We start from the raw sequence: 56950 nt of genomic DNA, 5'->3' as shown, positions 1-56950 counted from the left end.
AACGAGCTGCCGAAGCTGATGAAGGGCAGGGGTATGCCCGTGATCGGCATGATGCCGACCGTCATGCCGACGTTCTCCAGTATCTGGAAGGCCCACATGCTGATGAGCCCCGCGGCGATCAGTGCGCCGAACAGGTCGCGCGACGACGTCGCCACCTCCAGGGAGACCACCAGCAGCCCGAGATAGAGTGCGAGCAGCCCCACGACGCCCAGGAAGCCCAGCTCCTCGCCGAGGACCGCGAACACGAAGTCCGTGTGTCGCTCCGGCAGGAAGTTCAGGTTGCCCTGGGTCCCCGAGTAGAGGCCCTTGCCGCTGATGCCGCCCGAGCCGATGGCGATCTTGGACTGGGCCAGGTTGTAGCCCGCTCCCAGCGGGTCGCGCGCCGGATCCACGAACACGAGCAGCCGGTCCTCCTGGTAGTCCTCGAGCAGCCCCGCCTTCAGCACCACGCCGGTGACGAGGACGCCTACCAGCGCGAACACGAGGAACCACCTGGGTCTCAGCCCGCCGACGAGCAGCATCCCCAACGTGATGGCCACGAAGACGAGCCCCGTGCCGAGGTCGGGCTGCATCAGGATGAGCGTCAGGGGGACGGCGAGGTGCGCGAGCACGCGGAGCACGTCCCTGGGCTGCTCGATGCGCCCCTTGAAGCCGGATATCACCGCCGCCATGATCACGATGGTGATGAGCTTGGCGGGTTCCGAGGGCTGGAAGAGCCTGAAGCCGGCGACCTGGAGCCACGAGGTCGCGCCCTTGGCCGTGTCCCCCAGCCCCGGGATCCTCGGCGAGATGATGAGCAGCGCGTTCAGCACGGCCAGCGGCCCGATCCAGCCCTTGAGCTTCTGGTAGTCCAGGGCCCAAGCCACGAGCAGCGGCACCAGCCCGATGGCCAGGCCGAGCACGTGCCGCCCGATCATGCCGTCCGCGCCGGGCATCCCGCTGGTGGCCGACCTCACGACGACCGTGCCGTAGACGGTGAGGCCCGTCACGACCAGCAGCAGCGGCAGGTTCGCCCGTGCCCGGATCCGCCCTATGCCCTCTCTGCGCACGTCCGCCTACCTCGAGACGTCCGTCGCGTGGACCCGCTCCGTCGACAACCCGAGCAGCTTGCCGAGGACCGAGCGCGCCGCGGGCCCGGCCACGGAGCCACCGTGTCCGCCCTGCTCCACCACCGCAGCCACCACGTACCGCGGGTTCTCGGCAGGCGCGTAGCCCACGAAGAGAGCGTAGTCGTCCTTCTTGTTGACCTCCGCGGTGCCGGTCTTGCCCTCCACCGTCGTGCCGAAACCGCGGAAGACGGCCGCGGCCGTGCCTCCCGTCGTGACGTCGCGCAGCCCGCGCCGGAGCACCCCGATCCGCCCGCGCGACAGCTTCAGGTCCCGCTCGACGCGACGTTCCCCCTGGAGGGCTGCCTTGCCGTCCACGTCGAGCACGGCGTCGAGCACGCGGGGCCGCAGGACCTCGCCGCCGTTGGCGATGGCCGCGTACGACACGGCGAGTTGCAGCGGCGTGGCCAGCATGTCGCCCTGGCCGATCGCCATGTTCACGGTGTCGCCCGGCACCCACACCGCCGCTTCCGGATAGTTCTCGTTGAACTTCTTCTTCCAGGCGGCGTCGGGCACCCGTCCGCCCACCTCCCCGGGGAGGTCGACGCCGGTGGGCGCGCCGTACCCGAACCGGCGGGCGACCTCCTGGATCTCCTCCTCGCCGCGCTTGTAGAAGGCGTAGCCGATCTCGTAGAACACCGTGTCGCACGAGTCCTGGATGCCTCGGCGGAAGCTCACCGACCCGTGCCCCGAGCGGTTCCAGCAGTACTTCGACCACTGCTCTCCCATGCCGCTCCACTTCCCGGAGCACCGGTACGTGGTCCACTCGCTCGCGATGCCGGCGTCCAGCGCCGCGGCCCCCGTGACGAGCTTGAACGTGGAGGCGGGCGGGTACGCCGCCATGATGGCGCGGTTGTTCAGGGGGTACTCGCTGCCCTCGTCGTTGAGCCGCTTCCACTCCCTGCTGCTGATGCCGCCGAGGAAGAGGCCGGGGTCGTACGTGGGCGCACTGGCCATCGCGAGCACCTCGCCGCTGCGCACGTCCATCGCCACGACCGCGCCGGCCTTGGCCTTGGGGAAGCGCTGCGCACGGGCCTCCTCGAGCGCGTCGGCGAGCGCCTTCTCCGCGACCTCCTGCACGTCAAGGTCGATCGTCAGTCGGACGTCGCGCCCCGGCACCGGCTCGATCTCCTCGATCACCCCCTTGGGACGGCCGCGCGCGTCCACCTCGATGCGCCTGTAGCCGCGGTCGCCCTGCAGCACCGTCTCGAACTGCCGCTCCGCGCCGCTCTTGCCCACTGTGTCACCGAGGCGGTAGCCGGTGAGGTCCGCCTGCACGAGCTCACGCTCGCTGATCTCACCGGTGTAGCCGAGCACGTGCGCCGCCGTGCTGCCGCCGGGGTAGTCGCGCACCGCGACCACCGCGGCTTCCACTCCCGGGAAGCGCTCCGAGTTCTCCTCGAGGTAGGCGACCACGCGCATCGGCACGTCCACCGCGACGACCCGCGGCTTCAGCGCAGCCTCGCGCACGCTCGAGAGCCGCTCCTCGATCTCGTCGGCCGGTATCCCGAGCAGCGCCGAGAGGTCGTCCACGAGCGGCCGGTCGTCCTTGGCTCCGGGTTCCACGGTCACCGCGAGGGCAGCGCGGTTGGTGACCAGCGGGCGCCCCTTGCGGTCCAGGATACGGCCGCGGGCCGCGTCGAGCGGTATCTCGTGGATCCGGTTGTCCTCGGCCTGCGCCGCGAACGTCTCGCCGAAGAGAACCTGCATCGTCCACAGCCGCACGAGCAGCACGCCGAGGATGCCGACGACGATGATGCCGAGGGCCGCGAAGCGGGGCTTGAGCCGTTGGCGGTAGTCCACGGTCGCCACAGGTCTCCTAAGCTAGGCGTTTGAAGGTGGTGATCGACGGGCCCTGTCGCAGCAACCGGGCAAGCCACGGGAAGACGAGCAGCGCCAGCACCGTGTCGTACACGGCGCCGGGCAGTACGACGCCCGCCAGCGTCGAGACGAACGGACCGCCCACCCCGAGCACCGAGAGCACGAGCCAGTACCCGAGCTCGGCGCCCAACGCGGCGACGAGCGCGACGGTCACCGGCATGAGCCACCCCGCCGCGAACATGTTCGCCTGCAGCGCTCCCGCGCCGTAGCCGACCAGCGTCAGCACGAGCGCCCAGGGCCCCACCGGCGACGTGCCGAGCAGGTCGAGCAGGAGCCCGGCCGCGAAGCCCGCCGAGGCGCCGTGCCGCGGCCCCTCCACCAGCGCGATCACGACGACCACGAGCAGCAGGAAGTTAGGCACGACGCCGCCGATCGCGAACTCCGGGGCGATGGCCACCTGGAGCAGCGTCGCCGCCGCGATCGCGCCGACCGTCGGAAGCAAGCCCCTCACTCCGGATCCACCCCCTCCACCTCCGGCGCCCCGCCGCGCAGCACGAGGACCTCCTCGATCCGGCCGACCGGCACGGCGGGGGCGACCACGATCCTCGGGAAGAGGTCGGCCGAGCGCGCCTCGACCTCCACCACCTCGCCTACCGGCAGGCCTCTGGGGTAGACGCCGCCCATGCCGGAGGTGAGGACCACGTCGCCGACCTTGGGCAGGTTCTTGCGGTCGGTGAAGTCCAGCGTCATCAGCCCCTCGATCGAGCCGCGGACGACGCCCTCGGCGCGCGTCCGCTGGACCATGGCCGCCACCCCGCTACGCTGGTCGGTGATGAGCCGTATCCTGGCGCTGCGCGCCGAGACCGTCACGACCTGCCCGAGGAGGCCCTCGCTGCCCACCACCGGCATCCCCGGCACGACCCCGTGGTCGGTGCCCCGGTCGATCGTCATGGCGCCCTCCCACGGTGCTGCCGGCTTGCCGATGATGTGGGCCGCAAGGGCGTCGTAACGCTCCTGCTCGGCGAAGCCGACCAGCGCCCGGAGCCGCGCGTTCTCCAGAGCGGCCTCCTGCAGGTCGGCGTTCGCACGGCGCAGCTCCGCGTTCTGCTCGCGCAGCGTCTCGATCTGGGTGCGCGACAGGCCCAGTGCGGCCACACGGTCACCCGTCCAGCGGATGGGCGCCGTGACCCATCGTCCCGCCCGCACCGCGGGCGTCACGGCGGCCAGCAGTCCCGAGCGGGTCCGGTGCAACGGGCCGGCGTCGCCTTCCCTGAAGTAGAGGGTCATCAGGACCAGGGACGCCGTGATGAGCGCGGCGAGCAGCAGCGGACCGGATCGATGTGGGTCGTTGCCTAGGGACCTCATGGATGCCTTCGGCCGGCCGCGAGCCGGCTAGCGCGAGACGGTCAGTACCTTCTTGAGCGCATCGATCTCCTCGAGCGCCATGGCGCTTCCGAGCACGACGTTGATGAGCGCGTTCTCGGAGACGTGCACGGGCATGCTCGTCTCCGCCTTCAGACGGTCGTCGATGCCCTTGAGCAGCGCGCCGCCGCCGGTCAACACGATGCCGTACTCCATGATGTCGCTGGAGAGCTCGGGCGGGGTCTGCTCCAGGCTGCCCTTGATCGCCGCGATGATCGCCAGCGTCGGCTCCTCGACGGCCCCGCGGATCTCCTCCGAGGAGATCTGCAGCGTCCTGGGCAGCCCGGTGAGCAGGTCGCGGCCGCGCACCTCGACGTCCAGCTCCTCGGTCAGCGGGTGGGCCGAGCCGATCTCGAACTTGATCTCCTCGGCGGTGCGCTCCCCGATGAGCACGTTGTACTCGCGCTTGATGTGGTTGATGATCGCCTCGTCGAACTCGTCGCCGCCGATGCGTATCGACTGCGCCACCACCACGCCGCCCAGCGAGATCACGGCGACCTCGGTGGTGCCGCCCCCGATGTCCACGACCATGTTGCCGGTGGGCTCCTGGATCGGCAGACCCGCCCCGATGGCGGCGGCCATCGGCTCCTCGATCAAGTACGCGTGACGCGCCCCGGCCTGCATGGTCGCCTCGAAGACCGCGCGCTTCTCGACCTCCGTCACGCCGGACGGCACGCAGACCACCACGCGCGGTTTGGGCTGCCAGGGGAAGCGTTTCAAACGAGTCTTGTTTATGAAGTAGCGCAGCATCGCCTCGGTGACCTCGAAGTCGGCGATGACCCCGTCCTTCAGCGGGCGGATGGCCACGATGCTGCCGGGCGTGCGGCCGAGCATGCGCTTGGCCTCGATGCCCACGGCCAGCACGCGCTTGGTGTCCTTCTCGACGGCCACGACCGACGGCTCGATCAGCACGATGCCCCGTCCTCGGACCGAGACCAGCGTGTTGGCGGTGCCGAGGTCGACCGCCATGTCGCCGCCCCACGAGTTGAAGAACATATCGATGAGCGACACCCGTCGTCTCCTCGTCTTCACGGCCGCGAACGAGCGCGGCGAGGGCCGCCGGGAGCCGACGGCGCGAAAGAACGGCCCGCGACCCCACCGGGTGCGCGGCCGCTCCAAGGTCCGGTAGAGCATACCACAGGGCGACTCTCCCGCATGACATCTCCGCAGGTTCCACGGTCACATCGCGCCCATGTCGCGTAAGCTGGCGTGCGTCCCTCCGTCGCCGATGATCACGTGGTCGAGCACCTCGATCCCGAGCACGTCCCCCGCGCGTACCAGGCGCCGGGTGAGCTGCATGTCCGCGCCCGAGGGCGTCGGGTCGCCGCTGGGGTGGTTGTGGACGAGCACCACGGAGGCTGCCGAGACGCGGACCGCCTCCTTGAACAGCTCGCGCGGGTGCACGATCGAGGCGTTGAGGCTGCCTACCGAGATCTCCAGCAGCCGAAGGAGCCGGTTCTTGGTGTTGAGCGCCAGGATCCAGAAGTGCTCGCGGTCCAGCCCCCACAGCTGCGGCCCGCATATCTCCACCACCTGCTCGGGAGTCGAGACCACCGGTCTCGCTCCCTGACCCCTGCTCGCCGCGCGGCGGCTCACCTCGAGGCACGCGAGCACACGCGCCGCGGCGGCCGGCCCCACACCGGGGTAGCGGACGAGCTCCTCGGCGCACAGGCGCCACAGGTCGGGCAGGGGGTGACTCCGCAGTATCTCCCGCGCGCTGCCCTCGGCCGTGCCGGCGAGCACCGCCAGCAGCGCCTCGTCCGAGACGGACTCCGGATACCCGGAGAGGAGCAGCTCCCTCGCCGGGACCTCAGAGCTCCCGAGCGGCCGCGGGGCCACGCGGCACCCCCTCCCCCGTCCCCGGTGCGCCTTCGGCGAGGGGGCGGGAGAGGACGCGGGGAGCGCGAGAGAGGGCCGCGGCGGCCATCGACCCGGTCGCCAGGCCCGCCGCGAGGGCGAGCGCCAGGGAGAGCGGGGCGAGCGAGAGCGGGGCCGGCGACCCGGTCAGGACGCACGCCGCCGCGAGTTGGGCGAGCACGTGGGCGGCCGCGCCGGCGACCGACCAGCCCACGGCGCTGAACGTCCGGCCCGCCGAGGCGAGACCGGCCATGACCAGCCACGCCGCACCGGCGCCGGCAAGCGCCATGGCCGAGGCCGGTCCCCCGAGGGAGCCTGTCGCCAGCCCCACGGCCAGCACACGGCCCAGGCTCACGACCAGCGCCGGGCGCGCTCCGAGCAGCGCGAGCGCGACCACCACGGCGACGTTGCCGAGCCCGAGGCGGACACCCGGCACCGGCAACGGCGGCAATGCGACGGCCTCCGCGTAGCCCAGCACGGCGGCGAGCGCCACGAGGGCCGCCGTCTGAACGGTGAGGTCAGCGCGAGACGGCATCCAGCGACCCTCCCGCGCTCTCGATGACGACGCGGTTCGGCGCGCACACCACGGGGCGACCCGCCGAGGACCACCCGCTTCGCACGCAGACCTGGTCGGGGCAGTCGGCCTCCAGCACGCGCGCGCGCCCGCCGGCGACCTCCACGACGAGCTCCCCTCGCGAGCCGGCGACCTTCAACCGCGCATCCTCGGCGAAGCGGCTCACTCCCTGCGGGGAGCGCACGGTCACGCCCCCCTCGGGACCGGCGATCGCGCGGGAAGACAGCGGCACCGCGGCCAGTGCCAGCGCGCCGACGACGGCCACGACGATACGGTCACCGCGGGTCATCAGGCCTCGGCAGCCTCCTTGGGACGTGACGCGGGCTTGACCGCGGCGTCGCCCGCCTTGCCGTCGAAGGCGCTCGTGGGGAGCCTGCTCCCCGCCCCGGTGAAGTCGATGCAGTCCTGCGGGCACACCTCCACGCAGACGCCGCAGGCCGTGCACTTGGCGTAGTCGATGACGGCGTTGCCGTCCTCCACGTGTATGGCATCGGACTCGCACGCCTTCTCGCACTTCTTGCAGGCGATACAGCACACGGGGCACGTCTTCTTTCGCAGCGCCGGCTTGTCGTGCGCGCTGCAGCGCACCACGACCGCCGCATCGTCGGGAATCATCTCGAGCAGCTTGAACCGGTCGCGCGGGCACTCCTTGACGCACAGCCCGCACCCGGTGCACTTGCGCAGGTCGATCACGGGCAGGCGGCGCTCGTCGAGGTGGATCGCGTCGAACGGGCACGCCGACACGCAGTCCCCGTACCCGAGGCACCCCCAGGCGCATGCGAGGTCCCCGCCCCCGACCCTCTGCACGGCGTTGCACGACAGGACACCCGAGTAGTCGAACGCCCGCTCCGCCCGGGTCCCTCCGCCGCAGTGCCGGGCCGAGACGACCGCGGCCATCGTAGCCTTCTCCAGCCCGAGCGTCTCGCAGACCGCCTCGGCCACCGACGGTCCGCCTGCCGTGCACGCGGTCGGCGGCAGCGTGCCCTCCACCATGCCCACGGCCACCTGGAAGCACGACGGGTTGCCGCATGCCCCGCAGTTCGCCCCCGGCAGCATCGTGTTGACGCGGGCGACGCGCTCGTCGACCTCCACGTGGAAGGCGCGAGAGGCCACGGCGAGCGCCGCGCCGATGACCAGCCCCATGAGGGCGAGGGCCCCGATCGCTTTGAGCAGCAGTGTCGCGTCCAAGGAGACCCTCCTTCCCTACAGCCCGAACCAGCCCGCCAGCCCGATGTAGGCCAGCGAGAGCAAACCCGCGGTTATGAACGCCATCGGCGCGCCCTTGAGCGCGGCCGGCGCAGGAGCGAGTTCCAGCCGGTCCCGGATCGCCGCGAACGTCAGCAGCGCGAAGCCGAAGCCCACCGCGCTGCCGAGCGTGTAGACGATCGCCTGAAGGAAATCGCCCACGTAAAAGTCCACCCCGAGCTTGAAGAACTCCACCTTCACCGACTCCGTGGCGGTGGCCAGCACCGCGCAGTTGGTGGTGATCAGCGGCAGGAAGATCCCCATCGCCGTGTACAACGGGGGGCTCGACTTGCGCAGGAACATCTCCACGAACTGCACGAGCCCGGCGATCACCAGGATGAACGCGGGGATGTACAGGAAATCCCCGACGCCGAGCGGCTCGAGCAGGAAGCGCCAGAACACCCACGTCGCCGCCGACGCCATCGTCATCACGAAGACCACAGCGAGGCTCATGCCGATGGATGTCTCGTAGCTCGACGAGACGCCGAAGAAGGGGCACAGGCCGATGAACCTCGTCAGCAGGATGTTGCTGACGAACGCGGCGCCGATGAAGAGCAGCCCGTACTGCGCCAGCGTGCTCATGCCGCTGCCTCCTCGCCGAACCCCTCGTCGACGTGTGCCCGTATGCGCCTGCCCTTGTTCCAGGACTCGAACGCGTTGATCGCGCCCATCAGGAAGCCGAACAGGATGAACGCGCCGGGGAACAGGATGAGGATGCTGGGAGGCTGGTAGAACCCCGGCATCCGGAGAAGCGTGGCGCCGAGGAAGTCGAGGTGCCCGGAGCCGAAGAGCTCGCGCACGAATCCCAGGGTCACGATCACCATCGCGAAACCGAGCCCCTTGCCGAGTCCGTCGGCGACGGAGAGCGTCACGCCGTTCTGGTAGGCGAACGCCTCGGAGCGCCCGAGGATGAGGCAGTTCACGACGATGAGCGGGATCCATATCCCGAGGATCGCGTAGATGCTCGGAAGGAACGCCTTCATGGTCAGGTCGACGATGGTCACGAACGTGGCGATGACCACGATGAAGACCGGGATGCGGACCGTGGTGGGCACCAGAGTGCGGATCGACGAGACGATCACGTTGCTCATCACGAGCACGAAGATCACCGCCAGGGCCATGAAGAAGGCTCCCTGGATGAGGTTCGACACCGCCAGGGTGGCACACAGCCCTATCATCAGACGCGTGAGCGGGTTCTCCAGGACCAGTCCCGAACGGAACACACGCAGCCACTCGCTCATCGGCTCGCCACCTCCTCCCCTCTCAGCACCTCGTCGAACACGCGTCCCGCGGCCGCCACGCCGTTGGCGACACCGCGCGACGACTTCGTCGCACCGCTGATCGCATCCAGCGTCTTGGCGTCGTCGGCGATCGTCTCGGCGGACCACGCCGAGAACTGCTCCAGGAACCGGGCCTGCCCGACCTGCGTCCCCAGCCCCGGAGTCTCGTTCATCGTGAGTATGCTGACGCCGAGGACTTTCCCATTCCTATCCACGGCCACGACCATCTGTATCCTGCCGCCGTAGCCACGAGGTGCCACCTTCAGCGCCCACCCCGCCTCCTCCTCCGCGGTCACCGCGCGGAAGATCCCGAGCACCCGTGGCTCGCCCGCGGCCTCCTGCGCCCGCGTGAGGAGCGCCTCATCGAGCACGGGGTCGAAGCTCTCGGCGCCCTGATAGGCCGCCGACAGCGACCGCGCCTCGGCCTGCCGGTCCTGGTCCAGGATCCGCTCCCTCGTCGCCAGATACGTCGCTCCGAGAGCACCCGACGCGACCACGCACGTGACCACGACGGAGAGGACCAGCCTAAGAGGATGATTGTCACTCACTGCGGCTCACCCACCCGTAGGTCCTCGGCACGAAGGCCCGGTCCAGCATCGGCGCCAGACCGTTCATGAACAGGATCGCAAAGGTCGTGGCCTCCGGCATCGAGCCGAAGAAGCGCCCCAACGCGTTGAAGACGCCGCAGCCCACTCCGAAGAGCAGCCGCGCGTTGGGCGACATCGGGGAGGAGACGTAGTCGGTCGCCATGTAGAAGGCGCCGATCATGAGCCCGCCGGCGAGCATATGGAAGACGGGGTCGCCCCCGAAGGCCGCGGACAGCACCGCCATCGTCCCGACGTAGCCGGCGGGGATCCGCCAGTCGATGATGCGGACCGCGACCAGCACCAAGCCCCCGGCGATGAGCAGAGCGGCGGAGATCTCGCCGATGGACCCCGAGAGATTCCGGAAGAGCAGGTCCCCGTAGAGCGAGGACGTCTGGAACCCGTACCCTCCGGCCGCCGCCCGGTCAGCCGCGGCCAGTCCCAGCGGCGTGGCGCCGCTCACGGCGTCCAGCTCGCCGACGCCCTCCATCCCCAGCGTGCGGAACCACCCCCCGTTGGGCTGCAGAGCCAGCACGCCGGCCCACGAGATGACTATCATCGCGCGGCCGACGAGCGCCGGGTTGAACAGGTTCCAGCCCAGCCCGCCGAAGAGCATCTTGCCGAGCCCGATGGCGACGACACCTCCGGCGAACGCCATCCACCACGGTGTGTAAGGGGGCAGCGTCATCGCCAGCAGTACGCCCGTGAGCACAGCGGTCAGGTCGCCGAGCGTGTGACGCTTCTTGGCGATCGCGTTCCATGCGAACTCGGTGCCCACCGCGCCGGTGAGGCTGCCCGCGGCCACGAGCAGCGCCGGGGTGCCCATGTTCCACAGTGCCCACAGCAGCGACGGCGCCAAAGCCGCCAGCACCCACGCCATGATGCCCCGTGCGGTCAAGGACGCCGCGATGTGCGGGGAGGACCCGGCCTTGAGCCGGCGAACACCCCCTGCCTCGCTCACTGCTTCGCTCCTTTCAGCATCGCCGCCTGCTTCGCGCGACGGAGCAGCTGCACCAGCGGCCGGCTCGTCGGGCACGCGTACGCGCAGCACCCGCACTCGATGCAGTCCAGTACGTGGGCCTCCTCGGCCCTGGACCAGTCACCGCCGGTCGCGAAGATCCCGATCGCGTACGGCCGGAGGAATATCGGGCAGGCCTCCGCGCAGCGCCCGCACCTGATGCAGGGCTGGTCGCCGTAGACCTCGGGCGGTACCTGGTCCGCTCGCAGCACCGTGATCCCGGAGGTGCCTTTGGTGACAGGGACGTCGAGCACCCCGAGGGCGAAGCCGGTCATCGGCCCGCCGGAGACCACGCGGCCGACCGGCTCGACGAGGCCGCCCGCGGCCTCTATCAGCGCCGACACGGGCGTGCCCAGCAGCGTCAGGTAGTTGCCCGGCCGCGCCACTGCACCGGTGACGGTGACGATCCGCTCGATGAGCGGCTTCCCCCGGTCGACGGCGTCGGCCACGGCGGCGGCGGTGCCGACGTTGTGCACCAGCGCGCCGGTGGCGGCAGGGAGCTTGCCCTTGGGGACCTCCTTGCCCAGCAGCGTCCAGATCAGCTGCTTCTCCGCCCCTTGGGGGTAGCGGGTCGGGAGCGCCGCGACCTCGACGTCGTCGCCCGCGACGGCACGAAGGGCCTCCACCGCATCCATCTTGTTATCCTCGACCCCTATGACGACACGCGAGGCGCCCACCGCGTCGCGGATCAGCCGCCCCCCGCGCACGACGCGCTCCGGCTGCTCGAGCATGAGGCGGTGGTCGGCCGTCAGGAACGGCTCGCACTCGCAGCCGTTCAGGATCACGGTGCTGATCCGCATGTCCTGAGGGGGCTGCAGCTTCACGGCGGACGGGAAGGCCGCCCCGCCCATGCCGACGATGCCCGCCGCCCGCACAACGGCCTTGACGTCCTCGGATCGCTCCAGCGTCACGAAGGAGTCCAGGTCCTGCTCGGCATCGGGGACGATCTCGACGGCGCGCGACCGCAGACCGGGTGCGAGCGGGACCTCGACGACGCCGGCCACCTGGCCGTCCACGGGCGAGTGCACCGGCGCGCTCACCATCGCCTCTACACTGCCGACCACCTCGCCCCTTCGGACCCGGTCGCCCTTCGCCACGACGGGCTCGTTCGGAGCGCCGAGGTGCTGGCTCATCGGCACGACGATCCGCTCGGGTACGGGCGCACGGACCACGACCCGTCCTTCGGTGGCCTCTTTGTGCTCCGGAGGGTGCACTCCACCCCGGAAACGTACATACGCCAAATTCATCACCTCGAGGTGATACGGGAGCGGGGGGACGCGTTTCGACTACGATCCGATATCCCGGCCCGGACTCCTTCAGCCGCACCTCTTACCCCAAGGCCGGTGTCCCGGAGGGCGATCTCCAGGACGGCCTTAGGGATGCATTGTACGGCTGTTCGCCATGGCGCGCACCCATGACCTTCGCGTCGGCTTCGCGACTTGTCCGGTCGGCTCAGCCGAAGAAGACCGCGATCTCCCGCTCCGCACTGGCGGGCGAATCGGATCCGTGCACGAGGTTCGCGTCGAGCTCGAGGCCGTAATCGCCACGGATGGTCCCGGGCGCCGCCTCGGCGGGGTCCGTCGCGCCGATGAGCTTGCGCACAACGGAGACGGCCCCGGGACCGGAGAGGACCATCTTGAGCACGGGCCCCGAAGTGACGTAGGCGATGAGCCCCTCGTAGAAGGACCTCCCCTGATGCTCGGCGTAGTTGGCGGCGGCCTGCTCCTTGGTCACCGTGCCGTACTCGGCCCGCTCGATCGTCAGGCCGGCGTCCTCGAAGCGGGACACGATCCGCCCCACCAGACCCCGCGCCACGGCATCCGGCTTGATCATCACGTAGGTCCTCTGGGTCACTCGGTCTCCTTCTTCACGTATCCGGCGAGCGGCCTCCCTACGAGCCCCCGCCCGTCGAGCGCCAGTCGTTCTCGACGCCCGTGACCTTCCATCCCACGCCCTCGCGCGCCAGCGTCAGCTTCAGACGGAGCGGCGCCCCGCGGTCCAGGGTCAGCGTCACCTCGACGACCGACCTGGACGCCGAACGGTCGACGCCCCCGATGGTGAAGCCCTGGAAGCTCGGAGGCACCTTCGCCATCTCCTTGTCGATGTCCTTCTCGGGCACGGCCACCCAGTAGCCCTCGATGGCCGTCCCCTTGCCGCGCGCGTGGAGAAGCCCCTTCACGGTGCCCGACTGGGTCGGGTATCCCAGCCCTGCGGCGTAGGCCGAGACGAGGACGACCACCGTCGCAAGAGCGCCGGCCACCCACAAGCCCGGGCCCTTCCGGCCGCCGGAGGCCGCGCGGTCGCGACGCTCGTCGCGGCGCGCCGCGCGGTCGCTCTCCCGCATCTGCTCCTCGGTCCGGTTGAAGAAGTCGGCCATGCGGTCGCCCTGCTCGCCCGCAGCCGTCGCGTCCGGCACCGTAGGCACCGCGGCCCCGGGCGGGACCGCCACCATGGCGTCCACGCCGGCTCTCACGCTCCCCGGGATCTCGGCGCGGGGCGCTTGGCCGGGCACCTCCTCCACGCGGACTTCCGGCGCGACCGGCGGCATCTCGCCGGTCACCCAGCCCTCCACGATCTCGCGGTCCCCCGCCCGGCCGGTCGCCGCCCGGCGGCTCGCCTCGTAGACGGCCGCCGTGTCGGGGGAGAGCGTATGGTCGTAGAGTGCCACGGCCTTCTCGAACGCGCGGATGGCGTCCTCGTGCTTGCCCACCGACGCGAACGCCACGCCCAGGTTCGCGGCCGCGCGCCCCTTGCCCTTGTACTCCGGCAGCTCGAGAGCGGCCTTGTACGCCTCGATCGCGTCCTCGGGCCGGTCGAGCCGCATCAGGCACAGGCCGAGGTTGTTCAGCGCCTTGCCCGGGTCCCGGTTGCCCGTGTCCAGCGCCGCCTGCCGATAGGCGAGAGCGGCGTCCTCCACGCGCCCCATCTCCCACAGGGCACCTGCCATCCCCTGGAGGGCCTTGTGGTCGGCATCGTAGCCCGGTTCCTCCAGGGCCTCGCGGTAGGCCCTCACCGCCTCGTCGTAGGCCCCGGTCGCCGCTTGCGCGGTTCCGAGGTTCGCCCACACCGCGCCGCGCTTCTCGTAGATCTCGTCCATGAGAGCGTGGCCGTAGACCGTCACCGCGTCCGAGTACCGCCGCAACCGCATGAGGGAGTTGCCCGCCCTGTGGTAGGCGGCGCCGTTCCCTTCCTTGCCCCGCCCCGCGGAAGCAAGGAAGGCCTTGGCGGCCGCCCGCAAATCGCCGGCGGCGTAGGCCTCCTCGGCCTCGCGGAAGCGCGCTTCGTCCACCCGGGCCCCTACTCGCGCACGTCGATCGTCCCGATGGAGTCACCGATCTCGATGCTCTCCACAACGTCCATTCCGCTCGTGACCTGACCGAAGACGGTGTAGTTGCCGTCAAGGAACGGCTGTGGCCCGAGGCAGATGTAGAACTGGGAGCCGGCGGAGTCCGGGCTCTCGCTCCTGGCCATCGCGAGCGTCCCCGTCACGTGCTTGCGCGAGTTGAACTCCGCTCTCACGTTGAACCCCGGGCCGCCGGTTCCCAGCGCCGGGTCCTGCGGCCGCATCGTCCGCGTCCTCTGCCGCTCGATGACCGCTCTGACCTCCGCCGCCGAGAGGCCCTTGGTGAGCGGGTCACCTCCCTGCACCACGAATCCGGGCTCAACGCGGTGGAACCGGATGCCGTCGTAGAACCCGTCCTCGGCGAGCTTCAGGAAGGACTTCACGGTCTCGGGGGCATCCTCGGGGTAGAACTCGACCTCGACGTCCCCCTTGGACGTCCTGATGAGAGCCGTCGCGCCTGCGGTGGGAGTAGCCACCTGTGCCTCCCCTTCCTCCCGCGTCTCGGGCGGTAGCGTTTCCGTTTCCTCGGCGGTGCTTCGACCGTCCCGACCCCCCCCGCCGCCGTCGGCCTGCCCGCCCGAGCACCCTTGCAGCGCGAGGACCGACGAGACCAGCGCCACGGTGAGCGCGAGGGCGACGGGGCCGAGCGGGAATCTACGCAATCGTGGTCCCTCCGTCCGTGTCGCAGGCGCCAGCGGACAGAGGACCGGGCATCCCGCTCGGGGCTGTGGGTCATTCTATCAGTGGCCGCTCGCTAGGAGTATCATTGTCCGGACTCGCTCCGGACCGGAGCCCTCCGGCGCGCACACGGTTGAGACGGACCGAAGGAGGAGATGCGCTTGGGAGCACCCAGCACGGACAAGGTCCGAAACGTGGTTCTCGTCGGCCATCAGGGAGCAGGCAAGACGTCCCTGGCCGAGGCGATGATGTACCTGGCCGGCGAGACGAAACGCCTCGGTAAGGTCGGGGCCAGCTCCAACCTCGACTACGACCCCGAAGAGGTCAAACGGGGCTTCACGGTGAACCTGAGCCTCGCTCCGCTGACGTTCAAGGGCTTCAAGGTCAACGTGATCGACACCCCCGGCTACGTCGACTTCGTCGCCGACGCGATCGCCGGGATACAAGCCGCCGAGATGGCCCTGTTCGTTGTCGACGCGGTCGCCGGGCCGCAGGTGCAGACGGAGCGCCTCTGGAAGATCGCGGGGGACATGGGCGTCGCCCGGGCCGTCTTCGTGAACCGGCTGGACAAGGAGCATGCCGACTTCGACGCGACCATGGCCAAACTCGACGCCGCCTTCGGGCACCGGGTCGGCACCGTTCAGATCCCGATGGGCGCGGAGGCCGACCTTCGCGGCGTCGTCGACGTGATCCGGATGAAGGCCTTCCACCACGAGGGCGACAAGGAGGTCGTCGGCGACGTCCCCGCGGAGTTCGCCGACGCCGCCGACGCTGCCCGCGAGAAGCTGATGGACCTGGTCGCCGAGGCCGACGACGAGCTGATGGAGAAGTACCTCGAGGGCGAGAAGCTCTCACAGGAGGAGCTCGAGTCGCTGCTGGACAAGGCGATCGCCAAGGGCATCTTCATCCCGGTCTTCGTAGGTTCCGCGGAGACGCTCCAGGGCGTCGAGGACCTGCTGGAGGAGATCGTGTCGTTCTTCCCTGACCCCACGGGCCACGCCCCCATCCCCACCGCGGAGGGCGGCGAGGCCCGCGTGACCGCCGGCGGCGAGACGGCCGCGTTCGTGTTCAAGACGATGTCGGACCCGTACGTGGGGCGCATGAACTTCGTGAAGGTCGTCTCGGGTGCGGTCGCGCCCAACGTCGATCTGGTCAACGCGCGCACGGGCAAGAAGGAGCGTGCCGGCCACGTCTACAAGATGCGCGGCAAGGAGACCGAGGATGTCACCTCCGTGCCCGCGGGCGATATCGCCGTGCTGCCGAAGCTCGGCGACGTGCTCACGAACGACACGCTGTCGACCGGCGGCAAGGCGCGCTTCGGCGGCATGCCGCTGCCCGAGCCCCTGTACCCGGTCGCGGTGGTGGCCAAGACCAAGACCGACGAGGACAAGCTCGGCACGGCGCTCAAGTCGATCGTCGACGAGGACCCGAGCCTCTCGCTGCGACGCGACGACGAAACGCACCAGACCGTGCTGACCGGCATGGGCGAGACCGCGATCGACGTGGTCGTGAGCCGTCTTCGCGAGCGCTTCCACGTGGAGGCGGAGCTCGAGGAGTTGCGCATCCCGTACCGCGAGACGATCCGCAAGACCGCGCAAGCGCAGGGCCGGCACAAGAAGCAGACCGGCGGCGCCGGCCAGTTCGGTGACGCGTGGCTGCGCCTGGAGCCCAACCCCCGTGGCGGCTACGAGTTCGTCGACGAGATCGTCGGCGGCAAGATCCCCCGGCAGTTCATCCCGGCTGTGGACAAGGGCGTCCGGGAGACCATGGCGCAGGGCGTGCTCGCGGGCTATCCCGTCGTCGACGTCAAGGTCGCCGTCTATGACGGCTCGTACCACTCGGTGGACTCCTCGGAGATCGCGTTCAAGACCGCGGCGCGAATCGGCTTCCGTGCCGCCGCCGAGAAGGCGGACCCGGTCCTGCTCGAGCCCATCGCCACGATGGAGGTGCGCGTACCCGACCAGTACGCCGGCGCCGTGATGGGCGACATCAGCTCGATCCGCGGACGCGTGCTGGGCATGGACGCCCCCGAGCCCGGCGTCCAGACGATCAAGGTGCAGGTGCCCTACGCCGAGGTGGTCCACTACTCGCCGCACCTGCGCTCCATCACGAGCGGGACGGGCGAGTACAGCATCAGGATCGAGGACTACGAGCAGGTTCCCGGCGACCTGGCCAAGAAGGTCATCGAGCAGGCCGCCAAGGACAAGGAATAGCACCGCTTTCCTGCCCCGCCTCTGCAACGACGCGAGGGCCGCCTCCCTCGAGGCGGCCCTCGCGTTCGTCGGCCGATGATGACTCACGCGATGCGGCGTGCGCGGCTCGTGTGGTCTCCGCGCCGGGCGGCGTTCGGCCCACCGCCCTCGCAGGCTAGCCTTTGACGGACTCCCCGTAGCCGTAGACCCTGGCGCCGAGCGAGCGGTACTCCGTCGGGCAGTACGACAGGGGCCTCAACGCATCGTAGTCGACCTTCCCGTCGGCGAGCACGGACTCCTCGGCGTACGCGCCGAGTACGCGCGCCACGAACAAGTCGTGCACCCCCAGCGAGAGCCGCTCCACGACGGCGCACTCCAGGACGTACGCGGCCTCGGCGATCCGCGGAGCACCTACGTCCTCCGCCGGTTCCGGTGTCAGGCCGGCAGCCTCCCACTTGTCCGTGTCGCGTCCGCTGCGCACCCCGCAGACGTCCACCGAACGCACCATCTCCTCGGACAGCAGGTTCAGGCAGAACTCGCCGCTCGCCACGATGAGGCCGTGGGTGTGCCGCGTGGGACGGACCGCGACGGTGACGTGGACCGGTTCCGAGCAGGCCATACCCACCCACGCGAGCGTTATCAGGTTCGAGCCGCCGCCGGGGGCGGCGGCCGTGACCACCGCCACCGGGCTCGGGAACACGAACGCGTGCCTCGTCTCTACCTTCATCGGCACTTCCTCCCCTCGACCTTCTCCCCGCCGTCATCGACGAGACCCGGCAGCGCCGGGTCTCGATGGCGGTGCTCGATGGCGCCCTCGACAGGATTCGAACCTGTGGCCTTCTGCTCCGGAGGCAGACGCTCTATCCACTGAGCTACGAGGGCGTTTCTCCGGCGGCTCCCCGCCGTCGGCGAATGCGCACTGTACCACACGGCGGTGCCGCTCGCCACCCGACTCGGAGGGGGTCGCGGCGGTGCCCGCGACCCTAGCCCGTCGCCTCCGGGTCGGGCTATGCTCTGCCCGACACGACGCGGGTCCCCCACGAGAGACGAGGAGGCGCGTGCCCCCCGGAAGGTGCCTGCTCATCGTCAACCCCGCGGCGAGGCACGGCGTCAGCGCGAAGCTGCTTCCCGCCATCCGAGAGATCGCCGAGGGCCTCCTCGACTTCGAGGAGCACGTCACCTCCTCCCCCGAGGAGGCTCGTGCCGTGGCCCGCGAGGCCGCCGGCTTCGAGACGCTTGTCGCCGTCGGCGGCGACGGCACCGTGCACGAGGTGCTCAACGGGCTGATGGACCGCCCCGCCGAGGACCGGCCCGCGCTCGGCCTCCTCCCGACGGGCTCCGGCAACGACTACCGCCGTACCCTGGGTGTCTCGAACGACCTCTCCACCGCCGTCCGGCAGCTCGCATCCGGCGAGCGGCGGCACCTGGACGTAGGCGTCCTCCGGCTCGACGGCGAGCCGCCCTGCGGGCGGTACTTCGCGAACTCCGTCGGCATCGGCCTGGACGCTCGAGTCGCGGCCAAGGCGGTCGAGCTCAAGCTCACGAGGGGGTGGTCGGGCCTCACCCTGTACTTCCGAGCGCTTATGTTCGTGCTCCTCCGGCAGTTCTACGGACACCGCGTCCGCCTCACCTTCGACGACGGCCCCGCCGAGGCTCGATCGATGCTGCTGCTCGCGCTCAGCCACGGCCCGACCTACGGCGGCGGCTTCTTCATAAACCCCGACGCCGTCCCGGACGACGGTCTGCTCGACGTGTGCCTCATCGACGCCGTGTCGCTTCCCCAGGCGCTGTGGCGACTGCCGTTCGTGGTGGCGGGTAGGCATCGGTGGATGAGGCCGATGCACATGTCGAGGCACCGGCGGGTCGGTCTGGTGTCGGACGTCCCGGTCGAGGGCCAGGTCGACGGCGAGGTCGTCCTGTCCGTGGCCTACGACATCGAGGTGCTGCCGGGAGCCGTCGAAGCGATCGTCCCGAGGAGGTAACGGTGTTCGCATACTTCACCGATCTGGCCGCAGTGTCCGCAAGGGGTTGGCTGCTCATCGGCACCGCCCTGGCCGGCTCCTACCTCGTCGGCTCGATCCCGTGGTCCTACCTCATCGTCAAGTGGGTCACGGGTGAGGACATAACGACGCACGGGACGGGCAACGTCGGCGCGATGAACGTGCGACGCACGACGGGGTCGTGGGCCTGGTTCACGCTCGCCATGGTCCTCGACGGCCTCAAGGGGCTCCTGTCGGTCCTCGGCGTCTACGCGTTCATGGCCAGTAGGCCCGACCTCGGGGGCCAGTGGCCGCCGGCCTACGCGGCTCAGGCCGCCGTGATGGGAGCGGTGCTCGGCCACGACTTCTCGCTGTGGCTGTCTCTCGCGAAGAAGCGCGTGCTGGGAGGGAAGGGGCTCGCCACCGGCGGCGGCGCCCTGCTCGCCTACGACCCGGTGTACTTCCTGGTGGTGCTCGCCGTCGGGCTGGGCACGATCGCCCTCACCCGGTACATGATGGCCGGACAGGTGGCCGCGGCCGTCGCGCTGCCGGTCTTCGCGCTCGCCTCGGGCGCCTGGGACTGGCCGTTCGCGCTGCTGGCGGGGACCCTCATCTACGTGCGCCACCACCGCCGCTTCGTCGGCCTGCTGCGCGGCGAGGAGCCGCGGCTCTACGTCGAGGACCGCATGGGCCCCCGGGGCTGAGGCGAGGGGCCGACCCGGAGGTCGGGCCGCCGCCCTCGGCTGCGGCCGCGCCCTCGGCCGCACGCGAAGAGGCCGGCACCAGGGCGCCGGCCTCTCGTCTCGCATCTCGTCTGCGCCTACTCGAGGGTGACGGCCTCGTTCGGGCAGACGTCCAGGCACGTGCCGCACTCGGTGCAGTCGTCGGGACGCGTCAGGACGACGACGTCCTCTTCGAGGTCGAGAGCGCTCGTGGTGCACTCGTCGACGCAGATGCCGCACGCGGTGCAGAGGGAGCTGTCGACGACAGGCTTTCCCATGCGACGCCTTCCTTTCCACGCCTCCTACCGACCCGCCCGTCTCGGCTGGCGGGAGCCCGCTCCGGCCCGGGCCGGCACATCGTACCACAGGCTGGTGCAAGAACCGGGCCGACCACGGAGCGCGGCGAACCGGTGCAGCGCGGCCCGAGGAGTCGCGGAGACTCGCCTCACCTCGCCTTGTCCGCGATCTCGAACGGGCTCCAGAAGCAGAAGGGGTACGTGCGGTCCGTGACGACCTCCGTCGCCTCCCGCATCGCAGCCAGCCGGTCGCGCTCCGCTCGCAGCTCCTCGGCCATCGGCGCCAGCATAGCGGCGAGCTCCTCGTTCACCTCGCGGATCCTCCCGCCCAGGGTCTTCTTGTCGGCGCCGGGCGCTCGGATCGACTCCACCAGCGCCCTCTTCTCCTCGGCCAGCGCCTCGGCCGTGCGCCGCTCCTCGGCCGACTCGAACTCCGCCTCCCCCAGCAGCTGGTCGGGGTTGTGCCGCAGGCGGCGGAGCCGCTGCTCGGCCGCCGCCACCTCCCCCTCGCCCACGATGTGGCCGCCCAAGGGGAGGTACATCGTCATCGATGCCACCGTGTAGCGCGGCGGATCCACGCCGAAGAAGCGCCGGATGACGCCGTCGGTCACCCGGTCGTACCGTCCGCCGCCGACCCCGTGCACGAACACGTCGGCCACGAACATGCGGGTGAACATCGTGAGCGCGGCGGCCTTGGGTGCCAGCACACCGGACACGCGGGCGAGCGCGTCGCCGCCGGGACGCGAAGGAAGGCGCGCGAGGACGCCTCCGTCGGCGAGGAGCTCCGTCTCTTCGCCGACGCGGACCCGCACGGCGTCGCGCCGCCCTCCCTCCAGGTGCCACAACGGCAGCTCCACGAAACCGCCGCCGATCTGCAGGTCGGGGAAGGGCTGTGCCTCGGAGCGGCTCTTCGTCGCGGCGCGGAACGAGGCGAGCTCCGCGTTGTAGCCGGTCGCGAACCGTTCCGCCTCGGTGGCCACATGTGCGACGAAGCGCAGGAACGGCGCGGTCGCCGACTGCGCCGTCACGGGCAGTTCCAGGTAGTCGGTGCCCGCCTGCGCCTCGTACCGCCGGCGAGCGAACGTGACCAGTTCCGCGAGGTTGACCGCGCCTGGGAGCGACTCGCGCAGGGCATCGCAGAAGTCGCCGAAGTGACGCGCCACCGCCCAGTTGGGAAGCGTCGAGAGCATCCTGAGGCCGGCGGAGCAGAACGCCTCAAGCTCCTCGGCCGACGGCGGGCCCGCGCACGCGTAGCAGACGTCTCGTCCGCCCACCGCCAAGTGCTCCCGGCGTCTCTCCACCTTCCCCCGTACGACCGGAGCGGTGACACCGAGCGCATCGAACGCGTCCGAGTCGACCACCATGTCCAGCGCCGCGGCACCGGTCTCGTCGGCGAGCCGCTGCAGCAGGAAGACCTTGATCCACACGCCCGGGTGGTAGAACTCGGGCTGGTGCCCGGTGGCTACTATGTGCGCCGGTTCAGAGGGCACGGCCAGGGGAACGCCCACGCGCGCGGAGAACGCCTCTGCCGCGGCGAGGGCGTCGCGGCGCGCGTCCCGGCGCAGGGCGAGCGCGTCGGCGCCGAAGACGTCGAACCGCCACGCCCGCGCCGCCCGCGCGTTGCGCCGCATCAGCTCGGCCCACTCCGCGAAGGCCGGGCTGGTGAGCACTTCCCCGTGGCCGTGAGGGAGCGCGGGTGCCTTGTGTACCATCCCCGCCTCCTACAGGAGAGAGTCGAGGGAGGCCACGCCGACCTCCTCTTCGGCGAAGAACGCCTCGCCCGCCTCCACGCCGATGCGCGACCCCCACCAGGCGGCCGCCGTGCGCAACCCGGCGAGAAGGCGCTCTCCCCGCTCATCCCCGAACTGCGAGCGGTACGCCGCCAGCGCGTCCATCTTGCGGCTCAGCCCACCGGAGATGTCGAGCACGAAGCTCGGCCGGTGGTTCAGCCGCAGGTGCACCGCTGCGTACGAGTACAGCTTCCCGGGGTAGTGCGGCTGTCCCGCCATGTCGGTCTTGGTGAACTTCGCGTAGAACCGGGCGGCCCGCGCGATAGCGGACGCGGCCACGTGATCGGGGTGCGCGTCGACCGGGTACGGCGCGAAGAGCAGCCGGGGACGGTGACCGCGGATCACCTCGGCGAGCTCCTCTCGCGCCTCCACCGTGTCGAGGAGGTGTCGGTTCGGCTGGCCTAGCGTCACGCGTCGCACGCCGAGCACCACCGCGGCCTCGGCCGCCTCGGCGGCCCGGGTCTCGGGGGTACCCCTTGGCGTCGGCTCGCCGTCGGTGAGGTCGCACAGCACCACGGAGAGGCCCTCGTCCACCATGCGGGCGACGGCGCCACCCATCCCGATCTCGACGTCGTCGGGGTGCGCCCCGACGCATAGGACGTCGCTCAACGTTCCCCCTCTTCGAGCGCGTGGCGCCACACCCGCAGATAGTAGCGCAGGCGCTTCTCCGGGTCGTCCAGGTCCTCCCCGAAAGACCTGTCGTGGTCGAAGTAGATGCGCTCCACCGGCAACTCCTTCACGCGCAGCCCCGCGCGCCACGCCTTGGCCCATAGCTCCATCGGCATGGCGTAGCCCTCCTCTTCGAACCGGATCCCGTCCAGCGCGCGCATCCGATACGCCTTGAAACCGCAGAAGGCGTCGGTGATCCCCCACTCGGTCACGGCGTTGATCTCGGCCGTCACGACGCGGTTGACCTCCCTGCGCTCGGGAGGAGAAGAGCCGGTGGCGCGGCTGCCGGGCAGGTAGCGGCTCCCCGAGACGACGTCGGCGTCGCCCGCCGCGAGAGCGTTCAGGAACTCCGGGATGTGCGATGGTTCGTGCTGCCCGTCGACGTCCATCGTGACGAGCGCGTCAACCCCCTCGGCCGAGGCGGCCTCGAAGCCGGCGCGCAGCGCGGCGCCGTACCCCCGGTTCGCCGCGAACGATACGACGAGGACGTCGGGCCGGACCCCCAGGATGCGCGCCGTCGCGTCGGTCGATCCGTCGTCCACCACCAGGATCCTCCCTGCGAAGCGCGCGCGCACGGCGTCGAGGACGGCGGTGACGGTCGCCTCCTCGTTGTACACGGGCATGAGCACGGCGGAGCGGTCCGCACGAGACGAGCGAGTGCGAGCCGGGGACCACGTCACGTCAGGAGCCGGCCCCTTCGATGCTGAAGGAAGTCTTGACCGTCGTCTGAGCGCCCAGCATCCCCGCGACCGAGCAGTACTTCTCTTCGGACAGCTCGATCGCTCTCGCGACGGCCCTCGGCTCGACCGCGCGGCCGGTGACGGCGAAGTGCAGCCGGATCTCTGTGTATATCCGCGGGTACTCGTCCGTGCGCTGGTCGGCCTCGACGTAGAGCTCGACGCCGGTGACCTCCTGGCGCTTCTTGCCGAGGATCGACACGACGTCCATGCCGGTGCAGCCCGCGAGAGCGCAGAGGAACACCTGGAGGGGGCGCATGCCCGATGCCTCGCCCCCGTGCTCGGGCCGCGCGTCCATCACGACGGCGTGACCCGCCTCGTCCCACCCGACGAACTGGCGGTTGCGCGCGAGCCGGACGGTGACGGTGTCCACGCCGCTCCCTCTTCTCGGGCCCCCGGCGCGCGCGACCGTCAGATCCTGCGGCCCATCATCTGCGCGAGCTCCTTGGGGTTCATCGCCTTGCCGATAGCTTCCTCGAAGGTGATTCTACCCCCTTGCAGGAGCGTCTTCAGGTTCTGGTCGAGCGTCTGCATCCCCTGTGACGCGCCGCCTTGGATGATCGTGGCCATCTGGTGGGTCTTGCCCTCGCGGATCAGGTTGCCGATCGCGGGGATGCCGAGCATGATCTCCATGGCCAACACGCGGGTCCGCCCGTCGGTCGAGCGCAGCAGCACCTGCGAGAGCACGCCCTCCAGCGTGGTGGAGAGCTGCATGCGCACCTGCTGCTGCTGATGGGGCGGGAAGACGTCGATGACGCGGTCCACGGTCGCCGGGCCCCCGGTCGTGTGGAGCGTGGCCAGCACCAGGTGGCCCGTCTCCGCCGCGGTGATCGCGGCGGAGATCGTCTCGAGGTCGCGCATCTCGCCGACGAGGATGACGTCGGGGTCCTGCCGCAACACCCGTTTCAGCGCCGCGGAGAAGGAATGTGTGTCCTCCCCGACCTCGCGCTGGTTCACGTAGGCCATCTTGTTCTTGTGCATGAACTCGATGGGGTCCTCGAGAGTGACGATGTGGCACGCGCGGTTGTCGTTTATGTGGTCGACCATGGCCGCGAGCGTGGTCGACTTACCCGACCCCGTCGGTCCGGTCACCAACACCAGGCCCCTTGGCCTGTCGGCCAGGACCCGGCAGACCTTCGGGAGGCCGAGCTCCTCCATCGAAGGGATCCTGATGGGGATGACGCGGAACACCGCGCCCATCGAGTTGCGCTGCTGGAAGACGTTCGCCCGGAAGCGCGAGACGCCGGGGATGCTGTAGGCGAAGTCCAGCTCCAACTCCGTCTCGAAGCGCCGGCGCTGCTCCTCGGACAGCAGGTTCAGGATCATCTCCTGCGTCTGCTTCGGCGACAGCGGCGCGGCCGTCTCCACCGGCACGATGTCGCCACGCAGCCGGATACCGGGAGCGCTGCCCACCGTGATGTGCAGGTCCGAGCCACCACGCTCGAGCATGAGGCGCAACAGATCGTCGATCTGCGGGACCTCCGAACCGGGAGCCCGCCCGGAGGCCTCCGTCGCGCCGTCCCTGGCATCGCCGTTGCCTCCGGGAGCTGGAGGCGGCTGGGGCACCCCGTACGCCGGGGACGCAGCCGGTGCCGCCGCGGGTGCCGCTGCTGCCGCGGGTGCCGCCGCCGGCGCCGCGGTGGCCTGCGCCGCGGCCGGTGCCGCGGTGGCCTGCGCCGCGGCGGGCACGGAGGCGGGAACCGGGTGAGGCGTCCCTGCCAGCGACCGCACCTTCTCGAGCAGCAGCCGGACGTCCACGTCGTGGGGCATCTGCGCCGCAGCGCCGACCTGCCGCGCCTTCAGCGCGGAGGCCTCGCTGGGCTTGGACGCCAGGATGATGACGGGGATCCCCGCCGTACCCGGCTCGGCCTTGAGATGCTTGGTGAGTACGTAGCCGTCCATGCCGACGAGATCCGCCTCGACGACGATCACGTCGGGGGACTGGCCGGCGGCGAGCCCGACGACCCCTGGGCCGGAGATCGCGTCGGTCACCTCCACCGACGCTCCCTCGGACGCGAAGCCGTCCCGGATGCGTCCGAAGAACGCGACGTCGTCGTGAACGACGAGGACCTTCATCTCCGCCACTCGGGCCTCCTCGCTGCGAATCCCGCGGTCGTCGGCCTTCACGGCCGCTACCTAGGTATCGGCAGCCCCGCGAGCCACCTGAACCGCCAACCGCCCCTCCGGTATCATCGTGCGCACGGCGCTCGAGGAAGGGACCGATGGTGTCGCACGACGATCGAAGAGCCGAGGAGCTGCTCGTGGAGCGCCTGGCCGCAGGGGGCGAGGGCGTCGCCCGTCTCGGCGACGGGCGCGTCGCCTTCATCGGCGGCACCTGCCCCGGTGACCTCGTGCGGGCGGTGATAACCGAGGACCGCGGATCCTACGTGCGCGCGACCGCCGAGGAGGTCCTTCAGGCTTCCCCTGACCGCGTGCGCCCGACGTGCCCGCGCGACGACCAGTGCGGCGGTTGCCAGTGGCGCCACATAGCGTACGACCGTCAGCTGGCGGCCAAGCACTCCCAGGTCGCCGACAGTCTCGAGCGCGTCGGCAAGCTGGATCGCTCCGTGGTGGAGGCAGCCGTCGCTTCTCCGGTCGTGGACGGGTACCGCAACAAGGCGGAGTTCGCCGTCGACCTCTCCGCAGGCAGGGTCCGGCTGGGCTACACCCGCCAGGGCGGTTTCGTCCCCGTCGAGCGTTGCCTCCTGCTGCCGGGTAAGCACGCCGGCGCGCCCAGGGCCGTCGCAGGGGCCCTGAACTACCTCTCGAAGGGACGCGACATCGGGATATCGCGGGTGGCGCTTCGGGCCTCGACGAGGACGGGCGAGGTCGAGGTGTCGCTGTGGGGCCCCCCGGGGGCGTTCCCCCGAGCGCCGGCCGCCAAGGTGCTTGCCGACGCGGTCGGGGCCACCAGCGTGGTCCGCGTGCTCGTCAAGGGCGACACCCGCGGCCGGCGTGTCTCCAAGGTGGAGGTCCTCGGCGGCAAGGGCCACTGGACCGAGAGGCTCGCCGAGTTCTCCTTCACCGTCTCGGCTCCCTCGTTCTTCCAGGTCAACACCGATGCCGCTGAGCTCCTCGTGAGACGCGTCGTCGACGCGGTACCCTCACCGGTGCGCGCCCGGGTGTTCGACGTCTACGCCGGCGTCGGGACCTTCACGCTGCCGTTCGCCGCCCTCGGTGCCGGGGTGACCGCGTTCGAGGCCGAAGGCTCCGCCGTGAGGGACCTGCGGCGCAACGCTGACCGCGCGCGGCTGCCCGTGGAGGTGGTGCCCGGCGATGCCGCGCGTTCGATGCGGGCCGCCGGCGAGGCCGACGCCGCGGTCGTGGACCCGCCCCGGGCGGGACTGAGCGGGCCGGCCCTCGAAGCCCTGGTCGCCAGCCGGGCGTCGCGGATCGTCTACGTGTCCTGCGACCCGGCCACGCTCGCCCGAGACTTGGCAACGCTCGCCGCCAGGGGATACCGCCCTGCCTCGGTCACCCCCATCGACCTCTTCCCGCAGACGCATCACGTGGAGGCGGTCGCCGTCCTGGACGCCTAGCATCTCCGGGCGCTGAGGCGCGTCGGCGTCGGCCTGCCGTTCAGGCCAGGCTGCCGACCGCGGGCAAGTCGGTCACCAGGACGTCGTGAGGCGCTTCGGCATGCTCCTCCGTGAGGTCGCGCCCTGCCTGGTGGTCCATGTGCTCGCCGTCCACCCACATCGCGCTGTCCGTCACGTCGTAGACCGTGCCCTCGTAGGCCACCCAGGCCGGCCGTCCTTCGCGCCCGTCGTTGGTCGCGAGCTCCTCCTGCGTGATCTCTCGCATCTCGCCTCCAGCGTCCTCATCCCCCGCGCCATGCTGCGGGCCTCTCCCGAGTTCTTCTCCAACAGGAGCCCCGGTCCCCCCATGGAGGAGCGACGCGCACGACGAGAGGGCGCCGCTTCCCTCCAGTTACGGCGCCCTCTTGCACGCACGACCGCGGCCGCTAGCCTCTCGACTCGAGCCGCTCCCTGAGCCGCAGCAGATCGACCACGATCCGCCGGCCCTTCGTGGCCAGCACGCCGCTCTTGGCGAAGCTGGAGATGATCCGGCTCGCGGTCTCGCGGGACGTCCCCGCCAGCGTGGCTATCTCGTAGTGCGTCAGGCCGGATATCACCGGGACGCCGCGCGACTCGTAGGAAGCGGTCGCCACGTTGAGCAGCACACGGGCGACGCGGTGGGTCGCGTCGTGGAACGCCATGTCCTCCAGGCGCGCGATGGTGTGCCGCAAGCGGCGCGAGAGGGTGGCGATCAGCGAGAGTGCCAACCGGGGTTGCAGCTGGATGGCCGTCGACAGGTCCTTGCCGTCCAGTCCGAGCACCTCGACCTCGGTCACCGCGATCACGTCCGCGCTGCGCGGCTCGGCGTCGACCAGGCTCATCTCCCCGAAGTGCGCCGGCGCCTCGAGGTAGTTGAGCGCGAGCTCCTTGCCGTCGGGCGAGGCCAGCGAGACCTTGACCCGGCCCGAGACGAGCAGGAACATCGAGTTCCCCACCTCGTTCTGAGTGATGACGAAGGCGCCCTTGGGCAGCTTGCGGTACTGCATCATCCCGGCCAGCGTCTCCAGGTCCCGCTCGGGAAGGTCGGAGAACATGGGGATGGAGCGCAGCTTCGGGACGATCGTCTCTCTAGCCGTCGTGGTCATGCCCTCTATCTCGGCTCACGCGATGTGTGACTTTAGGTACGCCGCGAGGGCCGAACGGGGCCCGGGCCCCGTGCCGGGGGCTGCGCCCGAGGGGGCGGCTACGCTACCTCGGCGCCTGCGAAGCACCGCCCGCTCTCCATGCACTTCACGAACCTCGGCACGAGGTGCGGGATCAGCTGCGGCAGATAGGTGGGCATCAGCGACTCCATCGTCGCCGGCAGCAGTTCCGGCAGCAGCTCCCGCATGTCCTCGGGCATGGGTCCGATGTACCGCTCGACCGCCGCGACCATGTCGGGCATGACCTCGCCGAGGATCCCCGGAGCGAGCATCGGGAACATCACGGGCATCATCGCCCGCATCATCGCCGGCCCACCCGGCAGCCTGATCATCGCGCGCATCATCGGCTTCAGGCCCGGCGGCATCGCATCGGACATCTGCGGGAAGATCCGCTCCATCAGCGCCGCCATGTTCTCCGGCTGCATGAGGTCGATGAACCTCTCGAAGTAGCCCCACATCACGAGCGAGTGGTCGCTCTTGGACTCGATCTCGTAACCGGCGGCCTGCGCGACGATACGCGAGAGGTCGTCGATCCTGAGCCCCAGGTCGTTCTTCACGTTGCTGTCGCGAAGCTGCACCTGGCAGCACGGACACAGGGCCACCACCGTGTCCGCCTTCGCGTCGACGGCCTCGTCCAGGCGCGCCTTGCCGAGCTTGGGTGCCACGGGCGGCTCGCCGACGAGCGTCAGCACCGAACCGCAGCAGAGCCCCTCCTCGCGGTTGTGCTCCATCTCGACGTAGTCGATGCCGGGGATCGCCTTGAGCATCTCACGCGGCGGCTCGTACAGCCCCTGCGCCCTTCCCGCGTGGCACGAATCGTGGAACGTCACCCTGGCCTCGATCGGGTCCTTCAGCTCGAGGCGCCCGTCGGCCAGGGCGTCGGCGACCAGCTCGGAGTAGTGCTTCACCTCGAACTCGTAGTCCTCGCCGCGCTCCCTGGCGAGCTTTGCGTAGAGCTCCTTCCACACCAGTCCGCATGCGGGACACGACGTGACGATCGTCGTGGCCCCCCGCTTCCTGGCCTCGCCGACGTTGTGCTCGTAGATCTCCTCGAAGAGGTCCCACTTCCCGGCGACCTTCATCGGGATCCCGCAGCACGCCTCGTCGGTGCCCATGTAGGCGACGTCGTAGCCGGCGTCGGTGAGAAGCCGCACGCTCGCCTCGGCGACGTCGGTGTTGACGAAGCTCGCCGTGCAGCCCGCGAAGTACACGTACTCGCCCGAGTCCGCGAGGTCGGGCGCGACGTCGGCCGGCACCCAGTCCGCCCTGTGCTCGGCCTTCCCGGCCCAGATGTCCCGCTCGCCGCGCAGACTCGCCGCCATCATCTCGAACGGCGGGAACGTCCCCAGCTTCTCGTCGTGCACGAGCCTGCCGCGCATCGCCATCCAGTCGTGCTCGACGGGGAGCTGGAGCTGGCAGCGCGTGTTGCAGACCTCACAGGTGGTGCAGACGAGGAACGTGTCCACGGCCTTGCGGTCCCACTTCTCACGGCCCGCCATCACCTCGCGCAGGTAGGCGTACTTGCCGCGCGGGGAGTGACTCTCCCACCCGCGGCCGCTGAACTGCTCGCAGGTCGGCACGCAGTACCCGCATCGCGCGCAGGCGTAGGACATGAGCGCGACGTCGGCGGGGACGCCGCGCACGTCGGCCGGCTCGGGGTGACGCGGCGGCCTCGCCGCGTTGGCTACCCTCCGGACCATCGGCTCGAGGGCGCTCGCCGCGCCCATGAGCGCGTCGACGGCTCCTGTGCCGAGGACCTTGCCGGGATTCATCAGTCCGCGCGGGTCGACGTCACCCTTGAAGGCGCGCAACGCCTCCAGCCGCTCCGCACCGAGCACGCGCCGCGCCTCGCGCCGGAAGTACAGCCCCGTCGAATACGCGCGTCCGCCGTGGCGCCGGGCGATCGCGATGACCGACAGCGACAGTGCGAAGGCGAGATTGAACGCGAAGGAACGCTCGTCATGCGGGATGAAGCCGAGCAGGGTGACCGCGTCGCCGGCACCGTGCATGCCTTCGAGCACGAAGGGCTGCCCGATCCTCTCGCCGATCTCGCCGAGGACGGCCGAGAGCTCCGCCAGCGGGACGACGACCTCGGTCGGCACGATCGAGGGGCCGATGCGCTTCAGGCGCATGGGAGCGAACCGCTGCTCCCACTCGTGCTCCGCCGCGCGCTCGTCGAGCTCCCGTCCGCCGGCGGCGGCGACTGCGGCCGAGAGCCCCGAGTCGACCGCGTCGCCTCTCGGCGCCGGGTACGCCACGACGAGGAGGTACTCCTCGGGCAGGTCGGGCTCGTAGCGCTCGTGCGCCTCCTCGTAGGGATGCCCGTGCCGATGCGGCAGGCGCTTCTTCAGCCGGACGGACTCGGGATTGAGGAAGCTGACCGACCATAGCGGCAGCGCCTCGGTCGAGACCCGCTCCAGCGCCACCTGCAGGGCCTCGTGATCCGGCAGGGCGAAGAGGCGGTGCACCTCGTCCTCCATGGGGCGCAGCGCGATCGTGACCTCGACGACGATCCCCGTGACGCCCTCGGCGTCGGCGACGAAGGCGCGCAGGTCGTCGCCGGCGAACTCGCGCACGTCGCCGGAGGGCAGGACGACTCGCGCGGAGAGCACGTTGTCCTTGAACCACCCGTACCCGAAGGAGCCGAAGCCTGAACCGCCCTGCGCGAGCCAGCCGGCCACCGTCGACGACGGCGCCGAGGACGGATAGAGACGCGGGGCCAGGCCGTGCTCGCGCAACCCCCGCTCGAGCCGCTCCCAGATCACACCGGGCTGGACCCGGGCGCGAAGCGCGCCGCGATCGACCTCGAGCACCTCGTCCATCCCCGACATGTCCGCCACCACTGCGCCGGCCGGAGGCAACGCGCCCCCGTAGCCCGACGTGGACATGCCCCGAGGCACCACGGCGAACCGCTCCCGCGAGGCCAGGCGCAACAGCTCGACGACATCGGCCTCATGACGCGGCCGCACCACGGCACCCGCGAGACCCGCGGGCACGAACGGCTTCACGAGCCCGGGAAGCGCCCCGATGTCCGAGGAGTACATCTTGCGTTCCACCCGGTCTGAGCGGAGACGCTCTCCGAACGCGGCATCCAGTGCCGATCGTGCTCGTCCTGACAGCGCTGCCATCGGGTCCATCCCTCCTCCGGCCGGGCCGGCTCCGCACACCGCTTCCGGCGTCCGGTCCGCCCGAGGTCGCACACCATACCCCAATGGGTATCCTTATCTCTCCGGTCAAGATACTGGCCGGGGTATTCGTCGTCAAGTCCACCACGGACCCGCCGTTCATGCGCCGGGCCGCTCGGAAGGCGGCCACTCGCGACGCGGCCACCGGGCCCGCAGTGCTACCATCTTCGACGGAGCCCCGAGGGAAGGACGAGATGCGAGGCATACTGTTCGACCTGGACGGCACCCTGCTCGACATCGACCTGGACGCGTTCCTCGCGCGGTACTTCGCCGCGCTGGAGACGGCGATGGAGCCGTTGCTCGCCCCCACGGGCCTGTCCGGCCCGGAGGCGCTCGGCGCGCTGTCGGCGGCGACCCGGTCGATGGCGGAGCCCCATCCGGGAAGGACCAACAGGGACGTCTTCCACGAGGACTTCCTGCGCAGGACGGGGATCGATCTCGACGAGACGTGGGATCTGTTCGAGAACTTCTACGCCGAGGAGTACCCCGCGTTGGGCGACGGATGCGGCCCGAAGAGCGGCGCGCGCGACGCGGTGCTGGCGGCGCTGGAGCTAGGGCTGAAGGTCGCCGTCGCCACGAACCCGATCTTCCCGGTGACGGCCATCAACCACCGTCTCGCCTGGGCCGGACTGTCGGACCTGCCGATCCACGCCGTGACGGCCTACGAGACGATGCACGCGTGCAAGCCTCTACCGGAGTACTTCCGCCAGACGGCCGGGTTGCTCGGGGTCGAGCCCGGACAGTGCATGATGGTCGGAGACGACCGCTTCCTCGACATGGCTGCCGGCGATGTCGGGATGCTCACGTACTACGTGGGCGACCACCCCGAGGCAGCGACCGACTTCCGGGGAGACCTGGTCGCACTGGCCGCGCTGCTCCCGCGCCTGGTGGGGTGAGGGCGCCTTGCGCGGCGCGCCGGCGCGGGCCCGGTCGGGACGCGCCTACTCCCACTTGCGGCGGACGAGGGCGACCCAGGCGCCGTCCATCCGCTGGTCGTAGTAGTACTCGAACCTCCCGCGGGACTCCTTGCGCAAGTCGATCTGGTAGCCGAGACCCGCCGGCTCGTGATCGCACACGATCACGACGCTGTCGTTGGCGTCCTGCTCCAGCAGCTTGTCCAGGACCGTGAAGATGATCGGCCGCCGCAGGGCCGGCGTGAGGCCCCGTACGTCTATGACGAGGCTCCTCTTGCCGACGTCGGTCATCATCGGTCCTCCCCTGCGGCGGCGGGACCTAGGAGCCGCCGTCTTCCTCGTTCTCGTACTGCTCCTCAAGGGCCGACCCCGCGCAGTCCGCCGTCTCGCGCGGCTTCATGGCGTCCCGGCCGCTGCGGCAGCGCTCCCGCAACTCATCCCGGTCGGCCTCGTCGTCGCCGTACGCCGGCGCGTTGCCCAGGGACGTACGCTCGTCGATATAGTCTTCGTCCTCTCGCATGGAATCCCCTTCTTCCGCTCGTCGATCGAGCCATAGCGGGTGGCAGCCCGGCCGCTCACCTTGATACTCCCCATCCCCATCCCGTCGCTGTCCGCCCTGCTCACCGAGCCCCGCCCAGGATCCGTACCGCACCCCTCGCTCCCGTTCCGGCACGCTTCCCGATGCTCGGCAGGGTATAGGTGACATCGAAGCGGCAGGAACGGAGAGGCCGTCCGTAGAAGAACGGAGGGGCGCCACGGCGCCAGGGCGGCAGGCGGCGCCCGGCAGGATGCGCCGGCCGGTCAGGTTGGGGGCTACCGATCCCGGTCCTGGGGACGGCTCTCGTCGGAGACGGACATCGACGAGAGGTAGGCGCACGGGATGCACACCGCCACACGCAAGGGCCTGCTCGCCGAGAGGGCCCTCGGAACGATCATGCGGCTCGCTCAGAAGCGCTACATGTCGCACGGGCCCGTCCGACTCGACGCGCTCCCCGAACCGCGGCCCGGACGGCGGTACGTCCTGTACGCCCACGTCCCCTTCTGCGAGCGTCTCTGCCCGTACTGCTCCTTCAACCGCTTCCTCTTCGAGGAGCGCCGGGCACGGGAGTACTTCCGCCGGCTCCGCCGGGAGATGCGCATGGTCGCGGACCTCGGCTACGAGTTCGCCTCGCTGTACGTCGGCGGCGGCACCCCTACCGTGCTGCGCGAGGAGCTGGTGGAGACCATCTCGCTCGCTCGCGAGCTCTTCGACATCGGGGAGGTCTCGACCGAGACGACGCCCGACCACCTCGACGGGCGGCTCATCGACGCGCTGTCCGAGTCCGTCGACAGGCTCTCCGTCGGCGTCCAGAGCTTCGACGACGGCCTGCTGAGGCAGATGGACCGGTACGACAAGTACGGTGGCGGGCGCGAGATCCATGACAGGATCCGTGCCGTGGCCGACGGCTTCCACTCGCTCAACGTCGACATGATCTTCAACTTCCCCACGCAGACCGAGGGGATCCTCAAACGCGACGTCGAGATGCTCAGGAGCAGCGGCGCCAACCAGACGACCTTCTACCCCCTGATGCCGTCCCGCCAGAAGGCGCAGGCCTTCGCCGAGACGGTCGGCCCGGTCGACCTCGAGCGTGAGGCCCGCTTCTACCGCATCGTCTGCCGCGAGCTGCGCGAGGAGTTCGAACCGGCCTCGGCGTGGACGTTCTCGAAAGAGGCGGGCGGCATGATCGACGAGTACATCGTCGACTACGACGAGTACGTGGGGATCGGCTCCGGCGCGGTCTCCTACATCGACGGCCGCGTCTACGGCAACACGTTCTCGCTGCAGGAGTACGCTCGCGCCATCGACTCCGGCCGCATGTCGGTCAAGACGGCGGGCCGGCGCTACGGCAAGCACTCGCTCATGCAGTACCGCTTCATCACCGACCTGTTCGGGCTGCACTTGGACAAGGCGAGGTTCCAGCGCGACTTCGGCGTCCCGGTCGAGGTCGGCCTCCCCGTCGAGATGGCGTTCATGCGCGCCGCGGGGGCGTTCGAGCGCGACGATGAGACCATCACGCTCACGGAGAGGGGCCGGTACCTGCTGGTCGTCATGATGCGCGAGGTGCTCACCGGTTCGAACGACCTGCGCGACCAGGCGCGCCAGGCGCTCCCCGCCGACGAGTACGCGGTGCTGCTCGGCGAGCAGAAGCCGGCGGTGGCGTGAGCGGGGCGGAGCCGGGGTCGCACGCGGCGGGCGGTCCGCTCGCGCGCCGTAGCGCCACTGCCAGGTGAGAGCGGAAGGTCCGCGCTACCCGCCCAGGACACGTCGTACCGAGGCCGCGATGCCCTCCGCGTCCAACCCCGCGTCCGCCAGCAGGTCGGTGGCGGCCCCCGAGGAACGGTACGAGTCCACCCCGAGACGCACGAGCCGCGGACCGGGGGCGCGCTCCGAGAGCCACTCCGCGACCGATGCTCCCAGTCCCGTCCGCACGCCGTGGTCCTCGGCCGTGATCAGACACCCGCCGCAAGCCGCGGCCTCCGTCATGTCCGCGTCGTCCAGGTGCAGCGGGCTCGCCGCCACCCCCACGGACAGCCTCGATCCCTCGGCCGCCAGACCGTCCGCCGCGGCGACGGCCGATCCCGCCACCGTCCCCATCGTCACGATGCAGCCGTCCGTGCCGCGCCGCACCCAGTCGATCCTCCCGTAGCGGAACTCGTAGCCCTCACCGAACGCCGGCGTGCCGTCCTCGGCGAGCACGACGGGGAGCTTGCTGCGGCCCATCGCGACGCACACGTTGCCCGCCATCGCCGCGGAAGCGCGCACCGCGCGGTCGGTCTGGTTCGGGTCGGCCGGCACGATCAGCCGCCACCCGAAGAAGTCGCGCAGCGCCCCCACGTAGTCCAGGCACTGGTGCGTCTTGCCGTCCTCGCCCACGTCCAGCCCGCAGTGGGTGAGCACGAGCTTGACCGAGGCGTGGTTGATGTCGTTCAGGCGCTGCATGTTGTACGCCTCGTCGAGCCCGAAGACGCCGAAGTCCGCCCAGAAGGCGAGCACGTCGGACACGGAGAGCGCGCCCGCGACGACCGCGGCGTTGTGCTCCCCCACCCCGCACTCGATGAAGGCGTCCGGCCGCGCCTCCCAGAACGCGCCGGTCTTCACGCTCTCGGCGAGGTCGCAGTCCAGCACCGCCATCGGCAGGCCGGGGTTCGCCGCCTCCAGGTCGGACAGCGCCGCGCCCCACGCCGACCGGTTGTCGGTCCTCACGTCGGCGCCGTAGGTCCTCGGCTCGCCGAGGACCACCGGCATGGCGCGGGCCGGCACTTCGCGCGGGCTCGTGCGCACCGCCTCGGTTCGGCGGGCCCGCGCCGCCTCCAGCCGCGGCTCGAAGCCGAGCTCGCGCATCGCCACGGCGTACTCGTCCTCGGTCAGCGCCTTGCCGTGGAAGGCGGGGTCGTCGAGCATCACCGACACCGGATGGCCGGCCACCGTGTGCGCCAGCACCGCCACGGGCCGGTCGCGGTCCGCCAGCGCCGCGCGGATCGCCTCGTGCAGCTCGCCGACGCGCTGCCCGTCGCACTCGATCACGCCCCAGCCGTCCGCCTCGAAGTTCGCGCGCACGTTCACGGGCATGATGTCCTCCGTATGGCCCGTGATCTGGATCCCGTTGAGGTCGACGACGACCGTGAGGTCCCCCAGCGAGCTGCCCGCGGCGAGCCTGCGGGCCTCGGCACCCTGGCCCTTGTGCTGCTCGCCGTCGCTCATGGTCACGAAGGTGCGGTAGGAGCGGCGCGTGAGCCGCGCGGCCAGCGCGAAGCCCACGCCCGCGGACAGCCCCTGTCCCAGGTTGCCGGTCGACCACTCCACGCCGGGGACGGAGCGCTCGACGTGCCCCTCGAACGGGCTGCCTGCCTGGCGGAAGTGCGCCTCCAGGTCCTCGGTCGCGAAGAATCCCGCTTGCGCGAGCGCGGAGTACGTCCCCGGCGAGACATGCCCGTGCGACACCACCACGCGGTCCCGGTCCGGCCAACCAGGGTCCTCGGGCCGCAGGCGCGCGCAGCCGTAGAGCACCGTCAGGAGCTCCATGGACGAGAACGAGCCGCCCGGATGCCCGGACCCGGCCGCCGTCGTCGCGGTCAGCACCGCCGCTCGCGCCTCGTGCGCCCGACGCGCGAGCTCCCGTTCGTCCTCGGCGCTCAGCGGCGCGTCGAAGCCGTCCCCTACCATCCGGCGTCCTCCCGACGGGTACACTGTCCGCAGCGCACGCGCAGCGATGCGCGACACGCTATCCGGTTCCTTCCCAAGGAGGGGCGCAAGCGGCATGAGGGAGATGGCGGCGCTCGCCGCGGAGGCGGCGCGCGCAGGGGCTCGGGAGCTCCGGGCGAGAGCCGCGGACCTCGGCAGGGTGAGGACCAAGAGCAGCGCCGTGGACGTCGTGACGGAGGCGGACGTGGCCTCCGGCGTGGCCGTCGTGGGTCTCCTCAAGGACCGTGTCGGCTCGGCCTTGCGCGTCGTCGTCGAGGAGGACGAGGTGTACGGCCTGACGGGGATCATGCCGGCCTCTCCCGAGGAGGACGGCGTGTGGCTGATCGACCCGCTGGACGGCACCACCTCGTTCGTGCACGGCTACCCGTGCTACTCCGTTTCCGTGGCGCTGCTGCGCTCCGGTCAACCCGTGGCCGGCGCCGTCTACAACCTGCCGGCCGAGGAGATGTCGCTCGCGTGGTCCGGCGGCGGCGCGTGGATGAACGGGAAGCGCGTGTCGTGCAGCGCCGTGTCGACGCGGGAGCGCGCGCTGCTGGCCACCGGCTTCCCGTACGAGCGGGAGGCCGCCTTCACGCGCCAGATGCGCGTGTTCGAGCGCCTCGTGCGCGGGGCGCACGACGTTCGCCGCGACGGCTCGGCGGCGGTGGACTGCTGCCACGTGGCGGCGGGCCGCTGCGACGGCTACTGGGAGTTCGGGCTGAAGACCTGGGACATGGCCGCCGGCGTGGTCATCCTCCGCGAGGCCGGCGTCCTGGTCACCGACATCCGCGGCGAGCCGTGGACCACGGCGACCGCCGACCTGCTGGCCGCCAACGCGCGACTGCACGGCCTCCTGCTCGCCGACATCGCCGCCGCCGAGGAGCGCTAGGGGCGAGGGCGGCCTGAGGGGGGCCGGGCGCCCCCTCAGTAGTACCGCTTCTCGGGCGGCGCGCTGTCCTCGGCGAGCTCGATCCCGTGGTCGCGAAGCACCTTGGAGACCGCCTTCTCGCCGCTCTCGATGCAGTTCGGCACGCCCACCCCGGTGTACGAGCCCCCGGCCAGCGCGAGCCCCGCCGTCGCCGCGCAGCGCTCGTCCAGCGTAGAGACGCGGTGCAGGTGCCCCATCGTGTATTGCGGCATCCCCCGCTCCCATCGGTACACGCGCGAGAACAGCGGCTCGGCCTTCAGCCCGAAGACATCCCGAAGCTCGGCCCTGACGACCTCGACGAGCTCGGCGTCGCTTCGTTCCAGGGCGGCCTGGTTGTGGGGGCCGCCGACGAAGCCCCGCATGAGCAGCCGGCCCGCCGGCGCACGCCCCGGCCACTTCGTGGACGAGAACGTGGCGGCCATGATCTGGCGGCCCTCCACCAGCGGGCACAGCAGCCCGAACGCGTTCGTGTCGATGGCCGCCTCAGCCTCGTCGAAGCCGAGGGAGACCGTGGCCGAGGAGGTGTGCGGGATGCCAGCGAGCGCCGCGGCAGCGTCCTTGTCGAACGAAGCCAGCAGGTCGGCCGCGGCCCAACCCTCGGTGGCGACGATCACCGCGTCGGCCTCCAGGGTCTCACCCCCCGCGATCCGGACCCGCCACCCTTCCCCGGCGCGCTCGAGCGCCTCCACCTGCGCGCCGGTCCGCAGGTTCGCGCGCCCGGCCGCGTCGGCCATGGAGTCCGTCAGCTGCTGCATGCCGGCGACGTAGGAGGTGAAGAAGGTCCTGGGCTTGGCACCGGGCTTGGGCGGGTACTTCTTGCGCATCTCGGCGACCTTCCTGCGGGCGGCGACGAAGCCCCTGATCATCCCGCCGTAGGTCTGCTCCATCTCCAGCAGCCTCGGGAAGGTAGCCGCGAGGCTCATCGTATCCGGGTCGGACGCGTGCACCCCGCCGACGAGCGGTTCCGCCAGCCGGTCGAGGCACTCGCGTCCCATGCGGCGCACGACGAAGCTCTCGAGCGTCTCGTCGTGGTCCGCCGCCGTGTCTCCCTCGGCCCACCTCTCCTTGCGGGCGATGAACAGGTCCATCCCCATCCGGATCTTGCCGGGCCACGAGAACAGGCCGGTCGTGGCGAAAGGCACGAACTTGGTGGGCGCGAACATCATGACGCCGTCGGGCAGGTCGTGAAGGCGCCCCCTCGCCAGGATGAAGGTGCGTTTGCGGGACTCGTCGGTGGGCAGCTCGTCGTCGAAGATTCCGGTCAGCTTCCCGATGCGGTGACAGGCCGGCTTCTCGGTGAGGAAGCAGTCGGGGCCGCCGTCGATGACGAACTCGCCACCTCCCCCCGGGTCCGCTACCCGCTCCGACGCGATCTTGCCCCCGAGGCGGTCGTCCTTCTCGAGCAGCGTGAAGGTCACGTCGTGACCCTCCTCGGCGGCACGCTCGAGCTTGAACGCCGCCCCGAGGCCGGCGACACCCCCGCCGATCACCACGATTCTGGCCATCCGTGGGCTCCTTCCGCGGCGGCCCGGCAGCCGCCGATCCCTCGTCCCGTCGCGCGCCTGCCGGCAGGCGCGCGCCTACAGCAGCGGCTCCACGAGCGAGCGCAACGCCTCGATGAGCAGGGGCCGATCGTTCGGAGCCTCGGCGCGCTCGAACGCCAACCCCAGGTCACGTGCCCTCTCGGCAGCGGACACGTCCAGGTCGTACACGGTCTCCATATGGTCGGTGGCGAACCCGACGGGGCAGACCGCCACCGCCTCGAAGCCGGCCTCCGCGGCGGCCTCGAGCATGTCCTCGAGATCAGGGCCGAGCCAGGCGCCGGGGCGCCGGCCCTTGCTCTGGTACGCCACGATCCAGGGTCTCTCCCCGCGGAGGTCGCCCCACGCGCTCGTCCCTCCCAGGGCGACCTCGCCCGTATCGTCCGCGCCGAGCCCGAGCCGCCCCGCGACCTCCTCCGCCGTGGCTCGCACCTCTCGCACGTACGGGTCGTCCGAGAGCAGGTCGTCCAGCGGCAGGCTGTGCGCCGTGAACAGCGCCAGCGCCCGCCCCGCCGCGGCGGCCGCGTCCACCGCGCGAGCCGCAGCCTCCTCGAGCGCCGCGGTGAAGGCGGGAGCGCGGTGCAGCATGGGCGCCTCGGCCACCGACAACCCGGGACGGCGAGCCTTGGCCTCCATGACCGCCTCCCGGTACGCGACCGAGCTCACCTTGGACTCGAACGGCGAGAGCGAGACGGTGACCAGGCGATCGGCGCCGCCGGCCGCGAGAGCGTCGACCGACTCGCCGATCAGCGGATGCCAGTAGCGCATGCCGACCCGCACGGCCACGTCGTGCCCCCGCGAGCGCAGCTCTTCGGCGAGCAGCGACGCGACGGATTCGGCGATCGCGGGCAGCGGCGAACAGCCGCCGATCGCACGGTAGCGGGCGGTGACCGCGTCCACCAGCCGCTCTTCGGGCTCTCGCCCCATCAGGCGGGCCATGAACGGACCCACCGCTTCGGCACGATCCGGCCCGCCGAACGCCGTCAGCAGCACCGCCGAGGACACGCGCTACCCCCGGACCTGCGCCGAGTACTCGCGCACGAAGTCGACGAGCGCCCTGGCGTGTGCCGGGTCGGTGTCCTTGTGGATCCCGTGCCCGAGGTTGAAGACGTGACCGGGGCGCGTCCCCACGGCATCCAGGATGCGCCTCGCCCGCTCCTGGATGACCGGGACGGGCGCGAACAGGGTCATCGGGTCGAGGTTGCCCTGGACGGCGAAACCCGGGCCCACCCGCTCCAGCGCGTCGGCCATGTCCATCCGCCAGTCCAGCCCTATGACGTCGCCGCCGGCCTCCATGACCAGGCCGAGCATCGCCGAGGCGTTGTTGGCGAAGTTGACGACCGGCACACCGGCGGCGGAGACCCGCTCGATCAGACGCCTGGTGTGCGGCAGCACGTGTTCCGCGTAGTCGGCCGGAGAGAGGAAGCCGACCCAGGAGTCGAAGACCTGAACGGCCTGGGCACCGCTGGCGATCTGGGCCTCCAGGTAGGCGATGACGGTGTCGGTCGTGACCTCCATGAGCGCGGACCAAGCGTCCGGCTCGGACCACATCAGCGTCTTGCACCTGATGTACGCCCGCGTGGAACCGCCCTCGATCATGTACGACGCCAACGTGAACGGCGCGCCGGCGAAGCCGATGAGCGGCACCTTGCCCTCGAGCTCGCGACGGCACAACCTGACCGCTTCCATCACGTACCCGGTGTCCTCGTACGGATCGGCGACACGCAGCCGGCGGGCGTCCGCGAGGCTCCGGACGGGGTTGTGGATCACGGGTCCTTCGCCCTTGGCGAACTCGAGCTGCAGCCCCATACCCTCCAGCGGCAGCAGGATGTCGGCGAACAGGATCGCGGCGTCCACGCCGATGAGGTCGACCGGCTGGAGCGTGACCTCCGCGGCGATCTCGGGTGTCTTGCACATCTCCAGGAAGCCGTGCCGAGCCCGGATGGCGCGGTACTCCGGCATGTACCGCCCGGCCTGGCGCATCATCCACACCGGCGTGCGCTCAGTCGGCTCCCGCCGGCACGCTCGCAGGAACAGGTCGTCGTAGGGCATTCTCTCTTCGTCCTCCCGGTATGCCGGAATCGAGGTCGCGCCCCTGGTGGCGAGGGCGCGAAGCGGTGTCAGTCTAGCACGCCGGCGGCCCCCACACGCCGACGGGGTGGGGGCCGTCGAGGCGCGACCGCAGCGCTACGCGTTGCCCGGCGCGGTCTCCACGATCTTCTTCACGATCGACGGGTCGGCGAGCGTCGAGATGTCGCCGAACGCCTCCAGCTCGCGGTCTCCGGCGGCGATCTTGCGCAGTATGCGTCTCATGATCTTGCCCGAGCGGGTCTTGGGGAGCTCGGGCACGAGGTGGATGTGGTCAGGCGTCGCGATCGGTCCGATCTCCTCGCGGACGTGTCCCCGCAGGATCTTCTTCAGGTCCTCGGAGGCCTCCTGGCCGGACTTCAGGATGACGTAGGCGTAGATGCCCTCGCCCTTGATCTCGTGCGGGAAGCCGACGACGGCCGCCTCGGCCACCGACGGGTGGCTCACCAGCGCGCTCTCGACCTCGGCCGTTCCCATGCGGTGGCCGGAGACGTTGATGACGTCGTCCACTCGGCCCAGGAGCCAGTAGAAGCCGTCCTCGTCGACCCGCGCGCCGTCGCCGGTGAAGTACATGCCGGGGAAGTGGGTGAAGTAGGTCTCCTTGACCCGGACGTTCTCCGGATCGCCCCACGTCCCGCGCAGCATCCCGGGCCACGGGAACTTGATGCACAGGCGCCCGCCGGAGTTCACCGGCGTCTCGCTCCTGTCTTCGTTGAGCACCACCGGCTGCACGCCGAAGAAGGGCCGCGTGGCCGAGCCCGGCTTCATCGGCGTGGCCCCGGGCAGGTTCGTGATCAGATGGCCGCCCGTCTCGGTCTGCCAGTACGTGTCCACGACCGGTATCTCGGAGCGGCCGACGTTCTTGTAGTACCACATCCACGCCTCGGGGTTGATCGGCTCCCCGACCGTGCCCAGCACACGCAGGCTGGAGAGGTCGTACTTGGCCGGCCACTCCTCACCCGCCTTCATGAGCGCGCGGATGGCCGTCGGAGCCGTGTAGAACTGGTTCACGCCGTGCTTCTCGACGATCTGCCAGAAGCGCCCCGCGTCGGGGTAGGTCGGGATGCCCTCGAACATGAGCGAGGTGGCGCCGTTGGCGAGCGGACCGTACACGATGTAGCTGTGACCCGTGACCCAGCCGATGTCGGCCGTGCACCAGAAGATGTCCTCGTCGTGGTAGTCGAAGACGTACTTGAAGGTCAGCGCGGTGAAGAGGAGGTACCCGCCGGTCGTGTGCAGCACGCCCTTGGGCTTGCCGGTGGAACCCGATGTGTAGAGGATGAACAGCGGGTCCTCGGCGTCCATCCACTCGACCCCGCAGTGGCGCGAGATGCCGTCGGCGCGGACCTCCTCGTGGTACCAGAAGTCACGGCCGGGCTCCATGTCGACGCGCGTCTGCGCACGTGAGACCACGATCACCGTCTCGACCGTGGGGCACTCGAGCAGAGCGGTGTCGGCTTCGGCCTTCAGCGGCACGATGCGGCCCCCGCGTATGCCTTCGTCGGCCGTGATGAGCATCTTCGCCGCACAGTCCTGGATGCGGTCTCGCAGCGCCGCGGCGGAGAAGCCGCCGAAGACGACCGAGTGTATCGCTCCGATGCGCGCGCACGCGAGCATCGCTATGGCCAGCTCCGGGATCATCGGCATGTAGATGGCGATGCGGTCGCCCTTGCGGACCCCGTGCTTCTTCAGCACGTTGGCGAAGCGGCACACCTTGTAGTAGAGCGACTGGTAGGTGTACATCTTCGTCCGGCCCTCGTCGGACTCCCAGATGATGGCGGCCTTGTTGCGCCGCCACGAGTTGAGGTGCCGGTCTATGCAGTTGTACGCGACGTTGGTCTTGCCGCCCTTGAACCACTCGACGCGCGGGGTGTCGAACTCCCACTCGAGCACCTTGTCCCACTTCTTCTCCCAGTGCAGATACTTCTCGGCCTGCTCGGCCCAGAACCCCTCGGGATCCTCCACGGAGCGCGCGTACAGGGACTCGTACTCGTCCATCGACCCGACGTAGGCTCTGTCCTTGACCCAGTCCGGCGGGTCGACGACCCGCAACTCCTTCATCATGGACTGAATCGACTTGGATCCCTCGGCCATGTCTGCCTTCTCCCTTCGGCGACGGCTACGGACGGTACCGCCCGCTCCAGAGGCGCCTCCGGCGGCCTCGGGCCGGCTCCAGCGTGCGGTGCGGGCAGGATCGCCCCGCTGCCGGTCGTCGCGAACCCCCCGGCACAGCGATTCTACTGGATGTGTATCCGCGATCGGCGGCTTGACCAGGGGCGAACGGGTGGACGGCGCGCGCTCCTCGGTGGACGGCGCACCCCGGAGCGCGGGCGGCGGCGGGCTGGGGAGCGCCGCCGGCGCCCTGCCGGCGAGCGCGGCCCGCGGCGGTCGCGGGAGCACGAGTGGTCGAGCGGCCCCCGCGGACCGATGGTGAGGCTGTGAGGAGGTCGTGGAGATTGAGAAATTTTTCTCTTGTAACAACCGTTGCAATGCCCCTCCCGGCTGCGCTACGGTACCTGACAGACAGGAAGTTTCCCTTCCCTACACCGTCGCCACGGGGAATCCGGGCGGCAACGAACAGGGCCCATCGACGACCGGCATCGCGATGAGGTACGGCTTCTGAGGCCAAGCCGTACGCAGCCCGAGTGCTCAGGGGTACAAGGGAAGGAATGGGAAGGCCCCGGTCCGAAGACCGGGGCCTTCGCACGCCCGCGCTGTCGGAAGCAACGACCGCGTCGACAGGCCGCGCGACGCCGCGACGTGGTCGCGCTCGGGCGCGAGCGTCACTCGCCCGCGAACTCCACCATCCCGTGCGACATGCGGCGGCCGCCGAGGACGTGCACGTGCAGGTGGCCGACGGTCTGGCCGGCATCCTCGCCGTTGTTGACCACCACGCGATAACCCGCGTCATCAAGGCCTTTGATCCGGGCGATCTCCGGCACTGAGGAGAAGATGCGGCCCATCAGTTCCACGGAGACGTCGTCGGCGAGGTCGGAGTGATGCTCTTTGGGGACGATGAGGACGTGGATGGGCGCCTGAGGCGTTATGTCGTCGAACGCGTAGACCCGATCGTCCTCGTACACCTTCCGCGAGGGGATCTCGCCTCCGACGATCATGCAGAACACGCACCCCTCCATATACGCCTCCTCCGTGTCGGCTCCGTGACCCGATCAGGCTACCATCACGCAATCGCGCCCGCGCCGCTTGGCCGCGTACATCGCGCGGTCGGCGCGTGCGAGCACCCCGTCGGCCTCCTCGGTGTCCCCAGGGACGTGCACTGCGACTCCCACACTCGCGGTCACCGCCTCGGCCAGCTCCGGAACCGCGGCCGAAGTCATCTCCGCCACGCGGCGCCGCATGCGTTCGGCGACGCCGCGGGCGACCTGGGAGTCGGTACCCGGAAGGAGCACGAGGAACTCCTCGCCGCCGAGCCGAGCGACCACGTCGTACTCGCGCGCCTCGGAGCTGAGAGCGTAGCCCGCGGCCACCAGCGTCGCATCGCCCACGGCGTGGCCGAGTGAGTCGTTCACGTCCTTGAAACGGTCGAGGTCCACCATCAGCACCGCCAGCGACCGGCGCTCTCGATCCGAACGCAAGAGCTCCTCGTGCAGACGCTGCAGCGCGACCCTGCGGTTGACAAGACCGGTCAGCGCGTCGTGCGTGGCGAGCTGGACCAGTCGGCGCTCCGCACGCAGCACGGCCTCGAGCAAGCGCGTGATGATGAGATAGAGCACGAACAGCAGCGTCACCAGCGAGCCGGCGAGCGCCAGGGCCGTCAGACGCCGACCGCTCGCGACCGCCTGCTCGACCTCGAGGGGAGACAGCGGGACGGCGCCGCGCAGGAGCTGTTCGGTGCGCCACTGGAACAAGACGAACGTCGCCGTCAGCGCGAGCGCCACGGCACCCGCTCCGAGCAGCAGGCTCAGGCGGATGCGCCTCTCGGTGAGGGCAGCCGGGTCCGGCGCCTCACTCTGCTCGATCGGCCTCCGCGGCATCCTCGGGCTCCAGCTCTCCGATGAGGGTGGTGACGCGCTGCTGCGCGTCCGCCAGCCGTGTCTGCAGGGCCCGCAGCAGCGCCACGCCCCGCTCGTAGCGGCGCATGCTCTCCTCCAGGTCCAGTTCGCCGCACTCCAGAGCGCTCACGATGCGCTCCAGTTCGTCCAGCGCGGCCCCGAAGGGCATCTCCTCCGGCGCCGGCAGCGTCCTCTCCTCCACCTACTCCTCCGAACCCTCGACGACGCAACCCAAGACGCCCTCGGCGAGTCTGACCCGCACACGCTCTCCGGCGCCGACCTCCGCCGAGGACCGCAGCACGGTGCGGCCGTCGGCCCTGTAGCACAGAGCGTAGCCCCTCCCGAGGATGGCCAGCGGCGAGAGGTCGTTCAGCCTCGCGGCCGTGACCGCGGCACGGTCGGCGGCGCGCTCCACCGCCCGACGGCCCGAGACCGCGAGCCGCTCCCTCGCCCGCTGCAGGCGCTCCGTGTCGCGGGCGAGGCGCAGCGGCAGTGCCGCGGACAGCGCGTCCGCCGCCGCGTCCAGCGATTGCGCCTGCCGCGCCAGCGCCACGGCGGGGTCCACGAACACCGGCCGCCGGACCAGCAGGCGCACGGCGTGCGAGGCGTCGGACAAGCGGCGCTCCAGCCCGCGTCCGAGCCTTCGGGAGAGGTGCGCCATGCCGCGCCCGATCTCCTCGCCGGATGGAGCGGCCGCCTCGGCGGCGGCGGTAGGGGTCGAGGCGCGGACGTCGGCCACCATGTCCGCGATCGTGGTGTCGGGCTCGTGCCCGATGCCGGTGACGACCGGCACGGGGCAAGCCGCGACCGCGCGGGCCACGGCCTCCGCGTTGAACGGCATGAGGTCCTCGTAGCTGCCGCCGCCGCGCCCAAGCACCACGACCTCGGCACCTGCCGCAGCGACGACGCGCAGCCCCTCGACGATCGACACGGCCGCGTCGGGTCCCTCGACCGCCACGCCCGCCAGCAGGACCTCCGCGACCGGATAGCGACGCCGCAGAGTACGGATGACATCGTGAACGGCCTTGCCGCGCGGGGAGGTCACCACCCCGATCCTGCTCGCGTGCGCCGGAAGCGGCCGCTTGCGCTCCGGGCGCATCAGCCCCTGCGACTCCAGCTCGCGCGCGAGCTGCGCGACCCGCATCCGGAGGACGCCCTCCCCCGCGGGCTCCAGCGCGGAGACCTGGAACTGCATCCGGCCCTTCGGTGCGTAGGCGGTGAACGCTCCGGCGACCTGCACCATCTCGCCGAGGCGCAGCCGCACGCCCGACCTCTCGTAGGCGTCCCGCCACATCAGGCACGGCATACAGGCGCCCCCGTCGGCGACGGTGAAGTAGACCGCCTTGTACCCCGGCTTGTCGGCCAGCTCCGACACCTCGCCGAGCACCCTCACCCGGACGCCCTCCAGAGCGCGCTTCGCCAGCCCCATCGCCTCGGATACGGTCAGCGCGCGCGTATCGGCCATGCTCGCCTCTCCTCGACCGGGCACGTGTTCAGTCTACCAGCCTGTCCGACGGCGCCGCCCGCCGGCGGCGTCCTCTCGCGCTCGGCGACCGGCACCCGTGGAGCGCGCCTGAAGGCGCCTCAGCTGCGTCGGGACAGGCCCAGGAAGTACACCAGCTGCATCACGGCGATGAGCGCCGCGGCCACGTAGGTGAGCGCCGCGGCGGTGAGCACCCTGCGCGCTCCGGAGACCTGCTCGCCGGGCAGACGGTTGCCGGTGGCCAGCGAAGCCATCGCACGCCGCGAGGCGTCGAACTCGACCGGCAACGTCACGAGCTGGAACAACACCGCGGCGGCGAACAGCGCCACGCCGATCGTGATCAACCCGCCGGCGCGCATGAAGAAGCCGCCGAAGATCAGCCACGGCGCCACGGTCGACCCCAGCTGCGCCGTCGGGACCAGCGCCTGACGCAGCGAGGCCGCCGCGAACGCGTGCGCGTGCTGAACCGCATGTCCGGCCTCGTGGGAAGCCACGCCCGCGGCCGCGACGCTCCGCCCCATGTACACGTCGCGCGAGAGCCGCAGCACCTTGGAGCGCGGGTCGTAGTGGTCGGTCAGCCTGCCGGGCACCATCTCGATGCCGACGTGGTGCAGACCCGCCCCGTCGAGCATCTCGCGCGCCACCTCCGCGCCGGTCTGGCCCGTGGCCACCGGAACGCGGCTGAATCGCCGGTACGACGAGTTGATGAAGGCCTGCGTGAGGCCTCCCAGCACCATGGCCGCGATGATGATGAGCAGATACGACGAGTCGAAGATGAACATGCCCGCTCCCTACGTGAAGGCCGCCTGCGCCGACGGCGTCACGGCCCGATTACTCTCTCTCCGGCCCGTATCCGAGCAAACGCGCTGCCAGATGCCTCCTGCAGGAGTACGTACCCGAGCGCTCCCGAGGACGGAGCGGGCAGGTCCGCCCTACCCTGCGTCCGCCCCGCGTTCGAGCCGCTCGACGACCAGCGCCCCGTCGCGCACCGCGAGTCGCAGCCGTCCCTCCAGCAGGTCGACGAGCTCCTCGCCGATCATCTCCCGCTTCCATCCCGCCAGCAATCCGCTGGCCTCGCCCTCGCCCTGTGCCAGCAACTCGAGCTCCTTGCGCGTGGCAAGCTGCGGCAGCGCGACCGAGCGCTCCCTGGCGCGCAGCCGCACGAGCGCCGCCATCAGGTCGACGGCTCCCTCGACGTCGCGAAGCGGCCGCCCCCTGCGCTTCACGCGCGGCAGCTCGTCCTCGGGCATGGCCAGGCCCTGCCTCACGGCGTCGAGGAGCCCGCGCCTCGCCTCGCGCGCGGCCTTGTCGCCCACCCCGCGGATCGAGGCGAGCTGGCGCTCGTCGACGGGCGCCCTTCGGGCGATCTCGTACAGCGCGTCGTCGCCCAGGACCCATCGCCGCGGCACGTCGCGGCGCATCGCCTCGCGCTCGCGCCACGCCGCGAGCTTCAGCAGAACGCCTAGCTGGCGCGGCTTGAGCGCGCCCAGGCGCTTGATGCGCCGGTACTGCTCCTCGGGGCGAACCTCGTAGCTGGCAGGGTCCGCGAGGTGCTTCAGCTGGGGTTCGAGCCAACCCAGCCGCCCCTCGCGCTCCAGCCGCTCGCGAAGCCGCCTGTAGACGTCGGGCAGATACCGCACATCGTCCAGCGCGTAGGCCACCTGCTCGGCGGAGAGCGGACGGCGCGACCAGTCGGTGAAGGTCTCGGTCTTGTGCAACTCCGCGCTTAGGAGCTCCTTGACGATGTTGCTGTACCCCACCTGAGAGGGGAAGCCGGCCAGCGTCGCGGCGAGCTGGGTGTCGAACAGCGGCGCCGGGACCACGCCCGCCTGGTGGTAGAAGATCTCCACGTCCTGCGAACCGGCGTGGACCACCTTGAGCACATCGGGGTCGGCGAGCACCTCCAGGAGCGGCGCGAGGTCGTCGAGGGCGAGCGGGTCCACGATCGCGGTGACGTCGTCGGTCGCCACCTGCACGAGGCACAGGCGCGCGTAGTAGGTGCGCTCGCGAAGGAACTCCGTATCGAACCCGACGATGCCGGCGGGCCTGACGCGCTCCACCAGCTCGCGCAATCCTCCGACGTCCGTTACGTACAAGGACACCTCCCGCTTCGCCCGCTCCGGCTGGAGCGCGCGGCATGGCATATCATGTAGCGAAGTCCCACCAGACGCAGTGTAACGGTCGGGACGGCCTATCGGGCGAGCGGACCCGATCGACACGGAAGGCAGCCGTTGCGCATCCTCGTCGTTCAGAACCTGCGCGCCGGCCCCGGCAGCGCGGGCATCTACGACTACGTGCACGCACTGGGACGGCAGGGCGTCGAGGTCGTCATGCGCTTCCTCTCCGAGGACGACGGCGCCGGCACCCTGCTCGCCGACGCCGGCCGTTTCGACCGCATCGTCGCGGGAGGAGGCGACGGGACGGTCTCGGCCGTGGCCTACGAGCTGCGCGAGACCGGCACCCCTCTCGTCATCTATCCCGCGGGCACGGCCAACCTCGTGGCGATGAACCTGCGCATGCCGGCGGACCCCTTGGCCCTGGCCAGGACGACGCTGGAGGGACCGGTCGTGAAGGTCGACATGGGCGAGATGGCGTGCGCGGGGCTGGAGGGCGGCGTGTGCCGCCCCACCGGCTTCCTCATGGCCGCGGGCGCGGGCTTCGACGCATCGATCATGGAGGGCGCACGCAGCCTCAAGGCCGGCCTCGGCGCCGGAGCGTACCTGGTCGCGGCGCTGCAGAACCTGACGCCCACCGTTTCGGCGTTCACCCTGGACCTGGACGGCCGCGTGATCGAGACCGAGGGGATCGCGGTGCTCATCCTCAACTTCGCGCGCATCCAGTTCGACCTCGCCGTCACCCACGACAGCGACGCCCAGGATGGGCTGTTCGAGGTAGTCGTGCTGCACACCAAGACGGCGGTAGGGCTCATTCCGGCGATCTGGGGGGCGCTGCTCGACCGCCTCGCCGGAAACCATCCGGACCGGTCGCCGAGCTTCGAGATCCACGCAGCCAGGCGAATGCGCGTGACCGCCGACCCCCCGCTGCCCGTCCAGTACGACGGCGAGGCGATCCGGGCGACCACGCCACTGGACGCCGTCGTGCTGCCCGCGGCGGCGACCCTCGTCGTACCGCCGGGCGCGGCCGACGAGGCGGGGCGCCTTTCCCCGGCGTAGTCCTCGGCCCAGCCTGCAGCCGCCGGTACGCCCCTCCCTCCCGCCGCCCGCCTTCGCCCCCGATCGCGCCTTCGCGGGTCACCACAGGGAAGAGGCCCCGGCGACGACCCCCGGGGCCTCTCGCGAGCGCGCGATCAGCGCAGCTTGCGGCGCCTCTTGCGTTTGAGCGTGATGCCGGACGTGCCGCACGCCATCGCCGCGATGAGCAGCGTTGCGAGATCCCCTCCGGTGAACGGCAGAGCGCGCTCCACGGCCGTCGGCGTGGGCGTCGGCTCCGGCGTGAACGGCGCGAAAGGCTCCGGCTCGGTGGGCTCCGGCGTCGGCGTAGGCGTCGGCTCCGGCGGGAACGGCAGGAACGGGTTGCGGACCGTCACGCATGCACGCGCCTCATTGTCGCAGGGGTCCACGTCGTCGGGATGCGAGATCACGGCGACGTTGCACACCTCCGTGTCGCCGAAGGGCACGTCCGCCAACACCTCCACGACGTACGTGATGCTCTGCACTCCGTCCGACGGGGAGAGCGGGCCGGCTATCTCCCACACGATCCGGCCGTTCTCGACCGTACCGCCCCCGGGGTCGACGACCCGCAACATCGTCTCGACGAAGTCGTCCACGATCGTGAAGTCGCTCGCCGGTCCAGTGCCCTCGTTGAAGTACGTCAGGGTGAAGCTGATCAGGTCCTCCGGCCCGGCCAGGTCCACGGACGCCTGTTTGCCTATCACCAGGTCGACCTCGGGCTCGGGCTCCTCGACTTCGCCCACGCACTCGACGTGGCTCAGGTTCAGCCTGTTGTAGGCGCTCGTCACCACGACCGCACTCGCGGCCGTCAGCACGTCGTGCCCGCGTGTCGTCACGTAGAAGTGCTGCATCCTCAAGTTGACCTTGCCTGCCGTGACCTCGACGTCGCCGGCGTTCTCGAAGGTCACGTGCAGCGTCGCCGCGTCCGCGCCCTTGTCGAGGCCATTGAGGACGAAGTGCCAGAGCACCTCGTCGCACTCGCCGTCGATATGGTCCCTGCTGTCCGTTCCTGTATGCGACGGGTTCAGGAAGGCCGTGAGCGTCATCACGCCCTCGGCGCCGGCCTTCTCCGGGTCTGTGTCCGTCCCCTAGGTCCCTGCCCTGTCGCCGTGTTCGTCCTCTCTGCCGGTCTTGTCGGTCTTGCCTTGCTTCCTGCTCGCGTCCGCGTCCTTCCGGCTCGCGACGCCGCGGTCGCCGGCCCTGCCCCTGGCCTCCAGGGACTTGCCCTGGCTCTCGTCGCGCTCCTCTTCGGTCGCCCGCCCCTTGGCCTCGTCGGCGGATCCCGACTTCGATCCGTCCTTGCCGCCCCCCGAGCCGCCGCCGGCCTTCGCCGAGGACGGATCGGCCTTGTCGGGCGGACGCCCGGAGTGGGTCACCTCGGAGTCCTTCTTCTCGACGCTACGTGCGAGCGCCGTCTGCGGTGCGGCGAGGACGAACATCGACGCCATCAGCACGCACAGCAGTCTCCGCTTGGCCAAGGCTCGCGCCCGCGTTGTACGGGATCGCATGGTCAAACCTCCCCCTGCACGGGGCGCCGGCCCGCGTGCTCGGTCATTGCATCCACCCCCTTCGAAGGGATGCGGGCCGTGCCAGGCCCGTGCGCACCGAGGACCTCAGGGCCCCGGCGCGCGGCTTCGCTCCGCTCCGCTGCGCACCTCCGATTGGAGGAATACGCCAGTCGTATCTTGCCAAGGGAAGGGGCCGCCTGCCGACCGATGGGCCGGAGCCCCGGACACGCGGCGCTCATGTCAGTCGAAGGCGCAGGTAGACGGCGTCCTCGAACGGGTTGTGCCGATACGCCGCGACGCGCTCGAACCCGACGGACTCGTACAGAGCGATCGCCGCGGGCATGCGCGCGGACAGCGTGTCGAGCATCATATGGTCGTAGCCGATCTCCTCGGCCAGGGAGACGACGCGCTGGACGAGCAGTCGTCCGATCCCCCGGCCGCGCGCCGAAGGCGCCACGTAGAGGCGCTTCATCTCGCACGAACGGTCTTCCAGGGGCCGCAGGGCGACACAGCCGACGCCGCTCCCATCGGCTCTCGCGAGGAGGAGCCGGCCGCGAGGAGGCCGGTACTCGCCGGGAAGGCGGGCGAGTTCGTCCTCGAACCCCTGGAAGTCAAGCGAGAAGCCGAGCCAGTCCGCGTACTCCGTGAACAGCGCCCGCACGGCGTGCAGAGCCGGGCCCGAGTGCGCCTCGATGATGCGGGCAGTCATACGCTCTCTTCCTGAAGGACAGGTCCAACCGGCACCATCATCGCACGATGCGGAAGGCTCAGGAGCGTTGCCCGGGGTTCAGCACCACTCGCACCGGCAGTGTCCGGACGCACGGAAGGGCTTCCCGACGGGGAGTATCATGAAGGTGGCTGTTCCTGGAAGGCCACGAACGAGGCCTCCGGGAAGGAGGAGAACGTCATGAGATGCAGCCGCCTCGGACGAGCGCTCCTCGGATCGCTCGTCATCGCCGCGATCGTGGCCGTGTCCCCCGCCGTCCTCGGCGCGGAATCCGTAGTGGCGACCGTGCCCGTGGGGATCAACCCGACGGCGGTGGCGACCAATCCGATGACGCACAAGGCCTACGTCGCCAACTACTACGGGGACTCGGTCTCGGTGATCGACGGCGTGTCGCAGAGCGTGGTAGCGACGATCCCGATGCCCATGACCTTCCTCGCGGTGCCCAACGCGATCCTGGTCGACTTCCTGGCGGCCTCCCCGACGGCCTACGTGGCGAACTTCTGGTCGGACAAGCTCGCCATCATCGATGAGGCATCCCTCACCGTCACCAAGACCGTAGACCTGGCGGGCGTGCATGCGTCCGGTCCCCGTGCGCTCGCCCTCAACCCCTCGAGCAGCCCGGCGAAGCTCTACGTCGCGAACTACGGCGCGGACACCGTGGGCGTGCACGACGCGGCGACCGGCGAGCTCGTCAAGGAGATCCCTGTCGGTCAGCGACCGCGCGCGCTCGCGGTCTTCGCGAGCGCCGAGCGCGAGCGCGTCTACGTCGCCAACCGCTTGGGCGACAGCGTCACGGTCATCGACGGGAAGACGGATGAGGTGGTCGCCACGGTCGCCACCGGCGAGGCGCCGAAGAACATCGCGGTGCACCCGTCGACCGGTACCGCGTACGTCACGAACGAGGCCGCCCACACGGTGTCGGTGATCGACGACTCCGACAGCGTGGTGGCGAACGTGTCCGTCGGGCAGCGTCCGGTCGGCCTGGCCGTGGACCCCTCGGCGGGACGAGTGTTCGTCGCCAACCACTCCTCGGACAGCGTGAGCGTGATAGATACCGCCACCAACGGCGTCGTCGAGACGCTGGCGGTGGGGGCAGGCCCGTGGCAGGTGGCCCTCGACGCGGTCACCGGCAAGGCGTTCGTGACCTGCTACACATCCAACCAGCTCGCGATCATCGACGGCTCGCTGTCCGTGTCGCTCCTCGACGTGGGGACCCAGCCGTTCGGCGTCGCGATCGACGCGGCGTTCGACCCGCCTAAGGAGTACGTCACGAACTGGGGCGACTGGACGGTCTCGATCATCGGGGGCTCGGCGAGCGCGATGGGCGGAGCGCCCCTGCTGCCCCGGGCGCATGCTGCGGAGGCGGTGCAGCCGGTGGAGGTGACGATCGACGAGGTCGCGCAGACCCCTTCGGGCTACAGCGTCTCCGGCACCGCCAGCGATCTGCGCGCGCCGTACGTCTCCAACGTCGTCGCGGTGTTCGTGAAGCTCGACGGCGCCGAGGAGTGGATGCGGGCGGCGATCGTCGAGGGCGCCGCCACGCCTTCCGTGACCTGGCGCGCGGCGGTCGGAGGGGCGGACCCCACGGGGAGGCTCCTGCAGGTCGCCGTCGTCGACCAGGCCAGCGCCGCCGTCAACTGCGGCGAAGTCGGCGCCGCGAGCACGAGCGGGCTGTTCGGCGCCCTGGTCAGCCTGCCGGTCGCCCCGTCGGTCGATGACGAAGCGCCGGCCGTGTCGGCGCCGGAGGTCGAACCGGCGAAGGTGAAGGCGGGGCGGGATCTCACCGTCCGTGCCACAGCCGACGACACCGCTCTCGGCGATTCCGCCATCGCCTCGATGTCCTATCGGGTCGACGACGGCGCATGGCAGCCGATGCTCGCCGAGGACGGAGCGTTCGACTCGCCCTCGGAGACGGCGATCGCGACCGCGGCGGCACTGCTGCCGGCGGGCTACCACACGGTGACGGTCTCGGCCACGGATGCCGCGGGCAACACAGCCGTATCGGCCCCGACCGCCTTCCGCGTCGTCGGGAACCTCCCGAAGGCACAGAAGCTCGAGCGGTAGGCGCGCGGCGACCTCAGCCGAGAGCGAAGAAGGCCTCGGGGCTTGGGGCCCCGGGGCCTTCCGGCGATGTCGTGGTGGGCGCTAGAGGATTTGAACCTCTGACCCCTTCCGCGTCAAGGAAGTGCTCTCCCCCTGAGCTAAGCGCCCGTACGGTGCCGCCCCGAGGGGCAGCGGACGCTATTGTAGCAGGTCTGCCGACCCGCGCCAGACCCTCCCCCCACCCTCCCTCGCACCCCTCGCGAGCCGCTCGAACCCCCCTCGGAGCGTCCTTGCACGCCTTCCCGGCGCTTGATAGACTACCGTCCTGCGCGGACGTGGCTCAGCTGGTAGAGCATCACCTTGCCAAGGTGAGGGTCGCGGGTTCGAATCCCGTCGTCCGCTCCATCGCAAAGCGACGAGGAGGTTGGTGACGGGCCTCGGCCTCCGCCAGCCTTCTCCGTTGATAACCGAGCAGCACGGCGACGTGGCCAAGTGGCAAGGCAGGGGCCTGCAAAGCCCTTATCCCCGGTTCGAATCCGGGCGTCGCCTCCATCTACGAGCAGGAAGAGCCCGGCCGCTGCTGCTGACGGCCGGGCTCTTCTTCTCTCCCGCCTCGCGCGAACGGATTCGCTGCGTACGGCGGGATGCTCAGGGGCGGGCCGGCGCTGGGCACACCGGCCCGTCGGGGTGCCTACACGCCGTACTTGACCTGGATCCGCTTGGCCTGTTCCAGGCGCGACAGGCCGCGCTCGAGGTCGCCGGGGTCGTTGATGTTCTCGATGGCCCACTTGATGATCTCCGTGGGCACCAGAGGATAGCGCTTGCGCGCCTGGGCGACGGTCATGTCATCCCCTCCAACTGCTACGACTGCTGCTACGAGTGCTGCTGTATCTCTACGTGCATGACCGATATGCGGATTCTACCCCCTGCCGTATAGGGGGAGTCAATATCCGGGGGCCGAACGGGGGGCACCGGCCGCGCTCAGCTCCGGACACGCCTCGCCGCGGAGGCCGCTCCCCTAGAACCACGCCTTCTTGTTCGCGACGTACGTATCGTGGAAGTCCTGGTCGGTCTTGGTGAGGTAGATGATGCCTTCTATCAGGCCGACGATGCTCACCGCGAAGGACACGAGGCCCGCCGTCAGCCACCCGAGGAGCCAGACGACCGCCATGATGAGCCCCTCGGTCGTGTAGCCGAGGTAGAACTTGTGCACGCCCAGGCCGCCAAGCAGTATGCCGAGGACACCGGCCACGATCTTGCTCTTCTCGCCGGCCGGCGCAGCCGGCCGCGACGGCCCGGGTCGTGCAGGCGGAGCGGGTGGCGCCTGCCCGGCCGGCGGTCCCGGCGGCGGCGTAGGTGTCGCGGGCGGACCCGGCTCGGGCGCGGGAGGCGCGGCCGGCGGACCGGGCTCGGCAGCCGGCTCGGGCACGGACGCCGAGCCCTCGGGACGCCTTTCGGGCTCCGGGCCTCCCGGAGCGGTCGTTCCGTTGTTCTCGTCCATGTCTCTCCCTCTCTCGCCTGCTTCCCTCGGACCTGCCATCCGCCGCCGATGGTATCGGTTCCACCGCGGGCGTGGGAAGCCGTGCCCGGTCACTCCCCCCAGCGCGGGAAGAGGTCGTGGTCCACACCCAGCACGTCGAGCACCTTGCCGGCGACGAAGTTCACGAGGTCGTCGAGCGTCTCGGGACGCTGGTAGAACGCCGGCATGGCCGGCACGATGACGGCTCCCGCCTCGGCCAGCGTGGTGAGGTTGCGCAGGTGGATCAGCGACAGAGGCGTCTCGCGAGGGACGACCACCAGCGGACGGCGCTCCTTGAGCAGGACATCGGCCGCGCGCTCGGCCAGGTCTCCCGCGAGTCCGGCGGCGAGCGACCCGCAGAATCCCATCGACGCCGGCACGACGACCATCGCGTCCACCCTGTGGCTGCCCGAAGCTATCGCATCGAACATCGCGTCCGGCGAGACGACCCGCAGCGCACGGTCGTACGGCAGGTCGAGGAATCGCAGGACCGCTTCCGCCGGGGCCTCCTCGGGAAGCGCGAAGCCGAGCTCGTACGCGACGATCTCGCGCCCCGTCTCCGTGAGAACCAGCGTCACCTCGTGGCCGCGCGCGAGCAGCTGCTCCAGCACGCGCATACCATACGCGCTGCCCGACGCTCCGGTGACCACCAGCGTGTAGACGCCCACGCGCCTCCCCTTCCGCAGATCCCGTCGCTCCGGATGATTCTCCCCTACGACGCGCCAGCCGTCGAAGGGCCTACGCGAGCAGCCGGTCGGCCAGCGCGCCGAGGAACACCACCACGGCGATCACGCCGTTGGTCGTGAAGAACGCGGCGTTCACTCGGGAGAGGTCGTCCGGCCGCACGATGGCGTTCTCGTAGGCGAGCAGCACCGCAGCGACCGACACGGCCGCGAGGAACGGCCAGCCGGCGCCCGCAAGCCATCCTCCGAGGACCAGCAGCGCCACGGTGAGGGCGTGCAGCACGCGCGTCTGGGCCAGCGCCCGCGGCACCCCGAGGTCGGCCGGCGCGCTATGGATGCCGTCGCGGCGGTCGTATTCGATGTCCTGCGTCGCATAGATGATGTCGAAGCCCGCTGTCCACAGCATGACGGCGAGGCCGAGGACGTAGGCCGGCGGTGCCAGCGGGTCGCCGGTGACGGCGGTCCACGCCCCGATCGGCGCGAGCCCGAGGCAGAGCCCCAGCCAGTAGTGGCACAGCCACGTGAAGCGCTTCGTGTAGGGGTAGAGGACGAAAGCGGCGAGCGGGATCGGCCAGAGCCGCCAGGTGATCGGGTGCAGTCGCGAGACGGCGAGGAGGTACGCGGCGAGCACGGCCGCGGCGAAGACCCACAGCTCCTTGGCTTTCACCAGTCCGGCCGGTACGGCGCGCCCGGCTGTCCTCGGGTTGCGCGCGTCGATCTCCTTGTCCACGGCGCGGTTCACCACGAACGCGAGACTGCGTGCGCCGACCATCGCGACGGTGATCCAGAACACGGCACCCCAGCTGGGGCGGACGAAGCGGCCGGCCACGACCCACTCGTTGAGCCGCCCCATCTCTCCGAGGACCGTCGCG

At 70.5% G+C, this 56950-nt stretch carries 55 protein-coding genes and 4 tRNA genes (1 of these 59 cut by a window edge); 11 read left to right on the top strand and 48 right to left on the bottom strand.

Translation table 11 applies throughout. The features are described 5' to 3' along the window. The 17 genes from rodA to IBX62_00215 all read right to left on the bottom strand — a co-directional run. Positions 1-1049, bottom strand: the 5' portion of a protein-coding gene (gene rodA / locus IBX62_00295; GenBank protein MBE0475533.1) for a rod shape-determining protein RodA. Its footprint begins 67 nt before the window's first position; 1049 of the gene's 1116 nt are visible here — the first part of the coding sequence; the start codon lies at positions 1047-1049; its stop codon lies beyond the left edge, outside the window. 6 nt (positions 1050-1055) lie between these two features. Then, on the bottom strand, positions 1056-2918 hold the full coding sequence (gene mrdA, locus IBX62_00290) for a penicillin-binding protein 2 (protein MBE0475532.1): 1863 nt from the start codon (positions 2916-2918) through the stop codon (positions 1056-1058). Positions 2919-2925: 7 nt separating this feature from the next. Further along, the gene (mreD, locus tag IBX62_00285; protein MBE0475531.1) at positions 2926-3429 is read right to left on the bottom strand and encodes a rod shape-determining protein MreD; all 504 of its coding nucleotides are present in this window, start codon (positions 3427-3429) and stop codon (positions 2926-2928) included. A gap of 5 nt (positions 3430-3434) precedes the next feature. Further along, on the bottom strand, positions 3435-4292 hold the full coding sequence (mreC, locus tag IBX62_00280) for a rod shape-determining protein MreC (GenBank protein MBE0475530.1): 858 nt from the start codon (positions 4290-4292) through the stop codon (positions 3435-3437). Between the two features lie 27 nt (positions 4293-4319). Beyond that, positions 4320-5345 (bottom strand): rod shape-determining protein, encoded by a 1026-nt coding sequence (locus IBX62_00275; GenBank protein MBE0475529.1) that lies wholly within the window; start codon positions 5343-5345, stop codon positions 4320-4322. A gap of 183 nt (positions 5346-5528) precedes the next feature. Then, positions 5529-6188: a DNA repair protein RadC gene (gene radC / locus IBX62_00270; GenBank protein MBE0475528.1), complete on the bottom strand. Its 660-nt coding sequence runs from the start codon at positions 6186-6188 to the stop codon at positions 5529-5531. Next, positions 6160-6741: a Gx transporter family protein gene (locus tag IBX62_00265; protein MBE0475527.1), complete on the bottom strand. Its 582-nt coding sequence runs from the start codon at positions 6739-6741 to the stop codon at positions 6160-6162. The genes radC and IBX62_00265 overlap by 29 nt, the downstream gene beginning before the upstream one ends. Then, positions 6725-7069, bottom strand: coding sequence for a NusG domain II-containing protein (locus IBX62_00260; protein MBE0475526.1), 345 nt, complete (start codon positions 7067-7069; stop codon positions 6725-6727). Before IBX62_00260 ends, IBX62_00265 begins: the two co-directional genes overlap by 17 nt. Beyond that, on the bottom strand, positions 7069-7968 hold the full coding sequence (locus IBX62_00255; protein ID MBE0475525.1) for an RnfABCDGE type electron transport complex subunit B: 900 nt from the start codon (positions 7966-7968) through the stop codon (positions 7069-7071). Before IBX62_00255 ends, IBX62_00260 begins: the two co-directional genes overlap by 1 nt. Before the next feature lie 15 nt (positions 7969-7983). Beyond that, positions 7984-8607, bottom strand: coding sequence for an electron transport complex subunit RsxA (locus IBX62_00250; protein ID MBE0475524.1), 624 nt, complete (start codon positions 8605-8607; stop codon positions 7984-7986). Beyond that, a complete protein-coding gene (rsxE, locus tag IBX62_00245) occupies positions 8604-9266 on the bottom strand; it encodes an electron transport complex subunit RsxE (protein MBE0475523.1) in 663 nt (220 codons plus the stop codon). The genes IBX62_00250 and rsxE overlap by 4 nt, the downstream gene beginning before the upstream one ends. Continuing rightward, the gene (locus tag IBX62_00240; protein ID MBE0475522.1) at positions 9263-9853 is read right to left on the bottom strand and encodes an FMN-binding protein; all 591 of its coding nucleotides are present in this window, start codon (positions 9851-9853) and stop codon (positions 9263-9265) included. Before IBX62_00240 ends, rsxE begins: the two co-directional genes overlap by 4 nt. Continuing rightward, the gene (locus IBX62_00235) at positions 9846-10850 is read right to left on the bottom strand and encodes an RnfABCDGE type electron transport complex subunit D (protein MBE0475521.1); all 1005 of its coding nucleotides are present in this window, start codon (positions 10848-10850) and stop codon (positions 9846-9848) included. The genes IBX62_00240 and IBX62_00235 overlap by 8 nt, the downstream gene beginning before the upstream one ends. Next, the gene (gene rsxC / locus IBX62_00230; protein MBE0475520.1) at positions 10847-12154 is read right to left on the bottom strand and encodes an electron transport complex subunit RsxC; all 1308 of its coding nucleotides are present in this window, start codon (positions 12152-12154) and stop codon (positions 10847-10849) included. The genes IBX62_00235 and rsxC overlap by 4 nt, the downstream gene beginning before the upstream one ends. Positions 12155-12359: 205 nt before the next feature. Continuing rightward, positions 12360-12740 (bottom strand): nucleoside-diphosphate kinase, encoded by a 381-nt coding sequence (ndk, locus tag IBX62_00225; GenBank protein ID MBE0475519.1) that lies wholly within the window; start codon positions 12738-12740, stop codon positions 12360-12362. Between the two features lie 58 nt (positions 12741-12798). Beyond that, a complete protein-coding gene (locus IBX62_00220) occupies positions 12799-14196 on the bottom strand; it encodes a tetratricopeptide repeat protein (GenBank protein ID MBE0475518.1) in 1398 nt (465 codons plus the stop codon). A gap of 8 nt (positions 14197-14204) precedes the next feature. Further along, the gene (locus tag IBX62_00215) at positions 14205-14843 is read right to left on the bottom strand and encodes a peptidylprolyl isomerase (protein ID MBE0475517.1); all 639 of its coding nucleotides are present in this window, start codon (positions 14841-14843) and stop codon (positions 14205-14207) included. 246 nt (positions 14844-15089) lie between these two features. Here IBX62_00215 and IBX62_00210 point away from each other — a divergent pair, with 246 nt between their 5' ends. Continuing rightward, on the top strand, positions 15090-17141 hold the full coding sequence (locus IBX62_00210; GenBank protein MBE0475516.1) for an elongation factor G: 2052 nt from the start codon (positions 15090-15092) through the stop codon (positions 17139-17141). Positions 17142-17295: 154 nt separating this feature from the next. Here the strand turns inward: IBX62_00210 and IBX62_00205 are convergent, their stop codons facing one another. After that, complete coding sequence (locus IBX62_00205) at positions 17296-17847, bottom strand: flavin reductase family protein (GenBank protein ID MBE0475515.1); 552 nt, start codon at positions 17845-17847, stop codon at positions 17296-17298. Positions 17848-17926: 79 nt separating this feature from the next. Next, positions 17927-18002, bottom strand: a tRNA-Arg gene (locus IBX62_00200). A gap of 176 nt (positions 18003-18178) precedes the next feature. Between IBX62_00200 and IBX62_00195 the strand changes: the two genes are divergently transcribed. Then, on the top strand, positions 18179-19102 hold the full coding sequence (locus IBX62_00195) for a diacylglycerol kinase family lipid kinase (protein MBE0475514.1): 924 nt from the start codon (positions 18179-18181) through the stop codon (positions 19100-19102). Between the two features lie 2 nt (positions 19103-19104). Beyond that, on the top strand, positions 19105-19803 hold the full coding sequence (locus IBX62_00190; protein MBE0475513.1) for a glycerol-3-phosphate acyltransferase: 699 nt from the start codon (positions 19105-19107) through the stop codon (positions 19801-19803). Positions 19804-19919: 116 nt separating this feature from the next. On the opposite strand, the gene IBX62_00185 is transcribed toward IBX62_00190, so the two are convergent. The 5 genes from IBX62_00185 to IBX62_00165 form a co-directional block, all read right to left on the bottom strand. Then, positions 19920-20099, bottom strand: coding sequence for a 4Fe-4S binding protein (locus IBX62_00185; protein ID MBE0475512.1), 180 nt, complete (start codon positions 20097-20099; stop codon positions 19920-19922). A gap of 167 nt (positions 20100-20266) precedes the next feature. Further along, complete coding sequence (locus tag IBX62_00180) at positions 20267-21829, bottom strand: hypothetical protein (protein ID MBE0475511.1); 1563 nt, start codon at positions 21827-21829, stop codon at positions 20267-20269. A 9-nt stretch (positions 21830-21838) separates the two neighbouring features. Next, positions 21839-22678 carry a bacillithiol biosynthesis deacetylase BshB1 gene (gene bshB1 / locus IBX62_00175; GenBank protein MBE0475510.1) on the bottom strand — a complete coding sequence of 280 codons (840 nt, stop codon included), beginning with the start codon at positions 22676-22678 and terminating at the stop codon, positions 21839-21841. Between the two features lie 579 nt (positions 22679-23257). Beyond that, positions 23258-23611 (bottom strand): OsmC family protein, encoded by a 354-nt coding sequence (locus IBX62_00170; GenBank protein ID MBE0475509.1) that lies wholly within the window; start codon positions 23609-23611, stop codon positions 23258-23260. A 113-nt stretch (positions 23612-23724) separates the two neighbouring features. After that, positions 23725-25398: a PilT/PilU family type 4a pilus ATPase gene (locus IBX62_00165; protein MBE0475508.1), complete on the bottom strand. Its 1674-nt coding sequence runs from the start codon at positions 25396-25398 to the stop codon at positions 23725-23727. 137 nt (positions 25399-25535) lie between these two features. Between IBX62_00165 and rlmD the strand changes: the two genes are divergently transcribed. Then, positions 25536-26852 (top strand): 23S rRNA (uracil(1939)-C(5))-methyltransferase RlmD, encoded by a 1317-nt coding sequence (rlmD, locus tag IBX62_00160; GenBank protein MBE0475507.1) that lies wholly within the window; start codon positions 25536-25538, stop codon positions 26850-26852. 40 nt (positions 26853-26892) lie between these two features. On the opposite strand, the gene IBX62_00155 is transcribed toward rlmD, so the two are convergent. The 3 genes from IBX62_00155 to IBX62_00145 form a co-directional block, all read right to left on the bottom strand. Beyond that, complete coding sequence (locus IBX62_00155; GenBank protein MBE0475506.1) at positions 26893-27117, bottom strand: cytochrome B5; 225 nt, start codon at positions 27115-27117, stop codon at positions 26893-26895. A gap of 160 nt (positions 27118-27277) precedes the next feature. After that, complete coding sequence (locus tag IBX62_00150) at positions 27278-27976, bottom strand: Crp/Fnr family transcriptional regulator (GenBank protein ID MBE0475505.1); 699 nt, start codon at positions 27974-27976, stop codon at positions 27278-27280. A gap of 98 nt (positions 27977-28074) precedes the next feature. Further along, complete coding sequence (locus tag IBX62_00145; protein ID MBE0475504.1) at positions 28075-31161, bottom strand: FAD-binding oxidoreductase; 3087 nt, start codon at positions 31159-31161, stop codon at positions 28075-28077. 251 nt (positions 31162-31412) lie between these two features. Between IBX62_00145 and IBX62_00140 the strand changes: the two genes are divergently transcribed. Beyond that, a complete protein-coding gene (locus IBX62_00140) occupies positions 31413-32114 on the top strand; it encodes an HAD family hydrolase (GenBank protein MBE0475503.1) in 702 nt (233 codons plus the stop codon). A 45-nt stretch (positions 32115-32159) separates the two neighbouring features. On the opposite strand, the gene IBX62_00135 is transcribed toward IBX62_00140, so the two are convergent. Both IBX62_00135 and IBX62_00130 read right to left on the bottom strand, forming a co-directional pair. Then, positions 32160-32426, bottom strand: coding sequence for a DUF2249 domain-containing protein (locus IBX62_00135; GenBank protein ID MBE0475502.1), 267 nt, complete (start codon positions 32424-32426; stop codon positions 32160-32162). A gap of 25 nt (positions 32427-32451) precedes the next feature. Then, positions 32452-32652 carry a hypothetical protein gene (locus IBX62_00130; GenBank protein ID MBE0475501.1) on the bottom strand — a complete coding sequence of 67 codons (201 nt, stop codon included), beginning with the start codon at positions 32650-32652 and terminating at the stop codon, positions 32452-32454. Positions 32653-33036: 384 nt separating this feature from the next. Between IBX62_00130 and IBX62_00125 the strand changes: the two genes are divergently transcribed. Next, entirely contained in the window at positions 33037-34335 is a 1299-nt protein-coding gene (locus tag IBX62_00125) for a coproporphyrinogen III oxidase family protein (GenBank protein MBE0475500.1), read from the top strand. A gap of 84 nt (positions 34336-34419) precedes the next feature. Here the strand turns inward: IBX62_00125 and IBX62_00120 are convergent, their stop codons facing one another. Then, positions 34420-36336 carry a transketolase gene (locus IBX62_00120; GenBank protein ID MBE0475499.1) on the bottom strand — a complete coding sequence of 639 codons (1917 nt, stop codon included), beginning with the start codon at positions 36334-36336 and terminating at the stop codon, positions 34420-34422. Positions 36337-36430: 94 nt separating this feature from the next. Between IBX62_00120 and IBX62_00115 the strand changes: the two genes are divergently transcribed. Then, positions 36431-37243, top strand: coding sequence for an inositol monophosphatase (locus IBX62_00115; protein ID MBE0475498.1), 813 nt, complete (start codon positions 36431-36433; stop codon positions 37241-37243). A 35-nt stretch (positions 37244-37278) separates the two neighbouring features. On the opposite strand, the gene hemG is transcribed toward IBX62_00115, so the two are convergent. From hemG to rnd, 10 genes are all read right to left on the bottom strand, one after another. After that, entirely contained in the window at positions 37279-38787 is a 1509-nt protein-coding gene (hemG, locus tag IBX62_00110) for a protoporphyrinogen oxidase (GenBank protein MBE0475497.1), read from the bottom strand. 75 nt (positions 38788-38862) lie between these two features. Further along, positions 38863-39828, bottom strand: a complete 966-nt coding sequence (gene hemH / locus IBX62_00105; protein ID MBE0475496.1) for a ferrochelatase — start codon at positions 39826-39828, stop codon at positions 38863-38865. Positions 39829-39831: 3 nt separating this feature from the next. Continuing rightward, the gene (hemE, locus tag IBX62_00100; protein MBE0475495.1) at positions 39832-40875 is read right to left on the bottom strand and encodes a uroporphyrinogen decarboxylase; all 1044 of its coding nucleotides are present in this window, start codon (positions 40873-40875) and stop codon (positions 39832-39834) included. Positions 40876-41010: 135 nt separating this feature from the next. After that, on the bottom strand, positions 41011-43005 hold the full coding sequence (gene acs, locus IBX62_00095; protein ID MBE0475494.1) for an acetate--CoA ligase: 1995 nt from the start codon (positions 43003-43005) through the stop codon (positions 41011-41013). A 689-nt stretch (positions 43006-43694) separates the two neighbouring features. Next, positions 43695-44048, bottom strand: a complete 354-nt coding sequence (locus tag IBX62_00090) for a histidine triad nucleotide-binding protein (protein ID MBE0475493.1) — start codon at positions 44046-44048, stop codon at positions 43695-43697. A 33-nt stretch (positions 44049-44081) separates the two neighbouring features. Continuing rightward, positions 44082-44906 carry a diguanylate cyclase gene (locus IBX62_00085; protein MBE0475492.1) on the bottom strand — a complete coding sequence of 275 codons (825 nt, stop codon included), beginning with the start codon at positions 44904-44906 and terminating at the stop codon, positions 44082-44084. Continuing rightward, entirely contained in the window at positions 44878-45093 is a 216-nt protein-coding gene (gene xseB / locus IBX62_00080; GenBank protein MBE0475491.1) for an exodeoxyribonuclease VII small subunit, read from the bottom strand. Before xseB ends, IBX62_00085 begins: the two co-directional genes overlap by 29 nt. A 33-nt stretch (positions 45094-45126) precedes the next feature. Beyond that, complete coding sequence (gene xseA, locus IBX62_00075; GenBank protein MBE0475490.1) at positions 45127-46389, bottom strand: exodeoxyribonuclease VII large subunit; 1263 nt, start codon at positions 46387-46389, stop codon at positions 45127-45129. A 119-nt stretch (positions 46390-46508) separates the two neighbouring features. Beyond that, the gene (locus IBX62_00070) at positions 46509-47189 is read right to left on the bottom strand and encodes a zinc metallopeptidase (protein MBE0475489.1); all 681 of its coding nucleotides are present in this window, start codon (positions 47187-47189) and stop codon (positions 46509-46511) included. Positions 47190-47339: 150 nt separating this feature from the next. Further along, positions 47340-48503, bottom strand: coding sequence for a ribonuclease D (gene rnd / locus IBX62_00065; protein MBE0475488.1), 1164 nt, complete (start codon positions 48501-48503; stop codon positions 47340-47342). Between the two features lie 135 nt (positions 48504-48638). Between rnd and IBX62_00060 the strand changes: the two genes are divergently transcribed. Further along, positions 48639-49580: a diacylglycerol kinase gene (locus IBX62_00060; GenBank protein MBE0475487.1), complete on the top strand. Its 942-nt coding sequence runs from the start codon at positions 48639-48641 to the stop codon at positions 49578-49580. Between the two features lie 134 nt (positions 49581-49714). On the opposite strand, the gene IBX62_00055 is transcribed toward IBX62_00060, so the two are convergent. From IBX62_00055 to IBX62_00045, 3 genes are all read right to left on the bottom strand, one after another. Next, positions 49715-50644: a hypothetical protein gene (locus IBX62_00055; protein MBE0475486.1), complete on the bottom strand. Its 930-nt coding sequence runs from the start codon at positions 50642-50644 to the stop codon at positions 49715-49717. A gap of 42 nt (positions 50645-50686) precedes the next feature. Beyond that, on the bottom strand, positions 50687-51106 hold the full coding sequence (locus tag IBX62_00050) for a hypothetical protein (GenBank protein MBE0475485.1): 420 nt from the start codon (positions 51104-51106) through the stop codon (positions 50687-50689). 235 nt (positions 51107-51341) lie between these two features. Then, on the bottom strand, positions 51342-51815 hold the full coding sequence (locus tag IBX62_00045; GenBank protein ID MBE0475484.1) for a GNAT family N-acetyltransferase: 474 nt from the start codon (positions 51813-51815) through the stop codon (positions 51342-51344). Between the two features lie 198 nt (positions 51816-52013). On the opposite strand from IBX62_00045, the gene IBX62_00040 reads away from it, so the two are divergent. Then, positions 52014-53897: a YncE family protein gene (locus tag IBX62_00040; protein MBE0475483.1), complete on the top strand. Its 1884-nt coding sequence runs from the start codon at positions 52014-52016 to the stop codon at positions 53895-53897. Between the two features lie 72 nt (positions 53898-53969). On the opposite strand, the gene IBX62_00035 is transcribed toward IBX62_00040, so the two are convergent. Then, positions 53970-54044 (bottom strand) — tRNA-Val (locus tag IBX62_00035). A gap of 161 nt (positions 54045-54205) precedes the next feature. Between IBX62_00035 and IBX62_00030 the strand changes: the two genes are divergently transcribed. Both IBX62_00030 and IBX62_00025 read left to right on the top strand, forming a co-directional pair. Then, positions 54206-54281: transfer RNA gene (locus IBX62_00030), tRNA-Gly, on the top strand. A 73-nt stretch (positions 54282-54354) separates the two neighbouring features. After that, a tRNA-Cys gene (locus IBX62_00025) sits at positions 54355-54428 on the top strand. A 139-nt stretch (positions 54429-54567) separates the two neighbouring features. Here IBX62_00025 and IBX62_00020 read toward each other — a convergent pair. The 4 genes from IBX62_00020 to IBX62_00005 all read right to left on the bottom strand — a co-directional run. Beyond that, positions 54568-54720 carry a hypothetical protein gene (locus IBX62_00020; GenBank protein MBE0475482.1) on the bottom strand — a complete coding sequence of 51 codons (153 nt, stop codon included), beginning with the start codon at positions 54718-54720 and terminating at the stop codon, positions 54568-54570. A gap of 174 nt (positions 54721-54894) precedes the next feature. Beyond that, positions 54895-55131, bottom strand: a complete 237-nt coding sequence (locus IBX62_00015) for an NINE protein (GenBank protein ID MBE0475481.1) — start codon at positions 55129-55131, stop codon at positions 54895-54897. Positions 55132-55466: 335 nt separating this feature from the next. Next, complete coding sequence (locus tag IBX62_00010) at positions 55467-56063, bottom strand: UbiX family flavin prenyltransferase (GenBank protein MBE0475480.1); 597 nt, start codon at positions 56061-56063, stop codon at positions 55467-55469. Between the two features lie 70 nt (positions 56064-56133). After that, positions 56134-56950 (bottom strand): UbiA family prenyltransferase (locus IBX62_00005; GenBank protein ID MBE0475479.1); only part of this gene is annotated, 817 nt, incomplete at its 5' end.

The organism is Coriobacteriia bacterium (assembly GCA_014859305.1).
Classification (GTDB): Bacteria; Actinomycetota; Coriobacteriia; order Anaerosomatales; family Kmv31; genus Kmv31.
The sequence above is the reverse complement of the archived record's forward strand: the minus strand, read 5'-3'. Positions and strand labels throughout refer to the sequence as shown.

Bases quoted from the DNA above. Each gene is read 5' to 3' on its own strand.
- ndk (MBE0475519.1), bottom strand. From the start codon at position 12,740: ATGATCAAGCCGGATGCCGTGGCGCGGGGTCTGGTGGGGCGGATCGTG.
- IBX62_00180 (MBE0475511.1), bottom strand. From the start codon at position 21,829: ATGGTACACAAGGCACCCGCGCTCCCTCACGGCCACGGGGAAGTGCTC.
- IBX62_00130 (MBE0475501.1), bottom strand. From the start codon at position 32,652: ATGCGAGAGGACGAAGACTATATCGACGAGCGTACGTCCCTGGGCAAC.
- mreC (MBE0475530.1), bottom strand. From the start codon at position 4,292: ATGAGGTCCCTAGGCAACGACCCACATCGATCCGGTCCGCTGCTGCTC.
- IBX62_00135 (MBE0475502.1), bottom strand. From the start codon at position 32,426: ATGATGACCGACGTCGGCAAGAGGAGCCTCGTCATAGACGTACGGGGC.
- IBX62_00115 (MBE0475498.1), top strand. From the start codon at position 36,431: ATGAGGGAGATGGCGGCGCTCGCCGCGGAGGCGGCGCGCGCAGGGGCT.
- IBX62_00085 (MBE0475492.1), bottom strand. From the start codon at position 44,906: ATGCCGCGGAGGCCGATCGAGCAGAGTGAGGCGCCGGACCCGGCTGCC.
- IBX62_00260 (MBE0475526.1), bottom strand. From the start codon at position 7,069: ATGACCCGCGGTGACCGTATCGTCGTGGCCGTCGTCGGCGCGCTGGCA.
- IBX62_00170 (MBE0475509.1), bottom strand. From the start codon at position 23,611: ATGGACGCGCGGCCCGAGCACGGGGGCGAGGCATCGGGCATGCGCCCC.
- IBX62_00275 (MBE0475529.1), bottom strand. From the start codon at position 5,345: ATGTTCTTCAACTCGTGGGGCGGCGACATGGCGGTCGACCTCGGCACC.
- IBX62_00090 (MBE0475493.1), bottom strand. From the start codon at position 44,048: ATGGAGGGGTGCGTGTTCTGCATGATCGTCGGAGGCGAGATCCCCTCG.
- rsxC (MBE0475520.1), bottom strand. From the start codon at position 12,154: ATGAATTTGGCGTATGTACGTTTCCGGGGTGGAGTGCACCCTCCGGAG.
- hemG (MBE0475497.1), bottom strand. From the start codon at position 38,787: ATGGCCAGAATCGTGGTGATCGGCGGGGGTGTCGCCGGCCTCGGGGCG.
- acs (MBE0475494.1), bottom strand. From the start codon at position 43,005: ATGGCCGAGGGATCCAAGTCGATTCAGTCCATGATGAAGGAGTTGCGG.
- IBX62_00120 (MBE0475499.1), bottom strand. From the start codon at position 36,336: ATGGTAGGGGACGGCTTCGACGCGCCGCTGAGCGCCGAGGACGAACGG.
- IBX62_00040 (MBE0475483.1), top strand. From the start codon at position 52,014: ATGAGATGCAGCCGCCTCGGACGAGCGCTCCTCGGATCGCTCGTCATC.
- IBX62_00140 (MBE0475503.1), top strand. From the start codon at position 31,413: ATGCGAGGCATACTGTTCGACCTGGACGGCACCCTGCTCGACATCGAC.
- bshB1 (MBE0475510.1), bottom strand. From the start codon at position 22,678: ATGGGCCAAGGCGTGGCGCGCGGGGCTGCGCGTGAAGGAGTTGCCGGT.
- IBX62_00070 (MBE0475489.1), bottom strand. From the start codon at position 47,189: ATGTTCATCTTCGACTCGTCGTATCTGCTCATCATCATCGCGGCCATG.
- IBX62_00185 (MBE0475512.1), bottom strand. From the start codon at position 20,099: ATGGGAAAGCCTGTCGTCGACAGCTCCCTCTGCACCGCGTGCGGCATC.
- xseB (MBE0475491.1), bottom strand. From the start codon at position 45,093: ATGCCCTTCGGGGCCGCGCTGGACGAACTGGAGCGCATCGTGAGCGCT.
- IBX62_00020 (MBE0475482.1), bottom strand. From the start codon at position 54,720: ATGACCGTCGCCCAGGCGCGCAAGCGCTATCCTCTGGTGCCCACGGAG.
- IBX62_00050 (MBE0475485.1), bottom strand. From the start codon at position 51,106: ATGCGATCCCGTACAACGCGGGCGCGAGCCTTGGCCAAGCGGAGACTG.
- IBX62_00145 (MBE0475504.1), bottom strand. From the start codon at position 31,161: ATGGCAGCGCTGTCAGGACGAGCACGATCGGCACTGGATGCCGCGTTC.
- IBX62_00265 (MBE0475527.1), bottom strand. From the start codon at position 6,741: ATGCCGTCTCGCGCTGACCTCACCGTTCAGACGGCGGCCCTCGTGGCG.
- IBX62_00055 (MBE0475486.1), bottom strand. From the start codon at position 50,644: ATGACGCTCACGGCCTTCCTGAACCCGTCGCATACAGGAACGGACAGC.
- IBX62_00155 (MBE0475506.1), bottom strand. From the start codon at position 27,117: ATGCGAGAGATCACGCAGGAGGAGCTCGCGACCAACGACGGGCGCGAA.
- rlmD (MBE0475507.1), top strand. From the start codon at position 25,536: ATGGTGTCGCACGACGATCGAAGAGCCGAGGAGCTGCTCGTGGAGCGC.
- xseA (MBE0475490.1), bottom strand. From the start codon at position 46,389: ATGGCCGATACGCGCGCGCTGACCGTATCCGAGGCGATGGGGCTGGCG.
- IBX62_00150 (MBE0475505.1), bottom strand. From the start codon at position 27,976: ATGACCACGACGGCTAGAGAGACGATCGTCCCGAAGCTGCGCTCCATC.
- IBX62_00045 (MBE0475484.1), bottom strand. From the start codon at position 51,815: ATGACTGCCCGCATCATCGAGGCGCACTCGGGCCCGGCTCTGCACGCC.
- IBX62_00250 (MBE0475524.1), bottom strand. From the start codon at position 8,607: ATGAGCACGCTGGCGCAGTACGGGCTGCTCTTCATCGGCGCCGCGTTC.
- IBX62_00205 (MBE0475515.1), bottom strand. From the start codon at position 17,847: ATGAAGGTAGAGACGAGGCACGCGTTCGTGTTCCCGAGCCCGGTGGCG.
- hemE (MBE0475495.1), bottom strand. From the start codon at position 40,875: ATGCCCTACGACGACCTGTTCCTGCGAGCGTGCCGGCGGGAGCCGACT.
- rsxE (MBE0475523.1), bottom strand. From the start codon at position 9,266: ATGAGCGAGTGGCTGCGTGTGTTCCGTTCGGGACTGGTCCTGGAGAAC.